General features: G+C 64.3%; 49 protein-coding genes, 3 tRNA genes and 2 riboswitches (1 of these 54 running past the window's edge). Of the genes, 24 read left to right on the top strand and 28 right to left on the bottom strand.

What is annotated here, in order from left to right:
- Positions 1-691 carry the 5' portion of a deoxyguanosinetriphosphate triphosphohydrolase gene (locus ABID37_RS02810; RefSeq protein WP_354192525.1) on the bottom strand. The gene continues 542 nt to the left of window position 1, outside the view, so the window shows 691 of its 1,233 coding nt (coding positions 1-691); the start codon lies at positions 689-691; the stop codon falls past the left edge of the window.
- Between the two features lie 115 nt (positions 692-806).
- Between ABID37_RS02810 and erpA the strand changes: the two genes are divergently transcribed.
- On the top strand, positions 807-1,154 hold the full coding sequence (erpA, locus tag ABID37_RS02815) for an iron-sulfur cluster insertion protein ErpA (protein ID WP_354192527.1): 348 nt from the start codon (positions 807-809) through the stop codon (positions 1,152-1,154).
- A 2-nt stretch (positions 1,155-1,156) separates the two neighbouring features.
- Entirely contained in the window at positions 1,157-1,540 is a 384-nt protein-coding gene (locus tag ABID37_RS02820) for a VOC family protein (protein WP_354192528.1), read from the top strand.
- Between the two features lie 48 nt (positions 1,541-1,588).
- Here ABID37_RS02820 and ABID37_RS02825 read toward each other — a convergent pair whose 3' ends face one another.
- Positions 1,589-3,076 (bottom strand): nucleobase:cation symporter-2 family protein, encoded by a 1,488-nt coding sequence (locus ABID37_RS02825; protein ID WP_354192529.1) that lies wholly within the window; start codon positions 3,074-3,076, stop codon positions 1,589-1,591.
- A 121-nt stretch (positions 3,077-3,197) separates the two neighbouring features.
- Between ABID37_RS02825 and xth the strand changes: the two genes are divergently transcribed.
- Positions 3,198-3,992 (top strand): exodeoxyribonuclease III, encoded by a 795-nt coding sequence (gene xth / locus ABID37_RS02830; RefSeq protein WP_354192530.1) that lies wholly within the window; start codon positions 3,198-3,200, stop codon positions 3,990-3,992.
- Between the two features lie 68 nt (positions 3,993-4,060).
- Here the strand turns inward: xth and ABID37_RS02835 are convergent, their stop codons facing one another.
- The 3 genes from ABID37_RS02835 to ABID37_RS02845 all read right to left on the bottom strand — a co-directional run bounded on the left by ABID37_RS02835 (position 4,061) and on the right by ABID37_RS02845 (position 9,788).
- Positions 4,061-4,876 (bottom strand): tetratricopeptide repeat protein, encoded by an 816-nt coding sequence (locus ABID37_RS02835; RefSeq protein WP_354192531.1) that lies wholly within the window; start codon positions 4,874-4,876, stop codon positions 4,061-4,063.
- A gap of 465 nt (positions 4,877-5,341) precedes the next feature.
- Entirely contained in the window at positions 5,342-6,481 is a 1,140-nt protein-coding gene (locus tag ABID37_RS02840; RefSeq protein ID WP_354192532.1) for an OmpP1/FadL family transporter, read from the bottom strand.
- Positions 6,482-7,004: 523 nt separating this feature from the next.
- Entirely contained in the window at positions 7,005-9,788 is a 2,784-nt protein-coding gene (locus ABID37_RS02845; RefSeq protein ID WP_354192533.1) for a valine--tRNA ligase, read from the bottom strand.
- A 195-nt stretch (positions 9,789-9,983) separates the two neighbouring features.
- Between ABID37_RS02845 and ABID37_RS02850 the strand changes: the two genes are divergently transcribed.
- On the top strand, positions 9,984-10,628 hold the full coding sequence (locus tag ABID37_RS02850) for a VOC family protein (protein WP_354192534.1): 645 nt from the start codon (positions 9,984-9,986) through the stop codon (positions 10,626-10,628).
- Positions 10,629-10,645: 17 nt separating this feature from the next.
- Here the strand turns inward: ABID37_RS02850 and ABID37_RS02855 are convergent, their stop codons facing one another.
- Positions 10,646-12,148 (bottom strand): NAD(P)H-hydrate dehydratase, encoded by a 1,503-nt coding sequence (locus ABID37_RS02855; protein ID WP_354192535.1) that lies wholly within the window; start codon positions 12,146-12,148, stop codon positions 10,646-10,648.
- 315 nt (positions 12,149-12,463) lie between these two features.
- Here ABID37_RS02855 and ABID37_RS02860 point away from each other — a divergent pair, with 315 nt between their 5' ends.
- The 3 genes from ABID37_RS02860 to ABID37_RS02870 all read left to right on the top strand — a co-directional run bounded on the left by ABID37_RS02860 (position 12,464) and on the right by ABID37_RS02870 (position 14,656).
- Positions 12,464-12,802, top strand: a complete 339-nt coding sequence (locus ABID37_RS02860) for a P-II family nitrogen regulator (RefSeq protein WP_354192536.1) — start codon at positions 12,464-12,466, stop codon at positions 12,800-12,802.
- 46 nt (positions 12,803-12,848) lie between these two features.
- Positions 12,849-14,258, top strand: a complete 1,410-nt coding sequence (gene glnA / locus ABID37_RS02865; RefSeq protein ID WP_354192537.1) for a type I glutamate--ammonia ligase — start codon at positions 12,849-12,851, stop codon at positions 14,256-14,258.
- Between the two features lie 308 nt (positions 14,259-14,566).
- A tRNA-Ser gene (locus ABID37_RS02870) sits at positions 14,567-14,656 on the top strand.
- Here ABID37_RS02870 and ABID37_RS02875 read toward each other — a convergent pair.
- Entirely contained in the window at positions 14,624-15,154 is a 531-nt protein-coding gene (locus ABID37_RS02875) for a hypothetical protein (protein ID WP_354192538.1), read from the bottom strand. The two genes, ABID37_RS02870 and ABID37_RS02875, sit on opposite strands and share 33 nt — an antisense overlap.
- 135 nt (positions 15,155-15,289) lie before the next feature.
- On the opposite strand from ABID37_RS02875, the gene ABID37_RS02880 reads away from it, so the two are divergent.
- Positions 15,290-15,547 carry a hypothetical protein gene (locus ABID37_RS02880; protein WP_354192539.1) on the top strand — a complete coding sequence of 86 codons (258 nt, stop codon included), beginning with the start codon at positions 15,290-15,292 and terminating at the stop codon, positions 15,545-15,547.
- Between the two features lie 180 nt (positions 15,548-15,727).
- Positions 15,728-16,432 carry an endonuclease III domain-containing protein gene (locus ABID37_RS02885; RefSeq protein ID WP_354192541.1) on the top strand — a complete coding sequence of 235 codons (705 nt, stop codon included), beginning with the start codon at positions 15,728-15,730 and terminating at the stop codon, positions 16,430-16,432.
- Between the two features lie 58 nt (positions 16,433-16,490).
- Here ABID37_RS02885 and ABID37_RS02890 read toward each other — a convergent pair whose 3' ends face one another.
- The 6 genes from ABID37_RS02890 to ABID37_RS02915 form a co-directional block, all read right to left on the bottom strand.
- Positions 16,491-16,865, bottom strand: coding sequence for a DUF1801 domain-containing protein (locus tag ABID37_RS02890; protein ID WP_354193037.1), 375 nt, complete (start codon positions 16,863-16,865; stop codon positions 16,491-16,493).
- A gap of 123 nt (positions 16,866-16,988) precedes the next feature.
- A complete protein-coding gene (locus tag ABID37_RS02895; RefSeq protein ID WP_354193038.1) occupies positions 16,989-17,744 on the bottom strand; it encodes an ABC transporter ATP-binding protein in 756 nt (251 codons plus the stop codon).
- A gap of 5 nt (positions 17,745-17,749) precedes the next feature.
- Positions 17,750-18,523 (bottom strand): ABC transporter ATP-binding protein, encoded by a 774-nt coding sequence (locus tag ABID37_RS02900; protein ID WP_354192542.1) that lies wholly within the window; start codon positions 18,521-18,523, stop codon positions 17,750-17,752.
- 12 nt (positions 18,524-18,535) lie between these two features.
- A complete protein-coding gene (locus ABID37_RS02905) occupies positions 18,536-19,678 on the bottom strand; it encodes a branched-chain amino acid ABC transporter permease (protein WP_354192543.1) in 1,143 nt (380 codons plus the stop codon).
- Between the two features lie 6 nt (positions 19,679-19,684).
- The gene (locus ABID37_RS02910; RefSeq protein ID WP_354192544.1) at positions 19,685-20,713 is read right to left on the bottom strand and encodes a branched-chain amino acid ABC transporter permease; all 1,029 of its coding nucleotides are present in this window, start codon (positions 20,711-20,713) and stop codon (positions 19,685-19,687) included.
- Between the two features lie 112 nt (positions 20,714-20,825).
- Complete coding sequence (locus tag ABID37_RS02915; RefSeq protein WP_354192545.1) at positions 20,826-22,169, bottom strand: substrate-binding protein; 1,344 nt, start codon at positions 22,167-22,169, stop codon at positions 20,826-20,828.
- Between the two features lie 144 nt (positions 22,170-22,313).
- On the opposite strand from ABID37_RS02915, the gene ABID37_RS02920 reads away from it, so the two are divergent.
- Positions 22,314-23,840: a helix-turn-helix domain-containing protein gene (locus ABID37_RS02920; protein ID WP_354192546.1), complete on the top strand. Its 1,527-nt coding sequence runs from the start codon at positions 22,314-22,316 to the stop codon at positions 23,838-23,840.
- 131 nt (positions 23,841-23,971) lie between these two features.
- Here ABID37_RS02920 and ABID37_RS02925 read toward each other — a convergent pair whose 3' ends face one another.
- The 5 genes from ABID37_RS02925 to ssb form a co-directional block, all read right to left on the bottom strand.
- A complete protein-coding gene (locus tag ABID37_RS02925; protein WP_354192547.1) occupies positions 23,972-26,716 on the bottom strand; it encodes an ATP-binding protein in 2,745 nt (914 codons plus the stop codon).
- Complete coding sequence (locus tag ABID37_RS02930; protein ID WP_354192548.1) at positions 26,713-27,015, bottom strand: hypothetical protein; 303 nt, start codon at positions 27,013-27,015, stop codon at positions 26,713-26,715. Before ABID37_RS02930 ends, ABID37_RS02925 begins: the two co-directional genes overlap by 4 nt.
- Positions 27,008-27,397 (bottom strand): response regulator transcription factor, encoded by a 390-nt coding sequence (locus tag ABID37_RS02935; RefSeq protein ID WP_354192549.1) that lies wholly within the window; start codon positions 27,395-27,397, stop codon positions 27,008-27,010. The genes ABID37_RS02930 and ABID37_RS02935 overlap by 8 nt, the downstream gene beginning before the upstream one ends.
- Positions 27,398-27,586: 189 nt before the next feature.
- Positions 27,587-27,877, bottom strand: a complete 291-nt coding sequence (locus tag ABID37_RS02940; protein WP_354192550.1) for a hypothetical protein — start codon at positions 27,875-27,877, stop codon at positions 27,587-27,589.
- Positions 27,843-28,364 (bottom strand): single-stranded DNA-binding protein, encoded by a 522-nt coding sequence (gene ssb, locus ABID37_RS02945; protein ID WP_354192551.1) that lies wholly within the window; start codon positions 28,362-28,364, stop codon positions 27,843-27,845. The genes ABID37_RS02940 and ssb overlap by 35 nt, the downstream gene beginning before the upstream one ends.
- 233 nt (positions 28,365-28,597) lie before the next feature.
- Here ssb and ABID37_RS02950 point away from each other — a divergent pair, with 233 nt between their 5' ends.
- Both ABID37_RS02950 and uvrA read left to right on the top strand, forming a co-directional pair.
- Positions 28,598-28,873, top strand: coding sequence for a hypothetical protein (locus ABID37_RS02950; protein ID WP_354192552.1), 276 nt, complete (start codon positions 28,598-28,600; stop codon positions 28,871-28,873).
- A gap of 706 nt (positions 28,874-29,579) precedes the next feature.
- Positions 29,580-32,504, top strand: coding sequence for an excinuclease ABC subunit UvrA (gene uvrA / locus ABID37_RS02955; protein WP_354192553.1), 2,925 nt, complete (start codon positions 29,580-29,582; stop codon positions 32,502-32,504).
- Positions 32,505-32,543: 39 nt separating this feature from the next.
- On the opposite strand, the gene ABID37_RS02960 is transcribed toward uvrA, so the two are convergent.
- Entirely contained in the window at positions 32,544-33,791 is a 1,248-nt protein-coding gene (locus ABID37_RS02960; protein ID WP_354192555.1) for a GGDEF domain-containing protein, read from the bottom strand.
- Positions 33,792-34,000: 209 nt separating this feature from the next.
- On the opposite strand from ABID37_RS02960, the gene ABID37_RS02965 reads away from it, so the two are divergent.
- Positions 34,001-34,807, top strand: coding sequence for a DUF72 domain-containing protein (locus tag ABID37_RS02965; RefSeq protein ID WP_354192556.1), 807 nt, complete (start codon positions 34,001-34,003; stop codon positions 34,805-34,807).
- A 143-nt stretch (positions 34,808-34,950) separates the two neighbouring features.
- Here the strand turns inward: ABID37_RS02965 and ABID37_RS02970 are convergent, their stop codons facing one another.
- The 5 genes from ABID37_RS02970 to ABID37_RS02990 form a co-directional block, all read right to left on the bottom strand.
- A complete protein-coding gene (locus ABID37_RS02970) occupies positions 34,951-35,799 on the bottom strand; it encodes a PopZ family protein (protein ID WP_354192557.1) in 849 nt (282 codons plus the stop codon).
- Between the two features lie 437 nt (positions 35,800-36,236).
- Positions 36,237-37,634 (bottom strand): TolC family outer membrane protein, encoded by a 1,398-nt coding sequence (locus ABID37_RS02975; protein ID WP_354192558.1) that lies wholly within the window; start codon positions 37,632-37,634, stop codon positions 36,237-36,239.
- 164 nt (positions 37,635-37,798) lie between these two features.
- A complete protein-coding gene (locus ABID37_RS02980) occupies positions 37,799-38,467 on the bottom strand; it encodes a protein-L-isoaspartate O-methyltransferase family protein (protein ID WP_354192559.1) in 669 nt (222 codons plus the stop codon).
- A 90-nt stretch (positions 38,468-38,557) separates the two neighbouring features.
- Positions 38,558-38,631: transfer RNA gene (locus ABID37_RS02985), tRNA-Cys, on the bottom strand.
- A gap of 134 nt (positions 38,632-38,765) precedes the next feature.
- Complete coding sequence (locus tag ABID37_RS02990; RefSeq protein WP_354192560.1) at positions 38,766-39,035, bottom strand: hypothetical protein; 270 nt, start codon at positions 39,033-39,035, stop codon at positions 38,766-38,768.
- Positions 39,036-39,289: 254 nt separating this feature from the next.
- Between ABID37_RS02990 and ABID37_RS02995 the strand changes: the two genes are divergently transcribed.
- The 7 genes from ABID37_RS02995 (at position 39,290) to ABID37_RS03025 (ending at position 48,972) form a co-directional block, all read left to right on the top strand.
- Positions 39,290-39,364: transfer RNA gene (locus ABID37_RS02995), tRNA-Asn, on the top strand.
- A gap of 233 nt (positions 39,365-39,597) precedes the next feature.
- Entirely contained in the window at positions 39,598-39,987 is a 390-nt protein-coding gene (locus tag ABID37_RS03000; protein WP_354192562.1) for a helix-turn-helix domain-containing protein, read from the top strand.
- A 118-nt stretch (positions 39,988-40,105) separates the two neighbouring features.
- A riboswitch (glycine riboswitch) is annotated at positions 40,106-40,193 on the top strand.
- 149 nt (positions 40,194-40,342) lie between these two features.
- Entirely contained in the window at positions 40,343-41,443 is a 1,101-nt protein-coding gene (gene gcvT, locus ABID37_RS03005; protein ID WP_354192563.1) for a glycine cleavage system aminomethyltransferase GcvT, read from the top strand.
- A 6-nt stretch (positions 41,444-41,449) separates the two neighbouring features.
- The gene (gcvH, locus tag ABID37_RS03010) at positions 41,450-41,818 is read left to right on the top strand and encodes a glycine cleavage system protein GcvH (protein WP_354192564.1); all 369 of its coding nucleotides are present in this window, start codon (positions 41,450-41,452) and stop codon (positions 41,816-41,818) included.
- Positions 41,819-41,830: 12 nt separating this feature from the next.
- The gene (gene gcvP / locus ABID37_RS03015) at positions 41,831-44,641 is read left to right on the top strand and encodes an aminomethyl-transferring glycine dehydrogenase (RefSeq protein WP_354192565.1); all 2,811 of its coding nucleotides are present in this window, start codon (positions 41,831-41,833) and stop codon (positions 44,639-44,641) included.
- 208 nt (positions 44,642-44,849) lie between these two features.
- Positions 44,850-46,925 (top strand): DNA topoisomerase IV subunit B, encoded by a 2,076-nt coding sequence (parE, locus tag ABID37_RS03020; protein WP_354192566.1) that lies wholly within the window; start codon positions 44,850-44,852, stop codon positions 46,923-46,925.
- Positions 46,926-46,950: 25 nt separating this feature from the next.
- Entirely contained in the window at positions 46,951-48,972 is a 2,022-nt protein-coding gene (locus tag ABID37_RS03025; protein ID WP_354192567.1) for an FUSC family protein, read from the top strand.
- A 9-nt stretch (positions 48,973-48,981) separates the two neighbouring features.
- Here the strand turns inward: ABID37_RS03025 and ABID37_RS03030 are convergent, their stop codons facing one another.
- Positions 48,982-50,103, bottom strand: coding sequence for a DUF2336 domain-containing protein (locus ABID37_RS03030; protein WP_354192569.1), 1,122 nt, complete (start codon positions 50,101-50,103; stop codon positions 48,982-48,984).
- A 78-nt stretch (positions 50,104-50,181) separates the two neighbouring features.
- Between ABID37_RS03030 and ABID37_RS03035 the strand changes: the two genes are divergently transcribed.
- Both ABID37_RS03035 and ABID37_RS03040 read left to right on the top strand, forming a co-directional pair.
- Complete coding sequence (locus tag ABID37_RS03035; protein WP_354192570.1) at positions 50,182-50,709, top strand: MaoC family dehydratase; 528 nt, start codon at positions 50,182-50,184, stop codon at positions 50,707-50,709.
- On the top strand, positions 50,709-51,590 hold the full coding sequence (locus ABID37_RS03040; protein ID WP_354192571.1) for an HpcH/HpaI aldolase/citrate lyase family protein: 882 nt from the start codon (positions 50,709-50,711) through the stop codon (positions 51,588-51,590). The genes ABID37_RS03035 and ABID37_RS03040 overlap by 1 nt, the downstream gene beginning before the upstream one ends.
- Positions 51,591-51,593: 3 nt before the next feature.
- Here ABID37_RS03040 and ABID37_RS03045 read toward each other — a convergent pair whose 3' ends face one another.
- The gene (locus ABID37_RS03045) at positions 51,594-52,178 is read right to left on the bottom strand and encodes a nitroreductase family protein (protein ID WP_354192573.1); all 585 of its coding nucleotides are present in this window, start codon (positions 52,176-52,178) and stop codon (positions 51,594-51,596) included.
- Positions 52,179-52,371: 193 nt separating this feature from the next.
- Here ABID37_RS03045 and ABID37_RS03050 point away from each other — a divergent pair, with 193 nt between their 5' ends.
- Together ABID37_RS03050 and ABID37_RS03055 are read left to right on the top strand one after the other, a co-directional pair.
- On the top strand, positions 52,372-53,310 hold the full coding sequence (locus ABID37_RS03050) for an RgsD C-terminal domain-containing protein (protein ID WP_354192574.1): 939 nt from the start codon (positions 52,372-52,374) through the stop codon (positions 53,308-53,310).
- A gap of 50 nt (positions 53,311-53,360) precedes the next feature.
- Positions 53,361-53,515: riboswitch (FMN riboswitch) on the top strand.
- Between the two features lie 78 nt (positions 53,516-53,593).
- Positions 53,594-54,052 (top strand): 6,7-dimethyl-8-ribityllumazine synthase, encoded by a 459-nt coding sequence (locus ABID37_RS03055; protein WP_354192576.1) that lies wholly within the window; start codon positions 53,594-53,596, stop codon positions 54,050-54,052.
- 72 nt (positions 54,053-54,124) lie between these two features.
- Here the strand turns inward: ABID37_RS03055 and thrS are convergent, their stop codons facing one another.
- Together thrS and yidD are read right to left on the bottom strand one after the other, a co-directional pair.
- Positions 54,125-56,113 carry a threonine--tRNA ligase gene (gene thrS / locus ABID37_RS03060; protein ID WP_354192577.1) on the bottom strand — a complete coding sequence of 663 codons (1,989 nt, stop codon included), beginning with the start codon at positions 56,111-56,113 and terminating at the stop codon, positions 54,125-54,127.
- A 112-nt stretch (positions 56,114-56,225) separates the two neighbouring features.
- The gene (gene yidD / locus ABID37_RS03065) at positions 56,226-56,594 is read right to left on the bottom strand and encodes a membrane protein insertion efficiency factor YidD (protein WP_354192578.1); all 369 of its coding nucleotides are present in this window, start codon (positions 56,592-56,594) and stop codon (positions 56,226-56,228) included.
- Positions 56,595-56,840: the final 246 nt, after the last annotated feature.

The following is a 56,840-nucleotide window of genomic DNA, read 5'->3' on the forward strand; positions in this document are numbered from 1 at the left end:
CGTCTATGTCATGGGTGTTGTAGGCGATGTCGTCGGCAATCGCCGCGCACTGGGCCTCGATGCCGGCATGGCGGTCCAGTTCCAGGTCGTGCAATTCGTTGTAGGACCGGATGGTGGCCGGCAACGGTCCGGCCAGCGCCTCGCCCTTCGCATCGACCAGCGGCCCATTGTGCTTGACCAGGCCTTCCAGCGTCTCCCAGCTCAGGTTGAGGCCGTCGAACTCGGCATAGCGGCGCTCCAGCCGGGTGACGATGCGCAACGACTGGGCGTTGTGGTCGAAACCGCCCCAGGCCGCCATCTTCTCGTTCAGCGCATCCTCGCCGGTATGGCCGAACGGCGTGTGGCCGAAATCGTGCACCAGCGCCACCGCCTCGGCGAGGTCCTCGTCACCCCGCAGCGCGCGCGCCAGCGCGCGGGCGATCTGCGCCACCTCGATCGAATGGGTGAGACGGGTGCGGTAGTGGTCGCCCTCATGGGCGATGAACACCTGCGTCTTGTGCTTGAGGCGGCGGAAGGCGGTCGAATGGATGATGCGGTCGCGGTCGCGCTGGAACGGCGTGCGCGTCGGGCTTTCCGGCTCCGGGAACAGACGCCCGCGCGTGCGGGCCGGGTCCGTGGCGTAGGGCGCGCGCGGCCGGTAGCCGAAACCGATATTGCCGAGCCGGGCGGTTCCGGCCTGTCCTTCGTCCATGCTTTCCCCAGTGGTCGTGCCAGCGGTCGGGTGTGGGCGCATACCCACGACCGATTGTTGACTTGCTGGCGTGACGTACATACCTATCATGCGAAATCAAAAGCAAGGTGACGCCATGAGCGCGAACGCCGCAACCGCCATCAATGTCGAAGTGACCGAAGCCGCCGCAAAGCGCATCGCCCGCATCGTCTCCGACGAGCCGGGGAAAACCGCCCTGCGCGTTTCCGTCGAAGGCGGTGGCTGTTCGGGCTTCTCCTACAAGTTCGATCTGGTCGAGGGGCCCGACGAGGGCGACGTCGCCATCGAGAGGGACGGCGCCACGGTGCTGATCGACGACATCTCGCTGGTCTATATGGGCGGCTCCATCATCGACTTCGTCGACGACCTGATGGGCCAATCCTTCCAGATCAGGAACCCGAATGCCGTGGCTTCCTGCGGCTGCGGCACCAGCTTCTCGATCTGACCATGCCACGCGCCGGCGCGGTCCGTCAGGTCGCGCTGTCGGCGGGGCGCGATCTCGACGCTACCCTCGCCTATTGGCACGACGTGCTGGGCTTTCAGCCCCACGCCCGCTTCGACCCGCCCGGAATAGCCTTCATCCTGGCCGGCGGGGTACGGCTGCTGTTCATGGACGGGGTGCCGCCGGGCACCGTCTATCTCGACATCGACGGATTGCTGGACTTCCACGAAAAGGCCGATGCGGCGGGCGTTCCCTTCACCGCAGCGCCTGCCCTCTCCTTCCACGACAAGGACGGCCTGTTCGGCCCTGCCGGCGACAAGGAATGGATGGCCTTCCTCAAGGACCCGGCCGGCAACACGATCGGCCTCATCGAACGCCGGCAGGATTGAAAAGGCCGCCCTGCGGCGGCCTCTCCATCATTGCTTGATCGACGACAGCTAAGCCTCGGACGACATCGCCGCCTCGCGCAGGCCGTGCGCATCCCCGGTGGCGCCATTGAAGACCAGATTGAGCAGCACGGCGGCAATCGACGCCAGCAGGATGCCGGAATCGACCAGCGGGCCGATAGCCTTGGGCAGCCAGATGTGGAAATCGGGCGCCACCACCGGGATCATGCCGAAGCCGAGCGCAATCGCCACGATGAACAGGTTGTTGCGGTTGCCCTTGAAGTCGACGGCAGACAGGATGCGGATGCCGGTGGCCGCAACCATACCGAACATGACGATGCCGGCGCCGCCAAGCACGACGGTCGGCACGGCTTCCACCAGCGCGCCCATTTTCGGGATCAGCCCCAGCACCACCATGATGACGCCGCCGGCGACGCAGACGAAACGGCTGCGAATGCCGGTGACGCCCACCAGCCCGACATTCTGCGAGAAGCTGGTATAGGGGAAGGTGTTGAAGACGCCGCCCAGCACGGTGCCGAGGCCGTCCATGCGCAGCCCCGCGGACAGCGATTCGGGCGTGATCTTCTTGCCTGTCATTTCGCCCAGGGCCAGGAACATGCCCGTGGATTCGATCAGCACCACGATCATCACCAGCACCATGGTGAGGATGAGAACCGGGTCGAAGATCGGCATGCCGAAATGGAAGGGCATGATGGGCGCGAACCAGGCGGCGTTGGCCACCTTCTCGAAATGCATCATGCCGAGCAGGCCGGCGATGATGCCGCCGGCGATGATGCCGATCAGCACCGCCACATTGGACAGGAAGCCCTTGCCGAACCGCGCCACGCTGACGACGATGGCAAGCACCACCAGCGACAGGACGATGTTGGACACCGGGGCGTAGGCCGCGTTCGGCACGGTAGGGGCAAGCGCCAGCCCCGCGGGAACGGCCGGGACGGCCCCGCCCTCCGCGCCGGCCGCATCGGCGACAGCCTTCAGCCATGCGGCATGCTCGGGATTGACGAGCTTCGGAGCGGTCGGCCCCACCGGCATGCCGAAGATCCAGTTGATGCCGATCTTCATGATCGACACGCCAATGACGAGGATGATGGTGCCCGTGACCACCGGCGGGAACAGCCGCAGCATGCGGCTGACGAACGGTGCGATGAGGATTGTTATGATGCCCGCGCCGATGATGGCGCCGAAGATCATGCGCGCGCCCTCCTGGCCCGGATTGGCGACCGCCATGGAAACCATCGGGCCGACGGCGGCGAAGGTCACGCCCATCATGACCGGCAGCTTGATGCCGAACCACGGCGTGGCGCCGAACGATTGCAGGATCGAGACGATACCGCAGACGAAGAGGTCGGCCGAGATCAGGAATGCGACGTCCGCAGGCTCCAGTTGCAGCGCCCTGCCCACGATCAGGGGCACCGCGATGGCGCCGGCATACATGACGAGCACATGCTGGAGACCGAGCGTGAACAGGCGCGGCGCCGGCAGCATCTCGTCGACGGGATGCGTCGATGCTGTTGACATGTTGTCCTCCCTTTGCGCAACAGTCCGGAAGCGGGTTCCATAGACTGCCGCGATGGTGCAGGATCGCAACGATCCGGCAAAGAGACCATCAAGAACTGTTTGAAATAATCGCGAGAATTTCATGAAGATCGCCACCTGGAACATCAACGGCGTGCGCGCCCGCATCGGCAATCTCACCCATTGGCTGCGGGAAAGCGCGCCGGCCATCGTGTGCCTTCAGGAGATCAAGACCGTCGACGACCAGTTCCCCAAGGCCGAGATCGAGGCGCTCGGCTATAACGTCGAAACCCATGGCCAGAAAGGCTTCAACGGCGTGGCGCTGCTTTCCAGGCTGCCGTTCGACGAGGTCAATCGCGGCCTGCCGGGCGACGATGCGGACGAGCAGGCCCGCTTCATCGAAGGCGTGTTCTCGACGCCGAAGGGGGCGCTGCGCGTCGTCTCGCTTTACCTGCCCAACGGCAACCCGATCGATGATCCGGCGAAGTTTCCCTACAAGCTTTCATGGATGGACCGTCTGGAAGCCTGGGCGCGCGAGCGACTGGCGCTTGAGGAGGCGCTGGTGCTGGCCGGCGACTACAACGTGATTCCAGAGCCCATCGACGCAAAGAACCCGCGGGCCTGGGTGAACGACGCCCTGTTCCAGCCGCAGACCCGGCAGGCTTTCCGGCGGCTGAAGAACCTCAGCTTCACCGAGGCGGTCCGCGCCGTCACCGACAAGGCGGACGTCTATACGTTCTGGGATTATCAGGGCGGCGCCTGGCAGAAGAACAACGGCATCCGCATCGACCATTTGCTGCTGTCGCCCGAAGCCGCCGACAGGCTGGGCTCGGCCTCGATCGAGAAGCACGTGCGGTCGTGGGAAAAGCCGTCCGATCACGTGCCGGTTGCGGTCGAACTGGAGCTTGAGGCGGCGTAACCCGCGTCAACGCGGCTTGCCGGCTGGATTTCAACCCGGCAGGACTGACGGCAGCATAGAGCAGAAAGCTACTGGTTGATGCCCTTGGCCAGCATGTCGTCGGCCAGCGCTATGGCGGTGCGGCGGTCAGCCTCGGCCGCCAGCGCGAAGGCTTCTTCCTGCATGCCGCGTATCCAGCCCTGGTCGGACGGCTGCGCACGTTCCAGCGCGGCGGTCATCATGGCAAGGCCACGCACCACCTTGCCGCTGTGGAACAAAAGGTTGCCGAGCGTCGCCTGCGCGCCGGCATGGCCCTTTTCCGCTGCGAGTTGCAGCCAACGGCCGGCCTGCTTGGCACTGGCCTTCATGCCGCCCTCGCCGGTCAGGAACATCTTGCCCATTTCATACTGGGCGTTCGGATTGCGGTAGTTGGCGGCGGCCCGCATGAAATATTCCTGCGCGGCCACCGGATCGGGCTGCACGGGCGTGCCGGGTATGCCCGTCTTCAGATAATCGCCCAGCGCCACCAGCGCATCGGACACGTAGCTCTCTTCCGGAGAGCCCGGTTCGACATCCTGCGCCGCGATCTCGCTGAAGAACTTGTAGGCCTCGTAGTCGTTGCGGGCGACGCCGTCGCCCTCGGCATACATGCGCGCCAGTTTCCAGGTGGCGCCGATCTGGCCGTTCTCGGCCGCATAGCGATAGGCTTCGACGGCCTGCTCCTTGTGTCCGCTCTGATAAGCGGAAAAGCCGAAGCGGAACACAGCGAAGGGGTTGGATTTCGGCTTCACGCCGGTCTTGTCGTCAAAGACATTGTCGTCGAAGGCAAGGGCGCGGTCCGTCGCCGACAAGGCCGCACAGGCCATCACCGCCCAGACGAGACAGGAGCGCAGCAGCCGCGCCATATTTCCCGAGGAGCCGGCCGCGCCTTGCGCCGAGAACGGGCGCGCACGAACAGTCCTCTCCCTTGTGGGGAGCACCATAGAACCTGAGCGGGAAATAGCCGGGACTTCCATACTCTTCCTTGCGCCTGCCACACCGCCGGCACACACTCTTCGATCGCACATGACGACAAGGCGCAGCCGATATTCCAGCGGACCCCGTTCTTATGTCTTGCCGCTTTTGCCGGGGCCCTAATGAAGTGCTCCGGGTTTATGGCGGGAAGTAGGCGGTTCTCGCTGCGGCAGGCCTAGCACAGGGGAAGTTGAACGACTGTTGCAGATTCACCACAAACTCGACACGTCCCTAATCCTTGGTGAAGGGCGGGGGTATGCCGGGGTTATGAAACAGATTCCGGAAAAGCGCCTAAGCGATTGAAGATAAAAGAAAAGCCCGGCGATTGCCGGGCTTCCTTTGAAGTTGCGGTGCAATTACCACTTCATGCTGTAGCCAGCGAGGCCGGAGAACGACCAGCCATTGCCAACTTCATAATTGAAATTAGAGCTACCGTCCCCGTATTGGCTCTCCTTGACAGAACTGACGTGAGAGATACCGCCGCCGAGCCGGAGTTCACCGCCAAACTTGTCCTTCATGATGAGGCCGGTGCCGACAGTTACAACATCCCCATACAAATCCCATCCAGTCGAGACACCGCGGTCCCACATCACGAAGGCCGTACCGGAAATATTATCGGTAAATGAATGGCCGATACCGGCGACAACGGTCCAGCCATCACGCCAGTAATACTGGTTGAGACTATTAAACCCGATATTGGTGTTGAGCGTCAGGGTCTTATTGACAGACCAGTCAGTCCATTTCACCGAGCCATAAGCTAGCCAACCCGGGGCGATGCCCGTCTGGAATTTGGCTTCTACGCTCTGCGGCAGCTTCCCTTCGCCTTCGGCACTACCCGGCCCTGCGAGTCCTCCCAAGGTAGAACCGCTGGCCTCGATCTTGGTTCCTGAGCGATAGAGAAGTTGCCCCCTCAGCGCAATATCCGGGATTTCGTATGCAAGCCCGGCACGCCATCCCCAAGCAGTTCCTGAAAGATCGACTGAACCCGTGTTGCCCCCATATGCTGGGTGCCGTACTGACAGATCATAGTCAAAATCCTCGACGAAAGCTCCACCCAATAACGACAACCGGCCCCTATTCAGATCGAAGCCGACCGCGCAGGTCGCAGCATATTCCATAACTGTGAAGCTTTCCTCGAGCTTTCCAAATGGAACTCCCGGCGCCGGACTGCGCGGCGTGTCATAAGACGAAGCCGCTCCAAATGCGTTCGCGATGGTGCCTGCACAGGACAGATTGTCCGAGATGCGGAACTTGGCAGCCAGCGACGGCATCACATAGGTGTCGGCATAGTCATGGTCGACATTCGACGGGCCGCTGACAATCTTGCGCTCCGGGCTCACTACGGTGATGCTGGTGCGCACGTTGAAGTTGCCCTGCTCGAACAGGATGTCCGTGTCCGCTGTGCCGCGCGAGAAGCCGCCGGCCTGCGCCGCTGCCACACCAAGAAGAGAAAGCGCGGTTGCTGCCGCAAGCGCCGCCAAACCCTTTTTATTCATGAATTCCTCTCCCCGAAAATTCGTGGTTGCTAGCTAGAACCAATTCGAAGTGGCGATGCAACATCGGTGTTCATGGCGTACAAGTACGGTTTTTCGGCAGGGTCACGAACAGACTTGGCGTCATCTTCGAGAATGGCCGAAACTGGCCAATTTTGGCCTCGACAATCTTAAATTCCGGATAAATCCACCCGTCCGAAAGGAAAAATGCCCTATTTTCGACCCGGATTCGCCCGATTGTTACATTCCGGCAACAATGGGTCCAAATCTTCCGTTTACGTCAATTCTTACGTTACGGGAGACAGCCGCGAAGCAGGGTGACGGTGCGTGAGGCAGCGTATCCCTGCATGCCCGAATCGCCCGGCGGAAAACAAGGCGGCCTGAGGATCGAATCCGTCCTCAGGCCGCATTTCATTTCCGGTGAAAGTCGCTGGAGCAGCGGGCGTTCTGACGAACGCTGCTCCAGCTTGGTTTCCTTGGCCGCATTTATGCAACGCCAGACGATTCCGTCTGGCTGCAAAATGCTCTAGCCGGCGGAACGCACCCGTTCGAGCGCCACGCCAAGCCGCTGCTGGGTTTCCTCGAACTCGGCCAGTTTCTCGCGCTCGGCCGTCACAACCTCTTCCGGCGCGTTGGCGACGAACTTTTCGTTCGACAGCTTCTTGGCCAGGCGCGCGATCTCCTGCGTCACCTTGGCGACCTCCTTCTGGAGGCGGGCGGCCTCGGCCTTGAGGTCGACCAGTTCGCCCAGCGGCAGGCAGACCGTAGCCTCGCCCAGCACCATCTGGGCGGAGCCCTTCGGGGCCGCATCGGCCAGCGAGATGTCGCCGACGCGGGCCAGCCGGCGGATGGCCGTCTCATGGCGGGCCAGCCGCTCACGCGTGGTCTCATTGGTGTCCACCACGACCAGCGGCGCGATCGCCGCCGGCGGCACGTTCATTTCCGAACGCACCGAGCGGATGCCGGACACGAGATCGACCAGCCAGTTGATATCGGCCGCGGCCTCCGCATCCTCGAATTCAGGGGCCGGCCAGGTCGCGTGGCACAGCAGCGTCGACCGCTCACGGCCCTCGCCAGCCGTCTGCGCCCACAGTTCCTCAGTCATGAATGGCATCATCGGGTGCAGGAGCTTGTAGATCTCATCCAGCACGAAGGCGAAGCAGGCGCGGCTTTCGGCCTTGGCAGCCTCGTCGTCGCCCATGAATACCGGCTTCAAAAGCTCGACATACCAGTCGCAGACGAGGTTCCACACGAAGCGATAGGCCGCCCCCGCCGCCTCGTTGAAGCGATAGGTGGCGATGCCCTCGGTGACGGCGCGCGCCGCACGCGTCAGCTCGGTCAGGATCCAGCGGTTGACGGCCAGCTTGGCGTCGCCCAGCCAGAAGTCGTCGTCGCGCGCCACGCCGTTCATCTGGGCGAAGCGCGTGGCGTTCCACAGCTTGGTGCCGAAATTGCGGTAGCCGGCGATGCGGGCCGGGTCGAGCTTCACGTCGCGGCCCTGCGCGGCCATGATGGCCAGCGTGAAGCGCAGCGCATCGGCGCCGTATTCGTCGATCAGTTCCAGCGGGTCGATGACGTTGCCCTTGGATTTCGACATCTTGGCACCGTGCTTGTCGCGCACCAGCGCATGCACATAGACGGTGTGGAAGGGCTCCTCGTCCATGAAGTGAAGGCCCATCATCATCATGCGGGCCACCCAGAAGAAGATGATGTCGAAGCCGGTCACCAGCACGTCGGTCTGGTAGTAGGTCTTCAGTTCGGGCGTCTGGTCCGGCCAGCCGAGCGTCGAGAACGGCCACAGGGCCGAGGAGAACCACGTATCGAGAACGTCCTCGTCACGGGTGAGAATCTCGCCCGGCTCGAAATTCTCCAGCCGTTCCTCGACCCAGGCCTTCCAGGGGCCTTCCTGGGCCAGATAATACTGGACGGCGGCGTCCAACGCCTCCTGCTCCGTCTTCTCCACGAAGACATGTCCATCCGGGCCATACCAGGCCGGAATCTGATGGCCCCACCAGAGCTGGCGCGAGATCGTCCAGGGCTGGATGTTCTCCATCCAGTCGAAATAGGTCTTTTCCCAGTTCTTCGGCACGAAATTGGTGCGCCCCTCGCGCACCGAGGCGATGGCCGGCTTCGCCAGTTCGGCGGCATTCACATACCACTGGTCGGTGAGGAAGGGCTCGATCGGCACGCCGCCGCGATCGCCGTGCGGCACCGTGTGCCGGTGCGGCTCGATCCTGGCGAGGAACCCGCCCTCCTCCATGATCTTCACGATCAGCTTGCGCGCCTCGAAACGGTCGAGGCCGTGGAGCTGGTCCCACACGCCCTCGCGCGCCGGCGTCACCTCGACGCCTTCGAGGAAATCCTCATTGTCCTTGATGTTGATGGCCGCCTCGACGGTCAGCACATTGATGGCAGGCAGCTTGTGGCGCTTGCCGACCTCGAAGTCGTTGAAGTCGTGCGCAGGCGTGATCTTGACCGCGCCCGTGCCCTTCTCCGGGTCCGAATATTCGTCGGCGACGACCGGAATGGAGCGCCCGACCATCGGCAGCACGACCTTGCGCCCGACCAGCTTCCTGAAGCGCTCGTCATCCGGGTGAACGGCGACGCCGGTATCGCCCAGCATGGTCTCGGGGCGCGTGGTGGCGACGGTAACGTAGGTATCCGGATTCTCGGGATCGTAGGTGACGCCCTCGACCGGATAGCGGAAGTGCCACAGATGGCCGTCCATCTCCTTCTGCTCGACCTCGAGGTCGGAAATGGCGGTCAGCAGCGCCGGATCCCAGTTCACAAGGCGCTTGTCCTTGTAGATCAGCCCTTCCTTGTAGAGCGTGACGAAGACCTCCAGCACCGCCTTCGAGAGGCCCTCGTCCATGGTGAAGCGCTCGCGCGACCAGTCGCAGGAGGCGCCGAGGCGCTTCAACTGGTTGAAGATGGCGCCGCCGGATTCGGCCTTCCATTCCCAAACCTTGTCGATGAATTCCTCGCGGCTGAGGTCGCGGCGGTGGATCTGCTTTTCCATAAGCCGGCGCTCGACCACCATCTGCGTGGCGATGCCGGCATGATCCATGCCCGGCTGCCACAGCACGTTCTTGCCCCGCATGCGCTCGAAACGCACCAGAATGTCCTGCAGCGTGTTGTTGAGCGCATGGCCCATATGCAGGGAGCCGGTGACATTGGGCGGCGGAATGACGATGGCGAAGGCTTCCGCGCCATCCTCCGCACCGGCGCCGGCCCGGAAAGCATCCGCCTCGTCCCAGGTTTTGGCTATTCTCGGCTCGACGGTCTTCGCGTCGTAGGTTTTTTCAAGCATGGAGTGAGGTCCGGACTGTCGGGATTCGTCATCACGGTAAATCGGATGGGCCGCGCCAAGTCAACCGCGACGCCGCTCCATCGCGCTTGACCACCTGCGCCGTGATCGTCTAGCGTCCAGCCGCTGCTGTAGGGCGCATCGGCTTCGGGCCGGAGGGGCATTGCCCGCCTACGACATCTTCAACCGATATGCGCCATGCCAAACCTCGAACACGCCCGAAAGCAGGCCAAGCTTCATCTGAAGTGGCACCGTGAAGGCCATTATCCAGTGGCGGCGGCAATCCGCGCGCTGTTGCCACGCTTCCACGGCCTGAGCGACCGGCAGATCCTCGACAGCGAATTCAAGCTTGCCGACGCGCAGGAACTGGTTGCCCGCAAGGCGGGGTCCGAAAACTGGGAAGCGCTCAAAAAAGGAACCCTGACCATGAGCACCCCGATCCCCCAAGAGAAGGAGCCGCTTCTCGCCCTGGCCGAACCGCAGCTATTTGTCGCCGACATTAGCCGTGCCTGCGATTTCTACACCGGCAAGCTCGGTTTCAGCATCCGCTTCACCTATGGGGAGCCGCCGTTCTATGCGCAGGTTTTCCGTGATGGCGCGCGCCTCAACCTGCGTTGTGTCGACAAGCCGGTGATGGACGGCGACCGGGTCAGGCAGGAACATCTGGTCGGGGCGACCATCGTGCTCGACCACGGCATCAAGCAACTGTTCCTGACCTATCAAGCCGCCGGCGTATCCTTCTTCCAGCCGCTCAAGACAGAAGCCTGGGGCGCACGCACCTTCATCGTCACCGATCCGGACGGAAACCTCATCTGCTTCGCGGCAGATGAAAACAGCGGCTGACGCGCGTTTCAGGCGACTCAAGGCTCGGCGATCAACGCCCGCAGAACCGGCACCAGCGCCAATGGCAGGTCCTCTGCGATCAGGCCCGGCCCGAAATGGCTGCCTGCCTCGGCATGCATCCACACCGCCGCGCAGGCCGCCTCGAAGGCCGGCATGCCCTGCGCCAGCAGTCCGGCGACAAGCCCCGCCAGCACATCGCCCGAGCCGGCGGTCGCCAGCCACGGCGCGCCGTTGGCGTTGATGGCTGCACGGCCGTCCGGCGCGGCGATCACCGTGTCCGGCCCCTTGGCAATGACGATGCCATGGCAGCGGGCCGCCGCCTTCCGCGCCCTCTCCGGCTTGGACAGGACCTCATCGGTCGCCAGATCGGGGAACAGGCGGGCGAACTCGCCGTCATGCGGGGTCAGCACCAGCGCCGGCCCATCCTTTGGAGCCGCCGCCGCAAACAACAGGTCCGGCTGCTGGCGAAAGGCCGTGAGGCCGTCGGCATCCAGCACCAGCCCTTCCACGCCGCCCTGCGCGCCCAGCACGGCCAGCGCGAAATCGCGTGCCTTTTCGCCCACCCCGAAGCCGGGGCCGAGCACCAGCGCCGACGGGCGGCGCTCGGCAAGGAAAGCCTCAAGCTCGGCCGTGTCGTCGATCTTGCGCAGCATGATCGAGGTGAGATGCGCGGCATTGACCATGAGCGCATTGGCCGGCGACAGCACGGTGACCGCCCCTGCCCCGCTGCGCGCCGCCGCAAGCGCCGACAGACGCGCGGCACCGGTAGAGGCTGGTCCGCCGGAAAAGACGCCGACATGGCCGCGCCGATATTTGTGGGTGTCGACATCCGGCACGGGCAACGCCGTCAGCCAGAGCGCCGGGCCGTTCTCGAACGTCCTGACCTGCAACCCGCCTATGACAGCATCGCCGATGCCGATATCGGCCACCACCACCTCACCGCAGTGGCCCCGCCCCGGCATCAGCAGGTGACCGGGCTTTTTGCGCGCGAAGGTGACGGTCAGTTCAGCATAAAAGGCAGGGCCTGTCGCCCGCCCGCTGTCGCCCGAGATGCCGGAAGGCAGATCGACGGCAACCACCGGCAGACCGAGCCCCGCGACGCGTTCGACCGCGCGCGCGGCCTCTCCGTCCAGCGGTTTGGACAGGCCTGCCCCGTAAAGCGCATCGACCACGATCGAACCGGGAGCAGCCGAAAAATCGGCCAGCGGCAGCGGCTCCAGCGGACATTCGGCGGCGGCAATGGCCGCGTCGCTTCCCGCCCGGGGTGGACCGGACGCCCAGAGCGACACCGCCGCGCCGCTTTCGGCCAGCAACCGCGCGACGACATAGCCGTCGCCGCCATTGTTGCCGGGCCCGCACAGCACGTGCACCGGCCCGGCCGCCGGGTAGCGCGCAAGCACCTCCCGCGCGATGGCCGCGCCGGCATTATGCATCAGCCCGATGCCGTCGAAGGGGCCGGCCTCGATCGCCCTTTTGTCGGCCTCCCCCATTTCGGCGGGCGAAAGGAGTTCTATGCGCATCGGGTGATTTTCTCCCAGATTTCGACGTTCAGCGCGAGCGCATACAGCATAAAGCATAAAGCATAAACGCAACCCGGGACGATGGGTGCGCAGGTGCAGAGCTGCGCGCAAAATAACCAGGCTGCCTAAATTTTATGCAAGGACTGGCTGGACATTGCCGCCGGCCTGCCTTCCACTGGCTGCCGCCTGACCTTGCCACCCCTGTCGCACTGGCGGAAATCACGATGAGTCCCGCTCCCTGTCGGAATTGGCACGGATCATGCTTGATGTTGCGCGAGCGGGGTTTCGCGCCCCTTTGCATTGGAGGTCCAGTTCATGAAGAAGATCGAAGCGATCATAAAGCCGTTCAAGCTCGACGAGGTGAAGGAGGCCCTTCAGGAAGCCGGCCTGCAAGGCATCACCGTCATCGAGGCCAAGGGCTTCGGTCGCCAGAAAGGCCACACCGAGCTTTACCGGGGCGCCGAATATGTCGTCGACTTCCTGCCCAAGGTGAAGATCGAGCTCGTGCTGGGCGACGACGCGGTGGAAACCGCGGTCGAGGCGATCCGCAAGGCCGCCCAGACCGGGCGCATCGGCGACGGCAAGATCTTCGTCTCCAATATCGAGGAAGTCGTCCGCATCCGCACCGGCGAGACCGGCACCGACGCCATCTGATTTCTCCCTCCAATCCTTCTCTCCCAAACGCAAGGAAAGCCTGAAAATGACCACAGCCGCCGACATCATGAGGCAGATCAAGGACAACGACGTGAAGTTCGTCGATCTGCGCTTCACCGATCCGAAGGGCAAGCTGCAGCACGTGACCATGGACATCGCCGAGGTCGAGGAAGACATGTTCGCCGACGGTGTCATGTTCGACGGCTCGTCCATCGCCGGCTGGAAGGCGATCAACGAGTCCGACATGGTGCTGATGCCCGATCCGGAGACGGTGCACATGGACCCGTTCTTCGCCCAGTCGACCATGGTCATCCTGTGCGACATCCTCGATCCGGTGTCCGGCGAATCCTACAATCGCGACCCGCGCGGCATCGCCAAGAAGGCCGAGGCCTACATGAAGGCCGAAGGCATCGGCGACACCATCTATGTCGGTCCGGAAGCCGAGTTCTTCGTTTTCGACGACGTCAAGTACAAGGCCGATCCCTACAACACCGGTTTCAAGCTCGACTCGACCGAACTGCCGTCCAACGACGACACCGACTACGAGACCGGCAATCTCGGCCACCGTCCGCGCGTCAAGGGCGGCTACTTCCCCGTGCCGCCGATCGATTCGTGCCAGGACATGCGCTCCGAGATGCTCACCGTGCTCACCGAAATGGGTGTGCGCGTCGAAAAGCACCACCATGAGGTGGCCGCGGCCCAGCACGAGCTCGGCATCAAGTTCGACACGCTGGTACGCAACGCCGACAAGATGCTGATCTACAAGTATGTCGTGCATCAGGTCGCCAATGCCTACGGCAAGACGGCCACCTTCATGCCGAAGCCGATCTTCGGCGACAACGGCTCGGGCATGCACGTCCACATGTCGATCTGGAAGGACGGCAAGCCGACCTTCGCCGGCAATGAATATGCCGGCCTGTCGGAGAGCTGCCTCTACTTCATCGGCGGCGTCATCAAGCACGCCAAGGCCATCAACGCCTTCACCAATCCGCTGACCAATTCCTACAAGCGGCTGGTGCCGGGCTACGAGGCACCGGTGCTGCTGGCCTATTCGGCCCGCAACCGCTCGGCTTCCTGCCGCATCCCGTTCGGCTCCTCGCCGAAGTCGAAGCGCCTGGAGGTCCGCTTCCCCGATCCGGGCGCGAACCCCTACCTCGCCTTCGCCGCGCTGCTGATGGCCGGTCTCGACGGCATCAAGAACAAGATCCATCCCGGCCAGCCGATGGACAAGGACCTGTACGACCTGCCGCCGAAGGAACTGAAGAAGATCCCGACCGTCTCGGGCTCGCTGCGCGAGGCGCTGCAGAACCTCGACAAGGACCGCGCCTTCCTGAAGGCCGGCGGCGTGTTCGACGACGACCAGATCGATTCCTTCATCGAACTGAAGATGGCCGAGGTGATGCGTTTCGAGATGACGCCGCATCCGATCGAGTACGATATGTACTACTCGGTGTGAGCGATCGGAACCGACTCCAGGCAAGGCCCCGCACGATGTGCGGGGCTTTTTTCCAGCCTTCGCGCCCGTTCCTGCCGCCACCGGCCATTCTTTTTTCGATTGCAGCCATCATCCGCAGATTGTTTGTCGGATATGTCTTGGCATTCGCGGCAGGATCGACTAGATGAGCCCCGCGCCTGCTGCTTTGCGGCGGCACGGCGTACAGGCAACCTTTGGTCAGGGATGCCGAAACGGCCTGGCCGTTGTTCGATGGGAAGTGTGCACTCCCGACCAGCACGGCGAAACCGGCCGATGCCTGCACACAAGACGGAGAGGTGGCCGAGTGGTTGAAGGCGCACGCCTGGAACGCGTGTATAGGGGCAACTCTATCGAGGGTTCGAATCCCTCTCTCTCCGCCATATACATTTGATTTCATTTACTTTTTCCGCCTTCGCCAAAGCTGCCGCACTGGCAAACCCAATGACCCCCTCAATTCCAACACAATCGGCATCTACAAAGGCGAACATCAGCCGGCTGCGGCTTGGAACGTCCTGCGAGATGCGTGGTGAGGTTCGGGCAAGCGGTTGCTGTATTTGATCCGATCGAACCGCGTTGACCATGAATGTACCGGCAGCGCGTTGACATCTCGGAAGTCGAAGGAAAGCGGGCTCAAGCCCGCTTTTTTGTTGGCTGCCCTGCGAAAGCGGAACTCCTTGGCCGATTTCGAGTTTTGCGGTGAAAGGAGAGCCAGTATGATTCGACTGCTTACACTCGCCGGCCTCGCGTGGCTGGCCTGCCGTGTCTTCCAGGAAAACACCCACCGTGAGCCAGCGGCTCTCATCCCCTCCCCGGGCCGCATGCGGCGCCAGGTCGCTGCGGCCAAGCTGCGGTCCGCCGCCGAGGGTCGGTAAAGTCAACCTTCCGGTCCATCATCAGATACATCAAGAACACAACCAGTGATTGCGTAAATCACTGGAACAATTCATTGAATCTCGCGTTGCCTAAAACCACCCCGCTGCAGGGCCTGCCGACGAGATGAAATGGAGCCGGAAATGGTTGACAGCACCGAAGAGATGAGCGGCGCCGAAATGGAGCAGATAAAGATCATATTCAATACGCTTTATCTGTGCATAGGCTATGCACTCAGGCATGTGGAGAACCGCGAGGGCGCCGAGGCTGCTTCCGATCTGAAAAACAACATGCTGGAGTCGCTCAAGAGCGGCGACATCAACATGGCTCTGCTGGAAGAAACAAAGACTTTCGATCTGGTCGTTTCCAAAATCGAAGAACTGACCTGGGCCGACACCTAGGTGACGATCCCGCGTCCGGGCCCTGCTTCTTTCAATGCGGCGCGCTCATCGCTCCGGGCCGGCCGGTCCAGCTCACGCCTGAAAAATCCCTCGCCCACGCTGGCCTTGGCCGTCGAATCTGTCGTCGGTTGGATGCCTTGCCAATGTTCTTGTTTTGTTCTATAATTTGTCGCTATGCAAATGGCATTCGACTTCGGTGCTGTCGGGGATATGACGTGGATACGGGACCGGCTGAGGGCCTGCTTCGGCTCTCCCGCCCCGATCCCGGCCAGAGCCCCTATCGACCAACTCGTCAGATCATCGATCAGCGGGCGGACGTATGACCATGTATCGTGGGGTGCCTATCGGCGGCTCGTCGAGACCTATCCCGCATGGTCCGGGCTCGCGGGGGCAACACGCGGCGACATCGAGACAACCATTGGCGATGTGACGTTTCCCGACGTCAAGGCCCGGCAGCTTCATGCCACGATCAACATCATAGCCGCGAGGCAGCCGGATTTCGACCTGACGTTCCTCGGCAAGCTGGACGTCGAAACTGCGCTTGCGTGGCTCGAACGTTTGCCGGGTGTCGGGCGCAAGGTCTCGGCATCCACGCTCAATTTCAGCACATTGCAAATGCCGGCGTTCGTCGTCGACTCCCACGTTTTAAGGGTAATGGGCCGGTTCGGGTTCGTTCGATCCACGCCGGAGACGGAAACCACCTACGAGGTGGCGATGGCGATCATGAGCGACTGGAGCGCCGGCGACCTGGTGGAACTCCACATATTGATGAAACATCTGGGCCAGACCCTCTGTCATAAGCATCGCCCGTGCTGTCGGGATTGCCCGATCAACGAGCGATGCCATACGTCTCCTTTGCGTTCGCAACGTCACGACCTCCATTGAGGCGCGGCCATCCTGCTGGTCCATGGCAGCCGGCGCGAAACCGCGAAGGAGCCGCCGACTATTTCTTCGCCCGTCGGGCCTGATTGAACTTCACCGCCGCGCGAACGAGGTCCTGAAGCGCGGTTTCGTCGATCTCATCGCCTTCGAAAAGATCGATGGCCCGCCATACCTTGCCGCCCAGGCCGGCATTGAAGAGGCCCTTTGGGTCAGGCAGGCTGGCCCCATGCGCGAAGGTCAGCTTCACCTTGTCCTTGTGGGCGTTGCCGACCAGAAGATTGCCGTCGCGGGACCATACCGGGCTGCCCTTCCACTTCCACTCCTCGACAATGCCGGGATCGGCACCCAGAATGGCCTTGCGCACCCTGGCCAGCGTCGTGCCGCGCCAATCCTGCAGGCCGGCGATCAATTGGTCGATCTGCTCGGATGCATTCATCACGTCCTGTCCATCATTCGGGCTTCGCTTTGAAGTTCGGCGCAACCTCGCGCCGGCCCGGATCATAGAGCCGATAGTCCGGCAGGTCAGGCGTGAATTTTCGGCTTCGATATTCCTCTCCCGTCAGATTGCCAGATATTCGTTGCGAAGCTCCTCGCTTTCGAGAAGCTCCCTGGCCGCGCCGGCAAAGACCAGCTCGCCGGTATCGAGGATGACGGCGCGGTCGGCCAGCCGCAGCGCCGCGACCGCGTTCTGCTCGACGATGATGGTGGTGATGCCGCGCTCCTTGATGCCGTAGACGATGCGCTCGATCTCCTGAACGATGACCGGCGCCAGTCCCTCATAGGGCTCGTCCAGCAGGAGAAGCTTCACCTCCCGCGCCAGCGCGCGGGCCACGGCCAGCATCTGCTGCTCGCCGCCGGACAGGGTGACGGCCTCCTGCCTGCGCCGCTCCGCCAGCCGCGGGAAATGCTCGTAAAGCTCCTCCACCGACATGCCGTGCCCCGGCGCCACCTGTGCCAGTATGAGGTTTTCCTCCACGGTCATGCCGGGGATGATGCGCCGGTCCTCCGGCACGAGCTGGATACCGGCGCGCGAGGCCTGCCAGGACTTCATGGCGTGGAGCGGCTGGCCCTCCAGCCAGATTTCGCCCGAACGCAATTGCGGATCGTCCATGCGGGCGATGGTGCGCAAGGTGGAGGTCTTGCCGGCGCCGTTGCGGCCGAGGAGTGCCAGGATCTCGCCCTTCTTCACGTCGAGCGTGACGCCCTGTACGATATAGCTTTCGCCATAATAGGCATGGATGTCCCGCACGGCGAAGAAAGCCTTGGACGGATCGGCCTCGGTGGCGGCCGAAATCGCTTCCCGTTTCATGGTCATGACGTTCATTGCACGCTCCCGCCGAGATAGGCTTCCTGCACGCGCGGGTCTTCCTTGATCTCCTGCGGAAGGCCCGACGCGATGATGCGCCCCTGCGCCAGAACCGAAATGCGGTCGGCCAGCGAAAAGACGACATGCATGTCGTGCTCGATGATGACCTTGGTCATGCCGCTGGACTTGATCTTGCGCAGCAGTTCGATCGTGCTGTTGGTGTCGTGCCGGCTCATGCCGGCCGTCGGCTCGTCGAGCAACAGGAGGCGCGGGCGCTGGATGAGGCACATTGCCAGTTCCAGCCGCCGCTTGTCGCCGCGCGACAGGGCGCCGGCATGGTCCTCGCGGCGGCCGTGCAGGCCGATGTCGTTGAGGATGTCCTCGGCCTCCTCCCGGATCCCGCGCTCGGACTCGACGCTGCGCAGCATGTTGATGCGGAAGGCCCCGTCACGCCGGGCAAAGGCCGGCGCCATGACGTTGTGCAGCACCGGCAGGTCGGGGAAGATTTCCGGCGTCTGGAACACCCGCGAGATGCCGAGCTGGTTGATCTCGTAGGGTGCCTTGCCGGTCAGCACGGTGCCGTCGAACACGACCGCGCCGCTCGACGGCGGAATGCGGCCGATGATGACGTTGAGCAGCGTCGACTTGCCGGCCCCGTTGGGTCCGATGATGGCATGCGTCTTGCCCTCCTCGACCTGAAGGTCGATGTCGGACAGGGCGCGCAGGCCGCCGAAGTTCTTGTGAACGTCGGCCGCGTGCAGGATGATGTTGGAGGGTGTGTGGTTCATCGCGCCTTCCTCCTATTCCGCCGGCTGGGTCGAGCCGACGCCGTCGCGTGCGTCTTTTCGTCGTTTCAGGCGCGCCACGAAGCGATTGAAGCCTTCGACCAGGCCGCCCGGCAGGAAGACCACGATCAGCACGAACATCAGGCCGAGCGTCAGGTGCCAGCCCTCGCCTACGAATTTCGACAGCACCGTCACCACGAAGCCCTGCACGCCGTCGGGCAGGAAGGAGAAGAAGTTGTTGAGCATGTTGGTGTTGATGGCCGAGAAGATGTTCTCGAAATATTTGATCAGCCAGGCACCGATGACCGGTCCGAACAGGGTTCCGACGCCGCCCAATATGGTCATCAGCACGACATTGCCGGACTCCGTCCACTTCATGCGCTCGGCCCCCGCCAGCGGGTCGGTGATCGACAGAAGGGCGCCGGCCAGCCCGGCGAACATGCCCGAGATGACGAAGGCCGCCAGCGTATAGGGCCGGGTGTTGAAACCGGTATAGTTCATGCGCGTCTGGTTCGACTTGATGCCGCGCAGCGCCATGCCGAAGGGCGAGGCGAAGATCTTCTGCGACACGTAGAAGGCGAGGATCAGCACCACGGCGCACAGATAGAAGCCCATGTAGCCGCTGACCGAACTGCCGAGCAGCGTGGGCTGCGGCAGGCCGGCGATATTGGCCTGCGCCCCGAAAATGGCGTCGATGTAGCGCGGATCGTTGCGCGCCAGCAGCAGGCCGGTCTCGCCATTGGTGATGGGCGTCAGCACCGAATAGGCCAGGCTGTAGCTCATCTGGGCGAAAGCGAGGGTGAGGATGGAGAAATAGATGCCGGTGCGGCGCAGGCTGAAATAGCCGATCAGCAGCGCGAACAGGCCGCTGACGATGACTGCGAAGACCATGGCCGGCATGATGTCCATGGTCAGCAGCTTGAACGACCACACCGTGGTGTAGGAGCCGACGCCGAGGAAGGCGGCATGGCCGAAGGACAGGTAGCCGGTGAGGCCGAACAGGATGTTGAAGCCGATGGCGAAGATCGCATAGATCGCGAACTTCTGCATGAGGCCGGGATAGGCGGCGCCGAAGGGCGCCAGCCAGATCGGCATGGCCAGCACCACGGCAGCGAAGACTGCCAGTGCTGCGAGGTCCTTGCGAGAAAGCGAGAACATGGCGGATCAGCTCTCCATGATTCCGCGCCGTCCCATCAGGCCGCGCGGGCGCACGAGCAGGATGACGACTGCGACGAGGTAGATGATGACCTGGTCGATGCCGGGAATGAGGGATTTCACCTCGGTCATCGATGCGAAGGATTGCAGGATGCCGAGCAGGAAGCCGGCGGCCACCGCCCCGGGCAGCGAGCCCATGCCGCCGACCACGACGACGACGAAGCTCAGCACCAGGAAATCCATGCCAAGATGGTAGTTGGGCGCCAGAAGCGGCGTGTACATGACGCCGGCCACGCCCGCCACCACGGCCGCCAGGCCGAAGACGATGGTGAAGCGGCGGTCGATGTCGATGCCCATCAGCCCGACGGTCTCGCGGTCGGACATGCCGGCGCGCACCACCATGCCGAAGGTGGTGAATTGCAGGAAGGCGAAGACGCCGCCGATGACCAGCGCCGAGAACAGCAGATAGATCATACGCCACCACGGATAGGTCAGCACATGCGGCGCCATGCCGAACCAGGCGCCGATGTCGGCCGCGCCGCGCAGGTCGCTCGGGATCGGCTGCGGGACGGGATTGGCGCCGAAGAAGCTCTTGACGATCTCCTGCAGGACGATGGCCAGGCCGAAGGTGACGAGGATCTGCTCGGCGTGGGTGCGCTTGTAGAAATGCTTGATGATGCCGCGTTCCATGGCGATGCCGATGAACAGCATCACCGGGATGGCGAGCAGGATCGAGATCGGCACCGAATAGTCGACCAGAACGGCACCGAAATCGCCGAACCAGTTCTGCACCAGCGGCGTGCGCACCTCCACCGGCGCGCCCCACGGCGACAGCTTTTCCGGATCGATGGTCACCGTTTCCAGGGTGATGAGATAGCGGAAGGTGACGGCGCAGAAGCAGCCGAGCATGAACAGCGCGCCATGGGCGAAATTCACGACGCCAAGCGTGCCGAAAACCAGTGTGAGGCCAAGGGCGATCAGCGCATAGGCGCCGCCCTTGTCCAGCCCGTTGAGCAACTGGGCCAAGAACACGTTCATCTAAGTAATCCTTCGGTGCGAGACGGTGCGCATTGCGAACGCCCGGGAGGAGGACGGCGCGGTCCCACGCCCCGCCGGCATGATGCAGGCGGGGCATGGGCCGGTATCGCCGTCAGCACTCGTTGGGTTCGTAAGGGCCCAGTTCCCCGCCGAAGACCGAGGCCTCGTAGGTGACGTCCTCGCGCGTCGTCTTGCCGATCACGTTGAGCACGTCGAACCGGCTCGACGGGTTCTCGTTGCCGCGCACGACCAGAACTTCCTTGAAGCACTGGTGGTCGGTGTCACGATAAAGCGTCGGCCCGTTGCCCATGCCGTCGAACTCGAAGCCTTCGAGCGCCTTGATGACTTCCGGCGGGTAGAAGGTGCCGGCCCGCTCCACCGCGTCGGCATAGAGAATGGCCTGCACATAGCCGGTGTGGGCCGACTGCGACGGCGGCGCGCCATAGGCCTCGCCATAGGATTTGGTGAAGGCCTTGGTGCCCTCGTCATCCAACGACCATTGCCAGTTGGATGTGCCGATGATGCCCTTCACCGCCTCGCCCGCGCCAACCGCCATCAGTTCGGAGAACATCGGCACGACGATCTCGAAATTCTTGCCGTTGGCCTGCCGGTCGCGCAGGCCGAACTGCACCGCCTGCGGCAGCGAGTTGACCATGTCATGGCCGTAGTGGTTGAGGATGAGCACGTCGGCGCCCGAATTCAGCACCGGGGTGAGGTATTGCGAATAGTCGCCGAGGCCGAGCGGGGTGCGGACCGTGGCCACCGTCTCCCAGCCGAGCGCCTCGGTGGCGTTCTTGATCGATTCCTCCTGCGTCCAGCCCCAGGTGTAGTCGGCGGTCAAATGATAGGCGCGCCGGTCGGTGCCGTATTCCTTGGCCAGGAACGGCGCGATGGCGACGCCGGACTGGTAGGCATTGAAGAAATGCCGGAAGCCGTAGCGGCGCTTGTCCTTGCCGGTGGTGTCGTTGGAGTGCGTCAGGCCGGACATGTAGATGACGCCCATTTCCTGGCACAGGCTCTGCTGGGCGATCGCCTCGCCGGAGGTGACCGAGCCGGTGACCATGATGGCCCTGTCGCGCTCGATCATGCGGCGGGCGCCGTCGCGGGCGGCGTCGGTGTTGGTCTGGGTATCGCCGGTCACATATTCGACCTTGCGGCCGAGCACGCCATTGCCCTTCAGCGCAAGCGGCTTGAGCGTCTTGAGCATGCCGCCGTCGCCCTCGCCGTTGATATGCTTGACGGCCAGCTCGTAGGCCTTGAGCTGCTCCAGCCCCTCCTCGGCGTAGGAGCCGGTCTGCGGCACGTTGAAGCCGAACACGATCTTGCCGCTGGTCGGGTCGTTGCAGAAATTCTGGGCCCATGCGCCCTTGGTGAAAATATGCGGCGTGCCGAGCGCCACGATGCCGGCGCCAGCGCCCTTCAGCAGGCTGCGCCTGTTGGTCCGAAAATTAGCCATTTCATCTCCTCCACGCGTCCGAATGTTCGGCTTCGCGCGAAGAGACTGTCACAGTTTGTTATATTCTCAATAAGTATTTGACATTAAATATGTTTTTTGTCAAAAATTGGAAATCAGTAAATTCACTTTAGTAAAGAATTTACAATGGCGAATAGCAGGATCCCAATCGGGGTGCGCATAAGGCGCAGGCGCCTGGAGGCCGGCCTGTCACAGGTGGCGCTGGCGCGCACGCTGGGGATTTCGGCCAGCTATCTCAATCTGATCGAGAACAACAAGCGCAGCATCGGTGGCAAGCTGCTGCTGCGCATCGGCGAGCGGCTGGGCATCGACCTAGAGCATCTGTCGGGCGAAAGCGAGGCGCGCAACATCGCGGCCATCGGCGAATTGATCGCCGATCCGCTGATGAGCGGCATCGAGATCGAACCACAGTCGATCCGCGATCTTGTCGCCCGCTTTCCGGAAGCGGCGGCCGCGCTGGCCCGCCTGCACCGGGCCTATGCCGATGCGAACATGGAGATCGAGGTGCTCCAGCACCGGCTGAAATCCGACCCGCTGCTATCCCAGCTCCTGCATGAGATCCTCAACCGCATCGCCGGCATCAAGTCCGGCGCCGAGATCCTGGCCGACATTCCCGATCTCACCGATGACGAGCGCAGGCGCTTCATCGCCACCATCAACACGGAAGCGCACGATCTGGTGCCGGCGACGCAGAGCCTCGTCGCCTATTTCGACCAGACCTCGGCGCGCCAGCGGCCGGTCTCGCCGATCCGGGAGGTCGACGAAGCGCTCATCGTCCACAACAACCATTTCCCGCAACTGGAGACGGTTGCCGAGGCGCTGCGCCGCGAGCTTGCCGAAACGGACGCGATCGAGGAAGACGGGCTTGCCGCGGCCCTGGAAAGCCGCTTCGGCATCGCCTGCCGCATCGGCGGCGAGGCGCTCCCGGCCACCGCGGATGAGCCCGGGCTTGTCTTTTCGGACAGCATGCCCCGCCCCGCGCGCATCTTCCGCATGCTTCGCACCTACGCCTCGAAAGCGGCCGCCGACAGCCTGGCGGATACCATGGCAAGGCTTGAGCTGTCGACTGAGGAGGCCAGGGGGCTCGCCCTGCGCGCCCTCTCCTCCTATGTCGCCGGGGCCGTGATGATGCCCTATGACGATTTCCTCGGCATGGCCGAGGAGCGCCGCTACGACGTCGAACTGCTGAGCTCGCTGGCCGGGGTCAGCTTCGAGCAGGCCGCGCACCGGCTGGTGACGCTGCGCCGCAAGGGGCGCGAGGGCCTGCCCTTCGGCTTCCTGCGCGCCGACCGCTCCGGCCGGCTGACCAAGCGCTTTCCCCTGCCCGGCCTGACCATTCCCGGCTTCGGCCATGGCTGCCTGCTGTGGCCGATCTACGACGCGTTCTCGACGGGCGGCGTGGTGCGGCAGGTGTCGCTCTTTCCCGGCGGCGGGCGCTTCCTGCTGGTGGCAAGGACCGTCTCCAAGCACGCCGCGCGCTTCGGGCAAAAGCCGCTGGTGTTTTCGATCATGCTGGCCTGCGACATCGTTCATGCCGACCGCACCGTCTATGGCGACGGGCTCGATCTCGGCGGCAGGCCGGTCGAAGTCGGCCCCTCCTGCGTGCCCTGCCCGCGCCTTCAATGCAGCCACAGGCAGGAAATTCCGGTCTAGGCATTTCCATTTTTGCCGGGACTTGTCCCCCCCCCCCCCTCTCCCCGCAAGCGGGGAGAGGGGGGGGACGCCAGCGTTGCTAACCGTCCCAGCAAGGGGGATGAGAGGCGATCTCGTCTGGACCAGAATTGCTAAACCTGCTCGGCGACCGGGGCGCGCTGGGTTCCCTGCCACAGCGGCAGCACGATGCGGAAGCAGGCGCCCGGCAGCGTGCCGTGGGTCAGTTCCAGCCGCCCGTTCAGCTTGCCGACGATCTTGTTGCTGATGTTGAGGCCAAGGCCCAGCCCTTGTGAATCGGGCGCTCCGTCCGGCTCCGCGCGCACGAACTTCTCGAAGATTTTCTTGTGGTAATCCGGCGGAATGCCGGAGCCGTTGTCGGAAATGTCGACGACATAGCCATCATCGGTCAGCCGCGACGATATGTGGACCACCGGCTCCTTCGCGTCGTTGTGCGAAATGGCGTTGGCGATGATGTTGATGAACACCTGGCTGAGCCTGCCGGTGTCGGCCAGCACGATGCAGCTTCCGGCCCGCGCCCCGCTTTCGATCGACACGAAGCGCTTGCGGGCCAACGCCTCGCAAACCGCGATGGCCTGATCGAGAACACCCTCGGCATCGACCGGCACGTTCTCCCAGTCGCGCTCCCCCTGCTCCAGCGCACTAAGATCGAGGATCTCGTCGAGCAGCTTGGTCAGCCGCACGCTCTCATTGTGGATGGTGGTGATGAAGCGCGCCCGCTGCTCGGGCGTCAGTTCCTCCGGCACCATCAGGATTTCGGCGAAGGACCGGATCGAGGTCATGGGCGTTCGCACTTCATGGCTGACCTGCGACAGGAATTCGTCCTTCTGCTGATGCAGCTCCTTCAGCAGCGCGTTGGCCTCCTTCAACTGCTGCGCCGTCGAGTGCAGCTCCTGCGACTTCACCTCCAGCGCATGCGAATATTCGATCGCCTGCTGGGTCTCGTCGGCGATCTGCATCATCTCTTCCAGCGAGATCGCATCGCCGGCGATGGCCTTGGTGAGCAGGATATGGGCCGAGGCCGAGCCGATCGAACCGGCGAGTTCCCGCTCCAGCCGGGCGATGAAATCGGCCGAGACGCCCTGCTGCGGAGCGGTCTGCCGGTGAGGCACGCCGGCCGACGCGAACAGCGCCCGCGCCCGGCTCCACCCCAGAACCCGCTCGGCCACGAAGAACAGCTCGCTTGTGGTGGCCGAGCCCCGCAGGATGCGCGGCTGGAAGGAGGCGGAGCGCCGGAATACATCCACGAAAAGCGAGGCCTGGATGCGCTCCAGCGCGTTCTGGCTGGTCAGCGCCGAAACGCACAGCAACATCGAGATATTGGCCAGCATGCTCCAGAACACGGAGTGGACAAGCGGATCCATGCCTTCCATGCCGAACAGGGCCTCCGGCCGCAACGCCCGGATGCCCCACGGGCCGTTGGCCATCACATCGGCAATGACGGGGCTGAACGTGTCGAAGGACGGCAGGAACAGCGTCCAGGCCCAGACGACGAAGCCGGCCGATATGGCCGCCAGGGCGCCCCTCATCGTGGCCGTGCGCCAGTAGAGCGCCGCCAGCATTGCGGGCAGGAACTGGGCGACGCCGGCGAACGAGATCAGGCCGATGGGCGCCAGCGCATCCGAGCCCTGCGTCAGCCAGAAATAGAGGAAGCCGAGCAACAGCATGCCGGCAATCGAGATGCGGCGGCTGCGCAGCAGCAGCCGGGCGATGTCGCGCTCGCCGGCTTCCTCCCCCGGCGATGCGGCTCGCAGCGCCAGCGGCACGACGATATGGTTCGACACCATGATCGAGAGCGCGATCGAGGCGACGATGATCATCGAGGTGGCGCTGGAAAAGCCGCCGATGAAGGCGAACAGCGCCAGCGCGTCATGCCCGGTCCTCATCGGCAGGGTGAGCACGAACATGTCCGGGTTCGAGCCCGGCGGCATGGTCGAGAGCCCGTAGAGCGCGATCGGCAGGATGAACACGCTCATGGCCAGCATGTAGCAGGGGAAGGCCCAGCTTGCGGTGCGCAGATGGTCCTCGTTGGAGTTCTCCACCACCGTGATCTGGAACTGGCGCGGCAGGCAGATCACCGCGCAGGCGGAAAGGAACAGCACCGCCACCCAGCGGCTGCCGAAGGGCTCTGCCTCGTGGATGCGCACACCGGCCTCGACCGCGCGCGCATAGATGTCGGAAATGCCGTCGCTGACGCCGAAGACGACGAACACGCCGACCGCCACCAGCGCCAGAAGCTTCACCACAGCCTCGAAGGCGATGGCGGCCACAACGCCCGGATGCTGCTCGCGCGCATCGACGTTGCGGGTGCCGAACAGGATGGTGAACACGGCCATGCCGATGGCGACGCCGAGCGCCAGCGTCACCTCGTCCAGCGTCGCCAGATGGTCGGTCCCGGCACCCTTGGCGACCGACACGGTCTGGATGGAGGTGGTGATGGCCTTGAGCTGCAGCGCGATATAGGGGGCGATGGAGACCACCGCGATCAGCGTGACCAGCACCGCCAGCCGGCTCGACTTGCCGAAGCGCGAGGACAGGAAGTCGGCGATGGAGGTGATGTGCTGGCTGTGGGCGATGCGGATGAGCTTGCGCAGCAGGAACCACCAGCCGACGAAGACCAGCGTCGGCCCCATGTAGATCGCCGCGAATTCCAGGCCGCTGCGGGCGGCGGTGCCGACGGCCCCGTAGAAGGTCCAGCTCGTGCAATAGACGGAGATCGACAGCGTGTAGATGGCCGGCGACCTGAGGAAGCCGGCATTGCCGCTCTTGGCACGCGCATCGGACAGATAGGCGAGCAGGAACAGCAGCCCGACATAGCCGACCGCGGTTAGGATGACGAAATCCGGCGAAAGCATCATGTGTCACCGGGCGGATCGGCTGGCAACGGCGAGACATTCTCCGCCAATGCCTTCGGTGCCGCCTCGCGGAACTGGCGGCGGCGCGAAAGCAGGATCGCGCCGACGATGACCAGAAGCCAGACACCGAACAGGTAGAGCACTTCGACCGGCACGCCGAAGGGCATCCGCCTGCCTTCGAACAGGTTGAGCAGCGGCGGCATCAACAGGACGACGCCGAAGAACGGCACCAGAAGCGCGACGTCCTCGCGCTCCGACCGCTCCTCCTTCGAAGGCGTGGGCGAGCCGGACGAGCTAGGCATGGGCGGCGGAACAGGGCTGGCTGTCGAGGATACGGCGAACCGCATCCACCACCTCGCCATTCGCATAAGGTTTGGTGATGAAACCGTCCGCCTTCAGGTCCATCGCCGCCTGCCGGTCATATTGCTGGCCGCGCGCCGTGAGGATGACGACGGAGGTGGACGCGAACGCCTCGTTGGAGCGCAGCGCCTTCAGAACGTCGAGGCCACCACGCTTGGGCAGCATGATGTCGAGCAGGACCATGCGCGGCCGGAACCGCAGGGCCGCCTCCAGTGCCGCCTCGCCGTCGCGCGCTACACCGACGGACCAGCCGCACCGGGTGAGAATGAACTCGAGCGACTCCGATATGGCCTGTTCATCTTCGACAATGAGAATATCCCTCATCACAGCAGCCCCTCCCAAAGGCTGTGATCGGTACGGCCGCGCCTTCATCAGGACGGCCGCTGCCGGACTTGCAAATGTCCGGTCTTGTTCTTGTGCCCCCTATCCCAGTCCAAACGGCAGGGTAAATCAAGCCATCTAAAGTCGCAGACGCGCCGGAGCATCCTTAAAGCGGGGCGCGGCCTTCCAGATTCACTGCCGGCAATCTTCAGCCCTGAAATGAAGAAAACAGGTGCAGCCAAGCCCCGGCGCCATGGCGCAAGCAATGCACTGCACGAAGTGAATCACGAAAACACGACAAGCTGCTGAAAACAGACGGCCATCATAGTTCGGATGCAAAAACAGCGCCGCACGTCCATGCGGCGCTGCCTCCAGTCCGGTATCGCTCAACCTGCCGAAAAGCGCGGTTTCGCCCGGCCCGCCTTCCGTAGACGAACGCGCCGGGCGCTCAGAACGGAATTTCGTCGTCGAGGTCGCGGCCACCGCCGCCACCGCCACCGCGCGAACCGCCGAAATCGCCCGGGCCGGACTGGCCGAAGTCGGACCCGCGTCCACCACCGCCACCGCCGGAATAACTGCCGCGCTCATAGCCGACCTGTCCGCCGCCTTCACCCTGGCCACGAGCGTCGAGCATCTGCAACTCGCCACGGAATTTCTGCAGCACCACCTCGGTGGTGTAGCGGTCCTGTCCGGTCTGGTCCTGCCATTTGCGGGTCTGGAGCTGGCCCTCGATATAGACCTTCATGCCCTTCTTCAGATATTGCTCTGCCACCTTGGCGAGATTGTCGTTGAAGATCACGACATTGTGCCACTCGGTCTTTTCCTTGCGCTCGCCCGACATCTTGTCACGCCAGGTTTCGGAGGTGGCGATGCGCAGGTTGACGACCGGATCGCCGGAGTTCAGCCGCCGGATTTCAGGGTCTGCTCCCAGATTGCCGACCAGAATGACCTTATTGACGCTGCCCGCCATGACGCTGTCTCCACGCTCGTCCTAAATTGGAAGTCTGATGCACCTTACAGTCTGCCGCGCAGTTTGGCCCGCGTGCCGCACCTGTTTCCCCAAAAGGTTTTTTTGTTCCTCTTATGTTCTAAATTCTCACGCCAAAGTCAAGGGAAACATGGCATCGCCGCCGACCCTTTTCCCGGCGTGAACTGGCGTCGGCAGGCGCGGGCGCCTATAGTGGCGCCATGAAACCGTTGCACATGGCCATTTGCGCTGCGCTGTCCCTCGCCCTTTCCTGCGGGGCGGCGATGGCCGGGGCCAAAGCCGGGGCCTCGACCCCTTCGGCGCCGGCCCAAAGCGGCCTGCCCGGCGTGGACGGCGGCTACAGCATCGTGACGCCCTTGCCGCCGGAACCCGATGACCAGCCCCGGTCCGGCCAGTTCGGGCATTTCAAGGTCGGAGATTTCGACGTGAAAGTCTCCGGCAAGCTCACCTTCGATATCGGCGTCGGCTCGCTGCGGCCACCCAAGCGCTGAACTGGGCATGATGCCCTTCGATCCGGCGCGCCCTTTCTCAAGTGCTCCCTCAAGCAATGAGCCCCGCCGCTGCGTTTGCTGCGGACGGGGCTTTTGATGGGCTCAACCCAAGATGCCGGGAGTGGTTTACCGGCTTTGAATTTCGGATGCTTCGCGGCGTTCAGCCGACGATCCGACAAAAGTCTCTGATTGTAGGGGGAACGATCGGGACGCTTTCGTTTCGCGGAAATTTCCGGCCGAAAAGCTGCCGATCGCGGCTCCGGTCAGGCGCGGAGCCCTTCGGGACTGTCCGGTGGGGTCATACCTCTCTCCTTCTGTCCGTTTCACCATAGGGTCCGAAAGCACTTCATCCGCACGCGCATCATCCATTCTGCGGCGTCTCGCAGATGCCATGCGCCTCGCGAAGATCAGCCTCTTGAGGCGATCGGCTTCCGTACTTGGAAAATCTGGCGTCTCCACCGCGTTCCGTCAACAGTCCAAAGCAGACTTGAGCAAAATGTGATCTTTGTAACAGGCGGCACCCGGATTTTGTCAGGAGCCTGTTCGTTTTTTGTTCTTTCTGCTTGCCTGTCCTGGCGAAAGGCGCTTAAACGCTGCGTGGAAAGTCGCGGCCTCTCTCGAAACCGCGCCGGGACGACCTATATTGGCGGAAGGCCGGGGAAGCCCGCCATTCCGAAACATTTCAGATCGAGGCGGCGGAACGGCCATGGCCGACCACAAGTTCATTTCCATTCGCGGCGCGCGCGAACACAATCTCAAGAATGTCGACCTCGACCTGCCCCGCGACTCCCTGGTGGTGATGACGGGCCTGTCGGGCTCGGGCAAATCCTCGCTCGCCTTCGACACCATCTATGCCGAGGGCCAGCGCCGCTATGTCGAGAGCCTGTCGGCCTATGCCCGGCAGTTCCTGGAGATGATGCAGAAGCCGGACGTCGACCAGATCGACGGCCTGTCGCCCGCCATTTCCATCGAGCAGAAGACCACCTCGAAGAATCCACGCTCGACGGTCGGCACCGTCACCGAGATCTACGACTATATGCGCCTTTTGTTCGCGCGCGTCGGCGTGCCCTATTCGCCGGCCACCGGCCTGCCCATCGAGAGCCAGACCGTGTCCCAGATGGTGGACCGGGTGCTGGCGCTTGAGGAAGGCACGCGGCTTTACCTGCTGGCGCCCATCGTGCGCGGCCGCAAGGGCGAATACCGCAAGGAACTGCTGGAGCTTCAGAAGAAGGGTTTCCAGCGCGTCAAGGTCGACGGCACTTTCTACGAGATCGCCGACGTGCCGGCGCTGGACAAGAAGTACAAGCATGACATCGACGTGGTGGTCGACCGCATCGTGGTGCGGCCGGATCTCGCCACCCGCCTGGCCGACTCCATGGAAACGGCGCTCAGGCTGGCCGACGGGCTGGCCGTGGCCGAGTTCGCCGACAAGCCGCTGCCGCCGGAGGAGACGGCCGGTGGCGGTGCTGCCAACAAGTCGCTCAACGACACGCATGAGCGCATCCTGTTCTCGGAAAAGTTCGCCTGCCCGGTGTCCGGCTTCACCATTCCGGAGATCGAGCCGCGCCTGTTCTCATTCAACAATCCGTTCGGCGCCTGCCCGACCTGCGACGGGCTGGGCAACCAGCGCGCCATCGATCCGAACCTGGTGGTCCCGGACGACAATGTCTCGCTGCGCAACGGCGCCGTGGCGCCATGGGCGAAGTCCACCTCGCCCTATTACGCGCAGACGCTGGAAGCGCTCGGCAAGGTCTACGGCTTCAAGCTTGGCGACAAGTTCAAGGACCTGCCCGACGAGGCGCGCGATGCCATATTGCATGGCACCGGCAAGCGCGAGGTGACGTTCAACTACGACGACGGGCTGCGCTCCTACCAGACGACCAAGACCTTCGAGGGCGTGATCCCCAATCTCGAGCGGCGCTGGAAGGAGACGGAATCGGCCTGGATGCGCGAGGAGATCGAGCGCTTCATGTCGGCCACCCCCTGCCCCGCCTGCAACGGCTACCGCCTCAAGCCGGAAGCGCTGGCGGTGAAGATCGCCGGCAAGCATATCGGCGAAGTGACAGAGCTTTCGATCCGCAAGGCGGACACATGGTTCAACAAGCTGCCCGGCCAGCTCAACGACAAGCAAAACGAAATCGCGGTGCGCATCCTCAAGGAAATCCGCGAGCGGCTGCGCTTCCTCAACGATGTCGGCCTCGATTACCTGACGCTGTCGCGCAATTCCGGCACGCTGTCCGGCGGCGAGAGCCAGCGCATCCGCCTGGCCAGCCAGATCGGCTCCGGCCTCACCGGCGTGCTCTACGTGCTGGATGAGCCGTCCATCGGCCTGCACCAGCGCGACAACACCCGCCTGCTCGACACGCTCAAGCATCTGCGCGACCTCGGCAACACGGTGATCGTGGTCGAGCACGACGAGGACGCCATCCTGCATGCCGACTACGTGGTCGATATCGGCCCGGCCGCCGGCGTGCATGGCGGCCGCGTGATCGCACAGGGCACGCCGCGCGAGGTCATGGCCAATCCGAACTCGATCACCGGCAAATATCTGTCCGGCGAGCTGGAGATTGCGACGCCGAGCGAGCGCCGGCCCGGCAAGAAGGGCAAGCGCATCAAGGTGGTGGGCGCACGCGGCAACAACCTCAAGAACGTGACGGCGGAAATCCCGCTCGGCACCTTCAGCTGCGTCACCGGCGTCTCGGGCGGCGGCAAGTCCACATTCCTGATCGAGACGCTGTTCAAGGCCGCCTCGCGCCGGATCATGGGCAGCAGAGAGCACCCGGCGGAGCACGACCGCATCGAGGGGCTGGAATTCCTCGACAAGGTCATCGACATCGACCAGAGCCCCATCGGCCGCACGCCCCGCTCCAATCCGGCGACCTATACGGGCGCCTTCACGCCGATCCGCGACTGGTTCGCCGGCCTGCCGGAAGCCAAGGCGCGCGGCTACCAGCCGGGCCGCTTCTCCTTCAACGTCAAGGGCGGGCGCTGCGAGGCGTGCCAGGGCGACGGCGTCATCAAGATCGAGATGCACTTCCTACCGGACGTCTACGTCACCTGCGACGTCTGCCACGGCAAGCGCTATAATCGCGAAACGCTCGACGTGACCTTCAAGGGCAAGTCGATCGCCGACGTGCTCGACATGACGGTTGAGGAAGGCGTCGAATTTTTCTCGGCGGTGCCGGCGGTGCGCGACAAGTTGCAGACGCTCAAGGATGTCGGCCTTGGCTACATCCATATCGGACAGCAGGCGACGACATTGTCGGGAGGCGAGGCCCAGCGCATCAAGCTGGCCAAGGAACTGTCGCGCAGGGCGACCGGCAAGACGCTCTACATTCTCGACGAGCCGACCACCGGCCTGCACTTCCACGACGTGGCCAAGCTGCTCGAAGTGCTGCAGGAACTGGTCGAGCAGGGCAACACGGTCGTCGTGATCGAGCACAATCTGGAGGTCATCAAGACCGCCGACTGGGTGCTCGACCTCGGTCCCGAAGGCGGCGACGGCGGCGGCGAACTGGTCGCCACCGGTACGCCGGAGGACATCGTGGCCGAGCCGCGCAGCTATACCGGCCAGTTCCTGAAGGAGTTGCTGGAGCGCCGTCCCGGCGGGAAGCAGGTGGCTGCCGAATAGGCTTTATCGGCTCTCATTATCGGTTCCCGGGGCAGACGATCACTGTCTGCCGAGCCACGCGCGGGGGCCGTGCGGCCGTTCCGCATCATCGGGCTGTAGCGGCGCGATGATCGGCGTACCTTCGAAAGCCACCGCACGGTTGCGGCCTCCCTGCTTGGCGCGATAGAGCCGGGCATCGGCGCGCTTGGTCAGCGTGGACAGCGTATCCCGCTCCATTGCCTCGGCGATGCCGAAGCTGGCCGTAACCTGCATTTTGCCGTCCATCTCGCCGAAACTCACCTCGCCGATGGCGGCGCGCAGCAGTTCCACCCAGCGCATGGCGTCCGCACTTGTCTGACCATGGAGCAGGATGGCGAATTCCTCGCCACCGATACGGCCGACCGGATTGCCCGGGCCGGCCGCTTCCGCGAGCAAGGCGCCAAACAGGTTCAGGACCGTATCCCCGGCACCATGGCCGAAAGTGTCGTTGATGCGCTTGAAATGGTCGATGTCGCACAGGACCAGCGACAGCGGGCGCTGCCACTCCCCGGCGAAAATGGCTTTCGCCCGTTCCTCAAACCCGCGCCGGTTGAAAACGCCCGTCAGGCGGTCGCTGTCGCGCTCACGGCGCAGGTCGTCGATGACATCCATGACCGCCGCCGCCAGGATTGCCACTGCCAAGATCGCCACCGCCAGAGCGGAGCCGAGGACCGCCATGGAAAGCTGCAACGTCTGCCAGAAAAGGGTCTGTCCGAAGGCCCTCGCCCCAAGCGGAGGCGCTTCGAAACCGATGGTCAACATCGTGCGGACGAAGAACTGCGCCGAAAAGGCGAGCAAGACGACAAACAGCGCCCTGTCCACGAAACGCGCTCGCCAAAGGTGGCGCAGGCGCACCGTGGCCCACAGCAGGATCAGGCCATAGCCGAAATTCATCACGTAGACGCGCGCCAGCAGGTTGCGGTCCACATAGTAGAAATACCAGACCAGCCCGACGATCCCAGCACCTGCCGCAAGGCCCCAGCCAAGGCCGAGCCGCCGGCCGGAGCGCTTGAGAAGACCTTCGGCGGTCAGCAGCACCGCCGACGTGTAGAAGATGCAGGATACCAGCGCATTGGCGCCGGGGGTGCGCGGCCAATAGACAATCTGGACACAGGCCCCGACCACCAACAGGGCACAGGCACCCGCAAGCAGAAGCAGATAGGGTCGCTTGCGGTCGATGGCCCAAGCGGCGGCAAACACACAGCCGAAGACGGCCAGCGTGCCCGGCCCGATCAGCGTCAGCGTCATCCTGACCGTCGTGTCGTCCATTCACCGCACCTGCCGCCGGGCGGTGGAACCGCCTGTGGATGAAAGAAGTCATATATCTGGTCGACACTTCCTGTTCGACAAGAGATTACCCCCCTTCCGTGGCATGGTGACAACTGTCAGCAGAGAAAACGACATGGTTTGCGCCATAGATGCCGGAATGGAATACTCCGCTCGCCACATTTTCCGATGACACTCCCGAGGAGCGACAGATGGCCAAGTCAGGAAAGATCCGTGCCGGCATGGGCGGCTGGACCTTCGAACCGTGGGACAAATCCTTCTATCCCGACAAGCTGGCCAAGGCCAAGCAGCTCAACTATGCGACGCGGCAGGTGCCGACGATCGAGGTCAACGGCACCTATTACTCCTCCTTCAAAGAGCCCACCTTCGTCAAATGGGCGACGGAAGCGCCTGACGGCTTCGTCTATTCGCTGAAAGGCAACCGCTTCGTCACCAACCGCCGTGTCCTGGGCGAGGCCGGGGAATCGATGACGCGCTTCCTCGGCTCCGGCGTCGCGGCATTGGGCGAAAAGCTCGGCCCGATCCTGTGGCAGTTCGCGCCCACCAAGAAATTCGATCCGCAAGATTTCGAGGCCTTCCTGAAACTGCTGCCGGAAAGCCAGGATGGGGTGAAACTCCGTCATGCGCTGGAAGTGCGGCATGACAGTTTCGCCACGCCGGAATTCGTGGCCCTGGCGCGGAAATATGGCGCGGCCATCGTCTATGCCGACCATGCCAAATATCCGGCCATTGCCGATATCACCGGCGATTTCGTCTATGCCCGCCTGCAAACCGGCAGCGACGACAACCCAGACTGCTACACGCCCAAGGCACTGGACGAATGGGCCGCCCGCGCCCGGACATGGGCCGAGGGAAAGGTTCCGGCCGACCTGCCCCTGGCCGATCCATCGACCCCGGCGCCGGTCCAGCCGCGCGACGTGTTCGTCTATTTCATCACCGAGGGCAAGGTGCGCGCGCCGTTCGGCGCCATGGCCTTGATGCGGCGGGTGAACGATTGAGGCTGCAAGCCCGACTTGCCATAGGCGCGACTTGAAAAAGTGATTCAAGTCGTTCGCGCCTTGAGTCGGAAAGATCGCCTATCTAGCTGAAATCATAACCGAAATGGATTTGGCGGGCGCGAGCATGCTGCCCGCCTCGAATTTCACGTGCCGCGGGCGACGCGCTCGATCTCTTCGCGCACCAGACGCTCGACCAGGGTCGGAAGATTGTTGTCGAGCCATTCCTGCAGCATCGGCCGCAGCATTTCCTCGGCCATCTCATCCAGCGATTTCTTGCTGCGGGCCGCAAAGGCTTCCGAAAGTTCCTCGAAAGCTGCCGCCACCTGGCGGCTGGTCTTCTCCGAAACCAGGGCGGGCCGCGCCGCGGCGGCATCAGTCGCATCGCCGGCAGTTGCCGGGTCATGCATGGCTGCGGGGATGTCGGGCGAAGCGGTTTCCCCCGCCGTGCGTTCCGTGGAAGCGGCGGCGGATCGCGAAGGCATGGCGGCCGCCGGGGCCATCGCCTGATCGGCCTGCGCCTTCGTTTCGCCAGGCTCCGCCTCGGCGATTTCGACCGGCACGTGCCAATCGTCCGGCGTCCGCAGCGGCCTGGCCGTCTGCTCGGCGGCTGGACGAGCCGAATCGGGCCGGGTGAAATCGATCCGGGTAAATGCCGCCGCGCTTGCCGAAGCCGGAGAAACGCTTTCCTTCGACTTTTCCTCCGGCGAGCTGGCCGCAAGCGAAAGGGCGGGCTCGGGCGCGGTACTGGCTATGCCCAACGGCTCCGCCACGGAAGGTTTCACCGAAGCGGCTTCCGTTCCGGATCGAAGTTCGCTGCGGAATACATCGACCACGCTCGGTTCCGGGCCTTCCGTCGTCTCGGCTTCGGTTCCGGTTTCGCCAAAAGCCTCGGTGGGCTTGCGGCCGGAATCGCTATCCTCGATGATCCGGCGGATCGACGCCAGGATCTCTTCCATGGAGGGTTCGCGCTGCACACTGCTTGCCGTCGCCATCGTCACGTCCGCCGCCCCTGTGATTTCGCTGTCCTGGTCAGCCCTCGGTGCCGCCATACACCGCCGGCAGCATCCGAATCATACGCTTACAGCGTAGCGGACCCTGCGCCATGCGAGAATCCCCAAACGTGAAGCGCACTTCATTTCAACAGATTAGAAGTATTCCGCAGCACAGGCGCGAACCGCCTTGCGTTCGGAAAAGCCGACTTGCCGATGAACGCTCTCAACGGCAAGGTTGCAGCATGGCTCCCGGCTTGCGCTCGCTATCGCTCCCTTGGCCGGTATGACGGGGAGATTTTTTTCCACGTCATCCCGACCTCGCAATAGGCTCAGCAAATAGAGAGTGTCGGAAATCCATGCCGGAATCTCGGAACGGGCGGCACAACAAAAAAGGCGCCGAAGCGCCTTTCCGGTCTTGTCTCAAAAGGCCAGCCGGCTCAGCGGCCATCCGGCGTGCGCAGGCCATACCATTTGTCCTTGACCGCGTTGTAGTGCTCTTCCGGCTTGTACTTCGCCACCTGCAGGCCGAGGCGATCGACCGAAAGACGACCCATCGCCTGAAGAATGGCGTAGCTCGCCAGAACGACATCGCGCTCGGCGCTGGCCAGATTGATCTTGGCGGTGATGACGTCGCGCTGCGAATCGAGAACTTCCAGCGTGGTGCGCTGGCCGACATTGCGCTCCTCGATCACGCCGTTCAACGCAAGCTGGGCAGCGCTGACCAGCGCACGGTTCGCAACCACGGCCTCCTGCGCCGCGGCATAGGCCGTCCACGCGGCGGTGACGGCCTGACGAACCTGGTCGCGGCTGACGTCGACCTCGATGCGAGCCTGGCCGAGCCGTTCCTTGGACTGCCGCACCAGTGCCGAGGTGCGGCCACCCTGGTAGATCGGGATCGACAGGGTCGCGCCAATATTGGCGGAATTCGAATAGCCGTCGCTGCTTCCGACTCCCGGCAGGCTGGAACCGCCGCCCGAGGTGTCGCTGTAGCTGCGCGAAATGCCGGCCGAAGCGGTGACCGAAGGCAGCAATGCACCTTCCGCCGACTTCACGCCGAAGGCTGCCGCATCGACCAGATGGCTGGTTGCAAGAATGGCCGGATGTTCGGCGGCAGCAATGGTCACCGCCGAATCGAGGCTGCGCGGCAGAAGCTTGGAAAGCGGCGCGGCAGCCTTCAACTGGCCGGGCTCCTCGCCGATGATCTGCCGGTACAGCGCGGCGCTGGCCAATGCCTGGGCACGGGCGGCGCTGACCTGGGCTTCCGCGCCGGAGCGCGCCGCATCGGCCTGCGCCACGTCGGTGCGGGTGCCTTCACCCACCTCGAGGCGCGAGCGTGCCGCACGGGTCTGTTCGTTGAGGAATTGCAGATTCTGCTGGGTCAGGGCCGCGACCTGCCGGTCGTGGATGACGTTCATATAGGCCTGCGCGGCGGTGAACAGCATGTTCTCTTCGGTGTTGCGCAGGCTTTCCTGCGAGGCGCGCACCCGCGCCTCGGCCGCAGCGACGTTATTCTTGGTCTGAAAGCCGTCGAACAGCGTCTGGTTGACCTGGACGCCGAAGCTGCCCGAGGTCAGCCGCGTCGACATATCGCCGCGCCGCCGTTCCGTGTAGTCGATATTGGCCGAGCCCATCACCGTCGGCCGATAGCCCGACTTGGCGATGGCCACGTCCTCGTCGGTGACGCGGACGCCGGCGCGCGCGGAATTGACCGAGGAGTTGTTGCGGTAGGCCTTTGCCAGTGCTCCGGTGATGGTTTCGGCCGAAGCCGCGACTGGCGAAAGTGCCGTGGCGGCAACCAAAAGGGCGGCAAAAACGGTCTTGCTAAAGGACTGCACGTCGACCCTCAACTTTACAATCAATAACGGCGCGCTTCAGGCCGGGAGACAGCCCACACGCGCCTTCTTCATTATCCCGCCAGCACGATCCAGGCGGATCGCAAACGGATTCTCTCAACGCAGCAAGCGAACATGAGTACGCCCCCGCTGCAAGAGAAATTCGATCAGAACTCGAAAACTTTGCTGCGTTCGAATCCCGGTAGTGGCCTAATTGCCGCATTGAAGGCACGCCGGCCGGTCACAACCCCGTTGGTTTTCAGGAAAACCTTGGCGATTCCCGCATTGCCACGGCCCTCGACGGCCACCAGACGGCCACCTTCGGCAAGCTGTTCATGTAAGGATTCGGGCAGTTCGTCCACGCTGCCCTGGAGCACGATGACATCATAGGGAGCGGCGGCCTTCCAGCCCTCCCGAAGCTCGCCTTCCACGACCGCAACATTGCCGCAACCGAGTGCGGCAAGCGTGTCGCGCGCCCAGCCGGCCAGGACGGGATCGTTCTCCAGTGCGGTGACCGAACCGGCCACCTTCGACAGGATGGCCGACGAATAGCCGGTGCCGCAACCGACATCGAGCACGCTATCGGTGGGCTGGATTTCGGCAAGCTGCAAAAGCCGGGCGAGCGGCGACGGCTCCATCAGGAAGCGCGGTCCGCCCTCGCCGCCGGCGATGCGGATGTCCTCGTCGATATAGGCGAGGTCGCGCAGGGTTTCATCGACGAACAGTTCGCGCGGAACGGAGAGGAAAGCGGCAAGCAGCGAAGCGTTCGTCACGTCGGTGGTGCGAAGCTGCCCATCGACCATTTTGACACGAAGCTCGGTGAATTCAGCGCTCATCTGCAAGCTGTCCCGCTTTGGCGCGCATCGCGCGCTCCCAAACCATTGGAACGCGGACAATCCTGCCGCTTGCAGGACGCCGTGGGACTTTGGAGGCCTCGCCCGGAATCGAACCGGGGTGCAAGGATTTGCAGTCCTCTGCGTAACCACTCCGCCACGAGGCCTCACGCTGTCCAAGCGTTCCAGCGGCCTCAATAGGTTAGCCCCTTTTCGCCGTCAAGCCGAACAGAGCCATTCTGGAAAATATCCTTTCGGCGCCCAAACCGGCCTGGAGCAAACATGCGCAAACGCCCGTTTCCTAGCGCCGCCGCCGCCGCTCCCACCACACGGCGAAGCGCCGCCGCCACCGCCGCACCAGCGCAAACTCATAGGAAAGCACCAGAAGCCCCAGGGGAATCATCCAGAAGCCGAGCACGGGCAGGAAGCCGAACAGACCGAACACGATCAGCACCACGCCTATGGCGACACGCGCGCGCCTCGACCGCGGCAGGGTGAACTCCTTGCCCAGCAGCGTGATCTTGCGCCGCGGAGGCCAGTCGCATTCGCTTAAGGGGTCGTCCTGAATCATACCACTCCATGGGCCTTGGCTGAACGCGACGGCGAATCCACCGCTTCATCGACGCGGTAACGCGCCCGCAAAGAAACTCGCCGCCGGACTATCCGTTCCAGGCCTTCCAGCCTGCGTGCGCAAGCCAATATGGCCATGCCGCTGCGACATTTCGAGCAGGCCTGTGCAAATGGAGTAAAAAAATGCAAATTGCTGCTTTGCAAAGCTGAAAGGGGTTTGCTATAGGCTGCCCCGTTCACGCAAGAGCCTGCTGTTCCCCGGTAGCTCAGCGGTAGAGCAACCGGCTGTTAACCGGTTGGTCGCTGGTTCGAATCCGGCCCGGGGAGCCATTTCATTTTTCATTTCCGCTTCTCTGCAAGCAGCCGCGCGAAAGCGCGGCGGGCGCCGCAAGGTGTCGCCGCCTGCTACAGCACACGGAAATAACAATCCTTTATTTTCAACGGGCTAGCCGAAATACCCGGCCGGCGGGTTGCGGGCGGGGGCTGCTTCCTTATCCTTTCGGTGCGGCATCCGCAGGGTGCCGCACCGACGAAAATAAAGAGATAGCAAGGAGGTGGATCGGGTGGCCGACACCGAAAATATCTTCGAGGAATTGCCGGACATGGATACGTTCGGCGGCCGGTTTTCCAGGGCTCTTGATGCATGTGACCTCGATGCGCGCGGGTTCGCGCGCCGCATCGGCGTCAGGACCGCGACCGTGCGGGCCTGGGAAACCGATCGCACCATGCCGAACTTTCATCGCCTGACCAAGATCGCCGGGCTGCTCGGCGTCAGCATCGCCTGGCTGCTGCATGGCGTGGGCCAGGGCCCCAATGTATCGGGTGCCGAGGCCGAATCTCCCGAGCATGTCGGCGAGCAGCTTGCCAAGCTGAAACTGCTGCATGCCGAGACCGGGCAACTTATTTCCCGGTTGCAGGGCGACCTCGACCGCATGGCGGCGGCCGGCCGCTGACGCGGGCCGGAGACACGACGGCATCCTGAAAACTAATAGTTGTCGGCGGCGGTGTTCACGCAGGTGACAAGTCGCCGCGACTAGGCTATGCATTCGTTCGTCGGGGGCCTAACGGCCTCAACTGTTTGCGGGAGAGAACAGCGCAAGGCTGTCGCCGAAGGGGAAATCGCCCGAAATCTCTCAGGCAAAAGAACCGTAGACAGGACGACACTCTGGAAAGTCGGGGCCTAACCACCCTGCGCCGAAGGTGTAAGTGCAGCCGACAGAGTTCCGGGTGCACGAGTCTCTCAGGCTTCAGACAGAGGGGCACGGAGGACCGCCGCAGCGGTCGGTTTCGTGTTGTTCTGGAGAAGTCATGGCAGGCGATGATACAAGGCACCTACCCCTAGAAGATCTGCATCAACAGGCCGGAGCGCGTTTTGGCGCCTTTGCCGGCTGGTCCATGCCGCTGACCTATCCGGCCGGCGTCATGAAGGAACACCAGCACACCCGCGAACATGCGGGTCTGTTCGACATTTCGCATATGAAGCTGTTCGAGCTTTCCGGCGCCGGTGCCGGCGCGCTGCTCGACCGCGCCTGCCCGCTCGATTCGGCGGCGCTGCCCCTGCTTCAGTCGAAATATTCCTTCCTGCTCAACGATGAAGCCGGCATCCTCGACGACGTGATCGTCACGCGGCTGGGCGACGACCGCTTCATGCTGGTGGCCAATGCCGGCAATGCGGCGGCCGACGAGGCGCATCTGCGCAAGCTTGCCGAAGGGCTCGACGTGGCCATCAATCCGCTGGAGCGCGTCTTCCTCGCCCTTCAGGGGCCGGAAGCCGAGGCGGCCCTCAACAAGGCCGGCGTCGAGACCGGGTCGCTGTCCTTCATGCACGGCATGGAGCCGCGCGCCGACCGGTTCGTGACCCGCTCCGGCTATACGGGCGAGGACGGGTTCGAGATCGCCGCGCCGGAAAAGGATGCCCGCGCGCTGCTGGAAAAGCTGCTTGCCGACGAGCGGGTGATGTGGGTGGGCCTTGCCGCCCGCGACAGCCTGCGCCTCGAAGCCGGGCTGTGCCTGCACGGCAACGACATCACGCCCGACACCAATCCGGTCGATGCCGGACTGATGTGGGCGGTGCCGAAGAGCGTGCGCGCCGAAGGCAATTTCGTCGGTGCGGAAGCCCTGCGTGCCCTGATTGCCCGCGGCGCCGCTGAAAAACGCGTCGGCCTCAAGCCGGAAGGTCGCCAGCCTGTGCGCGTCGGCGCAGCCCTTTTCGACGCCGACGGCAATGCCGCCGGCCGTATCACCTCGGGCGGCTTCGGCCCCTCGGCCGGTCATCCGGTCGCGATGGGCTATGTCCCCGCCGCCCTGGCAGCCGTTGGAAGCAGGCTGTACGCCGACGTGCGCGGCACGAAAGTGCCGGTCGACGTGCATGCCCTGCCCTTCACTCCGCATCGCTACCGCAAAGGATAATTTCTCATGGCAACGATCTACTACACCGAAGACCACGAATGGCTGAGCGTCGAGGGCGACATCGCCACCGTTGGCATCACCGACTATGCGCAGGAACAGCTCGGCGACCTCGTCTTCGTCGAACTGCCGGAAGCCGGCAAGAGCCTGAGCAGGGGCGACACGGCCGTGGTGGTGGAATCGGTCAAGGCCGCTTCCGACGTCTATGCGCCGGTGGACGGCGAAGTGACCGAGGCGAACGAAGCGCTCACCTCCGAGCCGGCGCTGGTCAACTCCGCCGCCACCGGTGACGGCTGGCTGTGGAAGATGAAGCTTTCCGACAAGTCCCAACTCGACGGCCTCATGGATGAGGCGGCCTACAATGCCCATATAGGCTGACAGGATAACAAGATGACCACGGCACCCTACGCTTTCACGGATCGTCACATCGGCCCCGGCGACGATGACATCCGCGCCATGCTCGCCCGGATCGGCGTCCCCTCGGTCGAGGCGCTGATCGACCAGGCGGTTCCGAAATCGATCCGTCTCGACCGGCCGCTCGACCTGCCGGCTGCGGCCAGCGAAGCCGAAGCTCTGGCCGAGCTTTCGGCCACCATGTCGCGCAACACCGTCATGAAGAGCTTCATCGGTGCGGGTTATCATGGCGTGCAGGTGCCGCCGGTCATCCAGCGCAACCTGTTCGAGAACCCGGCCTGGTACACGGCTTACACGCCCTATCAGGCCGAGATCAGCCAGGGCCGTCTGGAAATGCTGTTCCATTTCCAGACGCTGGTGGCCGAGCTGACCGGCCTGCCGGTCGCCTCCGCTTCGCTGCTCGACGAGGCCACGGCGGTCGCCGAGGCCGTCGGCATCGCCGTTCGCCACCATCGCGACAAGCGCACCAAGGTGGCGCTGGCCGGCGTTCCCCTGCCGCAGACGCTCGACGTGCTTCACACGCGCGCCGAACCGCTCGGCATCGAGATCGACGGCGCGACCATCGACAACAACACCGCCGCCCTCATCGTCTCCTGGCCGGACGCCAACGGCGTCTATGGCAACCACAAGGCCGCGATCGAGAAGGCGCGTGCCGCCGGCGCCGTGGTCGTCTTCGTCTCCGACCCGCTGTCGCTGACCGTCACCAGCGCACCGGCAAGCCTCGGCGCCGACATCGCCGTCGGTTCCATGCAGCGCTTCGGCGTGCCGATGGGCTTCGGCGGCCCGCACGCGGCCTACTGCGCCGTATCCGACAAGCTTACCCGCCTGATGCCCGGCCGCCTCGTCGGCCAGTCGGTCGATGCACATGGCCGTCCCGGCTATCGCCTCGCGCTTCAAACGCGCGAGCAGCACATCCGCCGCGACAAGGCGACCTCCAACATCTGCACAGCGCAGGCGCTGCTGGCCAACATGGCGGCCGCCTTCGCGATCTGGCATGGCCCGGCCGGGCTCCAGGCCATCGCTTCGCGCATCCACGCGCTGGCGAACGGGCTGGCCGAAGGCCTTGCCGCCGCAGGGGTGAAGGTTCTGGGCTCCAGCCGCTTCGATACCGTGACCGTCGAGGCAAAGGGCAAGGCCGAGGCCATTGCAGCCGAGGCTGAAAAGGGTGATCGCCTGCTGCGCGTCATCGATGCCGACCATGTCAGCATCGCCTTCGACGAGACCTCGACGGAAGCCGACCTGGAAGCCATCGCCGCCCTGTTCGGGGCCAAGGCCAAGGCATCCAGCGCCAGCAGCCTCCCCGGCAAGCCGCGCGGCAGGGAATTCCTGACCCAGCCGGTGTTCCACGAAAACCGCTCCGAAACCGACATGATGCGTTTCCTGCGCAGGCTGGCCGACAAGGACCTGGCGCTCGACCGCGCCATGATCCCGCTCGGCTCCTGCACCATGAAGCTCAACGCTGCGGCCGAAATGATGCCGGTGAGCTGGCCGAACATCGCCAACCTGCACCCGTTCGCCCCCAAGGCGCATTCGGTCGGCATCCGCGCCATGATCGACGAGCTCGAGGCGTGGCTGGCCGAGATCACCGGCTTCGATGCCGTGACCTTGCAGCCCAACGCCGGCAGCCAGGGCGAATATGCCGGCCTTTTGGCCATTCGCGGCTATCACAAGTCGCGCGGCGAAGGGCATCGCAACATCTGCCTTATCCCCTCCTCCGCGCATGGCACCAACCCGGCTTCCGCCGCCATGGCCGGCATGAGCGTGGTGGTGGTGCGCTGCACGGATGACGGCAACATCGACATCGACGACCTCAAGGCCAAGGCCGAGCAGCACGGCGCCAATCTCGCCGCGCTGATGTTCACCTATCCGTCCACGCATGGCGTGTTCGAGGAAGGCGCCAAGGACATCTGCGCCATCGTGCACGGGCACGGCGGCCAGGTCTATTTCGACGGCGCCAACCTCAACGCGCTGGTCGGGCTGGCCCGCCCGGGCGACATCGGCGCGGACGTGTGCCACATGAACCTGCACAAGACGTTCTGCATCCCGCATGGCGGGGGCGGTCCGGGCGTCGGCCCGATCGGCGTCAAGGCGCATCTGCAGCCCTACCTGCCGGGCCACGTCGTGGAAGGTTCGGAGCATGCCGTGTCGGCCGCGCCCTTCGGCAGCGCCTCGATCCTGCCCATCACCTGGATGTACATCCGCATGATGGGGCCGGATGGCCTGAAGAAGGCGACCGAGATCGCCATCCTCTCCGCCAATTACCTCGTGGCGCGGCTGGGCAACCACTATTCGGTGCTCTACCGGGGTCGCGGCGGGCGCGTGGCGCATGAGTGCATCCTCGACACCCGCGTGCTCAAGGACCGCTCGGGCATCACCGTGGACGACATCGCCAAGCGGCTGATCGACTACGGCTTCCACGCGCCGACCATGTCGTTCCCGGTGGCCGGCACGCTGATGGTCGAGCCCACAGAGTCCGAACCGAAGGCCGAGGTGGATCGCCTGTGCGAGGCGCTGATCGCCATCGCCGACGAGGCGGCGAAGGTTGAAAAGGGCGAATGGCCGGCAGACGACAATCCGCTGGTCAACGCGCCGCATACGGCGGCGGAGACGCTGGCAGGCGACTGGGCGCACCCCTATTCGCGCATGGAAGCCGCCTATCCGGCCGGCAATGCCGATACCATCGTGAAGTACTGGCCGCCGGTGTCGCGCATCGACAACGTGGCCGGCGACCGCAACCTGGTCTGCTCCTGCCCGCCGGTTTCGGCATACAGCGACGCGGCAGAGTAAACCGCCCGCAGGACATTGCAAAAATCTCGGGAGGCCGGCGTTAAAATGCCGGCCTTCTGCCTTTCCGGACGGGTCCAACCCTTGCCCCGGCGGAAAATCGCCTGTATTGCCTGCATACGCTCCCGAACAGAACCGGAACCTCGGTCGCGCCCTGCTGCAAAGCGTGGCAAACTCTCAAGTGATTCGCAGCCTCCGCTCACGGACTCGCATGGACGACAGCAACGATCTTTTCGCCCGCATCGAAGACAAGCCTCAGCCGGTGCGCACGCCATCGCGACCGGCCGACCCGCTCGTGCAGGCGGCCCGCAAGGCCGCCGCTCCCGCGCCGGCCGCTTCTCCGCCAAAGGACAGCGGCGACGGCTACAGCGCCGCCGACATCGAGGTTCTGGAGGGCCTGGAGCCGGTGCGGCGCCGGCCCGGCATGTATATCGGCGGCACCGATGAAAAGGCGCTGCATCATCTGTTCGCCGAGGTGATCGACAACTCGATGGACGAGGCCGTGGCCGGTCACGCCAGTTTCATCGAGGTCGAACTCTCGGCTGACGGGTTCCTGACCGTGACCGATAACGGCCGCGGCATTCCCGTCGACATGCATCCGAAATTCAAGCGGCCGGCGGTCGAGGTCATCATGACCACGCTGCATTCGGGCGGCAAGTTCGACTCCAAGGTCTACGAGACCTCCGGGGGCCTGCACGGCGTCGGGGTGTCCGTCGTCAACGCGCTGTCGGAGGAGCTGGAGGTCGAGATCGCCCGTGGGCGCAAGCTCTACCGCCAGCGTTTCTCGCGCGGCAAGCCGCTGGGCGAACTGGAGCATCTGGGCGACGTGCACAACCGGCGCGGCACCAGGATCCGCTTCAAGCCGGACGACCAGATTTTCGGCAAGGGCGCCAAATTCGAGCCCGCGCGCCTCTACAAGATGACGCGCTCGAAAGCATATCTGTTCGGCGGCGTCGAAATCCGCTGGAATTGCGATCCGTCGCTCATCGGCGAGAAGGACAACACGCCGGCCAAGGCCGAGTTCCATTATCCCGGCGGCCTCAAGGACTATCTGGCCGCCTCGCTCAACGGCGATTTCCAGGTCACGCGCGAAATTTTCGCCGGCAAGACCGAGCGTCAGGGCGGCCATGGCTCCGTGGAATGGGCGGTGACCTGGTTCGGCGGCGACGGCTTCCTCAATTCCTACTGCAACACCATCCCGACCGGCGAAGGCGGCACCCACGAAACCGGCTTCCGCAACGTGCTCCTGCGCGGCCTGCGCGCCTATGCCGATCTCACCGGCAACAAGCGCGCCTCGGTCATCACTTCCGAAGACGTGATGATCTCGGCCGCCGGCATGCTGTCGGTGTTCATCCGCGAGCCGGAATTCGTCGGCCAGACCAAGGATCGTCTGGCCACCGTCGAGGCGGTGCGCATCGTCGAAAGCGCCGTGCGCGATCCGTTCGACCACTGGCTGGCGGCCAATCCGCAGGAAGCCACCAAGCTGCTCGACTGGGTGATCCAGCGCGCCGACGAGCGCGTGCGCCGCCGTCAGGAGCGCGAGGTGTCGCGCAAGACGGCCGTGCGCAAGCTGCGGCTTCCGGGCAAGCTGGCGGACTGCACGCAGAACGCGGCGGCCGGCGCGGAACTGTTCATCGTCGAGGGCGATTCGGCGGGCGGTTCGGCCAAGCAGGCGCGCGACCGCGCCAGCCAGGCGGTGCTGCCGTTGCGCGGCAAGATCCTCAACGTCGCCAGCGCCGGCCATGACAAGCTGACCGCGAACCAGACCATTTCGGACCTGATCCAGGCGCTGGGCTGCGGCACCCGCTCGAAATACCGTGAGCAGGACCTGCGCTACGACCGCGTCATCATCATGACCGACGCCGACGTCGACGGCGCGCACATCGCCTCGCTGCTCATCACCTTCTTCTATCAGGAGATGCCGCAGCTCATCAAAGGCGGTCATCTCTACATGGCGGTGCCGCCGCTCTATTCGATCCGGCAGGGCGGCAAGGTGGCCTATGCGCGCGACGACGCCCATAAGGACGAGTTGCTGCGCACCCAGTTCACCGGGCGCGGCAAGGTCGAGATCGGCCGTTTCAAGGGTCTGGGCGAGATGATGGCGCACCAGCTCAAGGAAACCACCATGGACCCGAAGAAGCGCACGCTGCTGCGCGTGGAGGTGCTCGACGAGGAAGCCTCCACCCGCGACGCGGTCGACGCGCTGATGGGCACCAAGCCCGAATCCCGCTTCCGCTTCATCAGCGAACGCGCCGAATTCGCCGAAACCGACGCGCTGGACATCTGATACCGCGATGCGCGCCGGGACCAGAATGCGGGACCGGCTCGCAGGATTGATACGCACCACGCGTAGCGACTGGATTTTTGCGCTGCGCACCACGCTGGCGGGGCTGGTCGCGCTGCTCGTCGCCTATGCACTGGGGCTCGGCCAGCCGCATTGGGCGATGATGACGGTGTTCATCGTCGCCCAGCCGGTTGCCGGCATGGTGCTGGCAAAGGGCTTTTTCCGCTTGGCCGGCACGCTGGCGGGCGCGCTGGCCGCGCTGTTCTTCGTCCCGGTTTTCGGCGGCAATGCGTGGCTGTTCGTGGCGATACTCGCCCTGTGGATCGGGCTTTGCACCTGGCTTTCCTCGCTGCTGCGCAATCCGGAAGCCTATGGCGCAGCCCTTGCCGGCTACACCGCCCTGATCATCGGCCTGCCGGCCTTCACCGAGCCGCAGCTTCTTCATGAACTGGCGCTGACGCGCTGCGGCGAGATCATCGTCGGCATCGTCTGTGCGGGACTCAGCAGCCGGCTGATGCTGCCGCAACTCGCCAGCGAGGCCCTGAGCCTGCGGCTGGCCCGCTCCATCAACGATCTCGCGGCCTATGCCGCCGGAGCCTTTTCCGGCGCCGAGATCACAAAGCTGCGGGCGCTGCATCGCAAGCTGATCGCGGACACGCAGGCGCTTGGCGAGATGCGGGCCTATGCCCGGCTCGAAACACCGGGCCGGGCGAGCCGCGCGCAATCCCTGCGCCGCACGATCGGCCATCTTCTGTCGGCCATCTCAGCGGCCCGCATGCTGCATGCCCACGCCATGCCCGACAACAAGACGCTGCGGCCGGTAAGGGATGCGCTGAAATCGGTGGTGGACGACCTTGCCACCGACGGACTGGACGACACTGGTCCCTTCATCGCACGCCTGGACGATGTCGCCGCCCGGACATCCACCCTGCCACGCGACATGGGAACCGACGATCCCGTCGCGACCGCCTCGCGCTTTGCCCTGGCGGCCGAGTTCACTCACGCCTTGAAAGGCGCCTTGCGCGGCCTCGACATGCTGCGGCAGGAGCCGCGAGACAGGCTGCGCACGCGCCGGCAACCCGCGTTGCTGATCCACCGCGACCGCCATGCGGCATGGCGCAATGCCGTGCGCGCCATGGTGGCGACCGCGCTCGTCGCAGCCTTCTGGCTCGAAACACAATGGTCGGCCACGGAAGGCACCGTCATCATCGTGGCGGTCGTTTCCAGCCTGTTCGCGGCGCGCCCCTTCCCGGTCAAGGTTGCATGGGGCTTCTTCAAGGGCACCCTGCTCGCGCTGCCCTTCGCCTTCGTGGTGGGCCAACTCCTCCTGCCGACCTTTCCCGGATTCTTCTGGTTCACGCTGTTCGCGGTGCCGATCCTGGTGCCGGCGACGCTGGCGATGGCCAATCCGCGCCTGACCGGCGTGGCAACGGCGTTCGCCATCAACTTCCTTGCATTTCTCAGCCCGCATCAGGTGATGACCTACGATCCGGTGGAGTTTCTTGCCGGTTCCGGTTCCATCCTGATCGGGATTCTGCTTGCCATGGGTGTCTTCCTGGTAGTGCTTCCGGTCGACCCGCAGCAAACGGCGGAACGCATCGTGCGGGCCATGCGCGAGGATCTGGCGCGGCTGTGCCTGCATGAGCGCATTGCGCGGCGTTCCGCCTTCGAAAGCCTCGCCTATGACCGCATCAGCCAGTTGATGCCGCTGCTGCAAGCCAAGGGCAAGGACGGCGAAATCCTCATCGGCGGCAGCGTGGCGGCGGTGACGGCCGGGCTGGAAGTGCTGCGGCTGCGCAAGTTGCAGCTCGGCGGCGTGCTGACGCAACCCGCCAGGGACGCAGCCTCCCGGTTCCTGCGCGACATCGCGCGCGGCCTGCTCGTGCCGCCGTCCGGCCATTCATGGGACGCGATCATCGCCAGGACCCGACAGGAAGCGCAGGACATCGCCGAGGCCGGTACGACCGAGGCCTTGCAGGCAGCGGCGGCCATGCGCGTCATCGCGGCGGCGATCGAGGATCACCCGGCCTTCTTCAACCGCAGGGCGTGAAGCGTTCCGTCAGGCGGCGGCGATAGCCAGCGCGTGGCCGCGCGCGTTTTCGCGCAGCGCATCGAGATGGATGGATTTCACCAGCGTGGCCAGTTCACCTTGCGCGCCCTGCCCGCCGAGCTCCTTCAGCATCAGCCAGCTCACCTCCTGCACCCCGGCGACGCGCTTGCCATTGGCAACCTCTCGCCAGACCTTGAGCGCCCGCAGGATGACGGCGTGGGTGGCCTCGGCCAGGCCGGAGCCGGTGAGCAGCGCGCGCAACGCCACATCGTTGCCGGCGGCGAGAAGGGAAGCCACCCGCTGCTCGCTGCGGCGGGTCAGCACCACCAGCGCGCTGCCGAAGAAATCGATCTTGCCATGCGCCACGGTACGAATGAGGAAGGACGCCGTGAGGTCGCCACGCAGGCGCAGATGTTCCGCCAGCGCGGCATGTTCGTCGCCTTGCGTGCCTTCGATCAAGGTCAGCGAAGCCTTGATGCAGGCATCGCGCATCAGGCGCTCGGCCCGCGCAGCGCCCATCAGCGCCTGCACCAGGGGCGACCCCTTCAACGTCTCGCCGAGCTTGACCAGCAGCATGTGTCGGCAATCCGCCGGCAGGCGCATGTCCGCGATCAGTGCCTCGCGCACCGCGCTGACATGGCCGAAGCGCTCGGCCATACGCCGAAAGCTCAGCGAGGCGATGTCGGCGCCGCAATTCTTCAGCAGCACCACGCAGGCATCGGCCTCGCCGATCTCGGCGATGGCGGCGGCCACCGGCATCGAGACCGACGGGCGGTCGGCCACCAGCTTCTGCGTGGCCACGGTGCCCGCCGCGACGCGGTCGATCAGGTCGGCATCGGTCAGCAGCGGCGAGCGCGCGACGACGAGCGCGGCCACTTCCGGCTGGTCCGCGGCAAGAGCGGCGATGACCTGCGGCGGGGCATGGCGGCTCATCGACAAGGCTTCGGCCATGGCCTGCCGGACCTTGGAGGACGGATCGTCCAGCAAAAGGGTGAGTGCCGCCTCGGCGGCGCACCGGTCCTCGAAAGGCAGGGTGTGCTGCACATAGGCGTTGGCAAGGGCGGCGGCGGCGGCGGCGCGTTCCGAAACCTTCGCCGTGCAGATCCACTTGAGGAAATGCGAAACAACCATCACTTGCGCCCAACCCCCGAAAGCCAGCCCCGGCTCTGAAATCCACGATAGGCCCAATGGCTTAATAAAGCGTTCACCATGTTTTCCCGGGCGTCTGCCGCTTGCAGCGCGCGCGGCAGGGTCCTATCAAAAGTGCAAAAGGAGGAGAGCGCCATGGCCGGATTGTATCTTGAGGAATTCGAGGTCGGGCATGTCTTTCGCCACGCGCTGCGCAAGACGGTGACCGAAAGCGACAACATGCTGTTTTCGGTCATGACGCTGAACCCGCAGCCCCTGCACATCGATTTCGAGTTCGCATCGAAGACCGAATGGGGACGGCCGCTGGTCAATTCGCTGTTCACCCTCGGCCTGATGATCGGCATCGCCGTCAACGACCTGACCGTCGGCACCACCGTCGCCAATCTCGGCATGAAGGACACGGTGTTCCCGCACCCGCTGTTCCACGGCGATACGGTGCGGGTGGAGACCACTGTGATCTCGGTGCGCAAATCGAAATCGAAGCCCGACCGCGGCATCGTCGAACTGGAGCACCGGGCCTACAACCAGCATGACGTTCTGGTGGCCAAATGCCTGCGTCAGGCGATGATGCTGAAGAAGCCGGTCTGATGCGGTCGCTGCTGTTCGTTCCCGGCGATTCGGAAAAGAAGCTGGAGAAGGGCTTTGCCTCCGAAGCCGACGTGGTGATCGTCGATCTGGAGGATTCCGTCGCGCCTTCCAACAAGGAGAGCGCCCGGCGCATTGCCGCAGAGTTCCTTGCCGCACGGTCGAAGATGCAGAAGCCGGCCGTCTATGTCCGGGTCAACGACCTCACGACCGGCCTGACGGATGCCGACCTTGCCGCGCTGGTGCCGGCCCGGCCGGCCGGCATCATGCTGCCCAAGTCGACCAGCGGCGCGGATGTCGAGCGGCTTTCGGTCAAGCTGCGCGTGCAGGAGGCCGAGCAGGAACTGCCGGACGGCGGCATCTCCGTCATCGCCATCGCCACCGAAACGGCCGCTTCCCTCTTCACCGGCGCGACCTATGCGGGCGCGAGCCAGCGCCTTGCCGGCCTGACCTGGGGCGCGGAAGACCTGTCGGCCGCCATCGGCGCACGAGCGGCGCGGGATGCGGACGGGCGCTATACCGACGTGTTCCGGCTTGCCCGCGCCGTCACCCTGCTTGCCGCCTCGGCGGCGGAAGTGGCCGCCATCGACAGTGTCTATCCGGATTTCCGCGATCTGGCAGGGCTGGAGGCGGAGTGCATCGAGGCCGAGCGCGACGGTTTCACCGCCAAGATGGCGATCCACCCGGCACAGGTGTCGGTCATCAACGCCGCCTTCACCCCCACACCCGAGGCCGTCGAACATTCGGCGGCGGTGGTGGCCGCCTTCGAAGCGGCGGGCAATCCCGGCGTCGTCGGCATCGGCGGCAAGATGTACGACCGCCCGCATCTGCGCCTGGCCGAGCGGCTGCTGGCCAGGGCGCGGGCGGCGGGCGTTACCGGCTGAACCTTAACCCTGCCACGGGCCTGAATAATCGGCATAGAGCGCGGCCGGATCGGGGCGCGGACGCTCCGGCGCCGTGCCTTCATAGCTGCCGATATGCACGAAGCCGATGACGCGCTCATCCGGCGCAAGCCCCAGGATCGCCCTGCCCTCCGGCACTTCGGAATACCAGTTGGTGATCATGTTGGTGCGGTAGCTCAGCGCGTTGGCCGCAAGGATGAGGTTCATCGCGGCCATGCCGCCCGACAGGAACTTCTCCCAATCGGGAATCTTGGGATGCTCCTTCGGCGTGGAGACGACGCCAATCACCACCGGCGCCCGCGAGAAGCGGGTAAGCTCCTGATTGCGCCGGCCTTCCGGCAGCGGGCCTTCGCGCTCCTCGGCAAGGGCCGCCAGCTTGCGGCCGATCTCCTCACGCGCCTCGCCGCGATAGACGATGAACCGCCAGGGCGCCAGCCGGCCATGGTCGGGGACACGGCTGGCCGCGGCGATAATCTTCGCGATCTCGGCATCGTCCGGCCCGGGTGCCTGCAAATCCTGGATCGGCACGGAAGCTCTGGCCAGCAGGAAATCCATGATCGTCGCGTTCATCTTGCAATATCCCTGGAAAGGTCGGCGGCTGGGGTCGTGTCCCTCGGGAAGCGGCCCGGGCAGTGCCTGAAATGGGAAGCATCCGCGGTCGGGATGCAGTCGGGCCTTGAAATTGCCACCGCCTTGCGGTTCAAGGCAAGACATGTTTGCAGCGGCCCGCCGTCTTTTCCCGATTCCCATGACCCCGGCCCCGATGGCCCCTATCTTCATGGGCATGCTGTGCGCGGCCATGGCGCTGCCGGCCGCGGCGCAGGAAGACGACGGGCTGGGAGACCTCAAGCTGCCCGGTATCTCCAGCTATGCCACGCCGCAAAGCGACCGTTCGCTCGCCACCAGTTCCGGCGGCACCGTGACGCTGAGCGCCCAGCTCAACGAAGGCGGCGAGGAGATCACCCGGGGCATGGTCTGGCGTGTGTTCAAGCCCGAACCGGATGCCGACGGCAAGCTGCCGCTGGTGGCCTCGGCGCAGGGCGGCACCTCGATCTTCGATCTGGAGCCCGGAAGCTATCTGGTCCACGCCTCCTATGGCCGCGCCGGCGCCACCAAGCGCATATCGGTCGGCCGGCAGGCCCAGCACGAAAGCTTCGTGCTCAATGCCGGCGGCCTGAAGCTCGACGCCACGGCAGCCGGCGGCGGACGCATCCCCCCGGCCAAGCTGCGCTTTTCGATCTACGAGGGCGACGGCGAGGACAGTGGCGATCGGGCACTCGTCCTGCCCAATGTTCAGCCCAACACCGTGGTGCGGCTCAAATCCGGCACCTATCATGTCGTGTCGACCTACGGGTCGGTGAACGCCATCATCCGTTCCGACATCCGCGTCGAGGCCGGCAAGCTCACCGAGGCGACGGTGGAACACCATGCAGCCGAAGTCACGCTCAAGCTGGTGCGCGAGGCCGGCGGCGAAGCCATCGCCGACACCTCGTGGTCGGTGCTCAACGAGGCGGGCGAGCAGGTGAAGGAAAGCGTCGGCGCCTTTGCCCCCATGGTGCTGGCGGATGGCGACTACACGGCCATCGCCAAGAATCGCGACCGCATCTACCAGAAGGACTTCAAGGTCGAGCCCGGCCAGAACCGCGAAATCGAGGTGGTCGCCTCGGAAGCCTCGGCGGTCGATCCCGAAGCCGCCGACTGAGTGTTCACCGCATCTCGGCTTGCAAGAGCCGCCCCTGCATGACACATAGGTCCTGTTCTCAGGGCGGGGCGAAATTCCCCACCGGCGGTATGCGGCTCGAATAGAGCCGCGAGCCCGCGAGCGCTTTCCCCGCAGCGGGGAAAGGTCAGCAGATCAGGTGCGATGCCTGAGCCGACGGTTACAGTCCGGATGAAAGAGGACATGCAGGCGCCGTCGTTTACGCGGGCGGCAAGCCTTCATGTGATCGCCTTGGGTGACGTGTCTGTTGCTGAAAGGAGATCACATGACACAAGCCCACTCTGCTTTTTCCCGTCCCGTGCGCTACGCCTTCATCAAGGCCAACTGGCACAAGGACATCGTGGACCGCGCGCTGGAAGGGTTCACGCAGCTCATTCCCGCTTCCCAGGTCGATGTCTTCGATGTGCCCGGCGCATTCGAGATGCCGATGCTGGCCCGCGACCTTGCCCAGTCCGGCCGCTATGCCGCCGTCGCGGCTGCGGCGCTGGTGGTCGATGGCGGCATCTACCGGCATGATTTCGTGGCGCAGGCGGTGGTCGACGGATTGATGCGCGCTGGAATGGACACGGGCGTCCCGGTGCTTTCGGTGTCGCTCACCCCGCATCATTATCAGGAAACCGAGCATCACAACCGCATCTTCTCCGAGCATTTCGTGCAGAAGGGCCGCGAGGCGGCCGAGGCGGCGCTGATGATCGGCAAGACCCGCGCCCAGCTCGCGGCCTGACATTTCCATCCGAAAACGAGAACGGCGGCGGATTTCTCCGCCGCCGTTTTCGTTCGAACGCCTGTTGGCCCGTCAGGCAGCGCGGGCGCGTTTGAGGTCGGGCGGCGTCGCCTCGTCGGACAGCGAGGTCACGGCCTCGTCGAGTGTCATCGAATGCTGGTCGCGCGAACCGAGGCGGCGCATGTTGACCGTACCCTCCTCAGCCTCGCGCTTGCCGCAGACGAGGATAACCGGCACCTTGGCAAGGCTGTGCTCGCGCACCTTGTAGTTGATCTTCTCGTTGCGAAGATCGGTTTCCGCCGCCAGACCCGCCTGCTTCAGCCGTGCCACGACCTGGCGCGCATAATCGTCGGCGTCGGAGGTGATTGTCGCCACCACCACCTGCAAGGGCGCGAACCACAGCGGCATCTGGCCGGCATGGCTCTCGATGAGGATGCCGAGGAAGCGCTCCAGCGAGCCGCAGATGGCGCGGTGCACCATTACCGGCTGCTTCTTCTCCGAATCCGCGCCGATATAGAAGGCCCCGAAGCGCTCCGGCAGGTTGAAGTCCACCTGCGTGGTGCCGCACTGCCATTCGCGGCCGATGGCGTCGCGCAGCGTATATTCGAACTTCGGCCCGTAGAACGTGCCCTCGCCCTCGTTGATGCCGGTCTTGATGCGGTTGTCCTCGCGCGCCATTCGCGCCAGTGCGCGGCGCAGGATGTCCTCGGCGTGGTCCCATGCCGCATCGGTGCCGACGCGCTTTTCGGGCCGCGTGGCCAGCTTCACCACCACCTCGTCGAAACCGAAATCCTTGTAGACCGACATCATCAGGTCGTTGATCTTGAGGATTTCCGCCTCGAGCTGGTCCTCGGTGCAGAAGATATGCGCATCGTCCTGGGTGAACGCGCGGACCCGCATGAGACCATGCAAGGCCCCCGACGCCTCATAGCGATGCACATTGCCGAATTCGGCAAGCCGGATCGGCAGATCGCGGTAGGACTTCAAGCCATGCTTGAAGATCTGTACATGGCCGGGGCAGTTCATCGGCTTGAGCGCAAACACGCGCTGGTCGGCATCCGGATCGTCCGGATGGGTGAAGGCGTGGGCCGACTTCACCGCGAACATGTTCTCCTGATACCAGCCCCAGTGGCCCGATGTCTCCCACAGGCTCTTGTCCAGCACCTGCGGCGCATTCACCTCCTGGTAGTCGTCGCCGAGGCGGCGGCGCATATAGGCAATGAGGTTCTGGAACATCTTCCAGCCCTTGGCGTGCCAGAAGACGACGCCCGGCCCCTCCTCCTGGAAGTGGAAGAGGTCCATCTCACGCCCCAAGCGGCGATGGTCGCGCTTCTCGGCCTCCTCCAGCATGTGCAGATACTGGTCGAGCTGTTCCTGCGTCGCCCAGGCGGTGCCGTAGATGCGCGTCAGCATCGGGTTGTTGGCATCGCCGCGCCAATAGGCGCCGGCCACCTTCATCAGCTTGAAGGCGCTGCCGATCTGGCCGGTGGAAGCCATATGCGGGCCACGGCACAGGTCGAACCAGTCGCCCTGATAATAGATCTTGAGGTCCTGATCCTCCGGGATCGCCTCGACCAGTTCGACCTTGTAGGCCTCGCCCTTGTCGCGGAACACCTGCTTGGCCTTGTCGCGCGACCACACTTCCTTGGTGAAGGGTTTGTTGCGCTGGACGATCTCGCGCATCTTCTTCTCGATGGCGGGGAAATCCTCCGGCGTGAAGGGTTCGTTGCGGGCGAAGTCGTAATAGAAACCGTTCTCGATCACCGGACCGATGGTCACCTGCGTGCCGGGCCACAGTTCCTGCACCGCCTCGGCCAGCACATGCGCGGCATCATGGCGGATCAGCTCTAGAGCGCGCGGATCGTCGCGGGTGACGATCTCGACCTTGCCGGAACCGCCCAGCGGGTCGGACAGATCGCGCAAGGCGCCGTCGAACGTGTAGGCGACCGCCTTCTTGGCCAGCGACTTGGAGATGGATTCGGCAAGTGCGGCGCCGGTCGTCGCGGCATCATAGTCGCGAGACGAACCATCGGGAAATGTGAGGGAAACGGAATTCGACACAGGTGTTCTCCTATCCAGTCCCGCAAACGAGCGCGGGTGGGTTGATGCCGGATGCGTCCGGCGGCAGCGGTGTCATAATCGGCGCAGCCACGGCCGTAAAGCCATGGCCGCATCAGGAGGCAGCACCGCGACGCTTTGCGCCGATCTCCCGATACCGCCAGGGCAGGAACCAGCGGAAACGCGGGGCGAGCTGTTCCGGCACATTGTCGATGCCGTGCGTGCCGCCCGGCCCGCAGCGCAGGAACCGGAACAGGCCCATCCAGCCGCCTGCCCACAGGCCGTGGCGGGCTATCGCCTCGTAGGCATATTCCGAACAGGTCGGCAGGTGCCGGCAGGTGTTGCCGACGAAGCCGGACAGGGTGAGCTGATAGAGCCGCACCACAGACGTGCCGAACACGCGGCCCGGCGTCCTGCGCCACGGGCCGGACCAGTTGCGCCCTCTCCGGGGGTGCTGCGGCGCATGTGAATGCCGGTGCGTCACGCTCCTGTCCCGTTTCGTGGCTCTGCCCTGCTTCCTCGCCCACAGATGCGATCTCGGTGCGCCGATTGCAATGCGGCCGATCCGCCGCGTCAAGCAGGCGTGAACAGTGCGTCGCCGAATGCTTCGGTTTGAACAGACGCTTCGCCCGCTCTATCTTTCGGTTCAACACGCATCCCGCCACAATCCCGGATCATGGCGCCGGCGATCCCCGACCGCCGGGCGACAGGGGTGCCCAACCATCGCCCC

It is taken from the genome of Aquamicrobium terrae, assembly GCF_040545735.1.
GTDB lineage: Bacteria > Pseudomonadota > Alphaproteobacteria > Rhizobiales > Rhizobiaceae > Mesorhizobium > Mesorhizobium terrae_A.

Bases quoted from the DNA above. Each gene is read 5' to 3' on its own strand.
- ABID37_RS02860 (WP_354192536.1), top strand. From the start codon at position 12,464: ATGAAGAAGATCGAAGCGATCATAAAGCCGTTCAAGCTCGACGAGGTG.
- ABID37_RS02885 (WP_354192541.1), top strand. From the start codon at position 15,728: ATGGCATTCGACTTCGGTGCTGTCGGGGATATGACGTGGATACGGGAC.
- xth (WP_354192530.1), top strand. From the start codon at position 3,198: ATGAAGATCGCCACCTGGAACATCAACGGCGTGCGCGCCCGCATCGGC.
- ABID37_RS02970 (WP_354192557.1), bottom strand. From the start codon at position 35,799: ATGGCGACGGCAAGCAGTGTGCAGCGCGAACCCTCCATGGAAGAGATC.
- glnA (WP_354192537.1), top strand. From the start codon at position 12,849: ATGACCACAGCCGCCGACATCATGAGGCAGATCAAGGACAACGACGTG.
- ABID37_RS02920 (WP_354192546.1), top strand. From the start codon at position 22,314: ATGGCGAATAGCAGGATCCCAATCGGGGTGCGCATAAGGCGCAGGCGC.
- ABID37_RS02820 (WP_354192528.1), top strand. From the start codon at position 1,157: ATGCCACGCGCCGGCGCGGTCCGTCAGGTCGCGCTGTCGGCGGGGCGC.
- ABID37_RS03035 (WP_354192570.1), top strand. From the start codon at position 50,182: ATGTTTTCCCGGGCGTCTGCCGCTTGCAGCGCGCGCGGCAGGGTCCTA.
- gcvP (WP_354192565.1), top strand. From the start codon at position 41,831: ATGACCACGGCACCCTACGCTTTCACGGATCGTCACATCGGCCCCGGC.
- ABID37_RS02835 (WP_354192531.1), bottom strand. From the start codon at position 4,876: ATGGCGCGGCTGCTGCGCTCCTGTCTCGTCTGGGCGGTGATGGCCTGT.
- ABID37_RS02855 (WP_354192535.1), bottom strand. From the start codon at position 12,148: ATGCGCATAGAACTCCTTTCGCCCGCCGAAATGGGGGAGGCCGACAAA.
- ABID37_RS02850 (WP_354192534.1), top strand. From the start codon at position 9,984: ATGCCAAACCTCGAACACGCCCGAAAGCAGGCCAAGCTTCATCTGAAG.
- ABID37_RS02840 (WP_354192532.1), bottom strand. From the start codon at position 6,481: ATGAATAAAAAGGGTTTGGCGGCGCTTGCGGCAGCAACCGCGCTTTCT.
- ABID37_RS02915 (WP_354192545.1), bottom strand. From the start codon at position 22,169: ATGGCTAATTTTCGGACCAACAGGCGCAGCCTGCTGAAGGGCGCTGGC.
- ABID37_RS02965 (WP_354192556.1), top strand. From the start codon at position 34,001: ATGGCCAAGTCAGGAAAGATCCGTGCCGGCATGGGCGGCTGGACCTTC.
- erpA (WP_354192527.1), top strand. From the start codon at position 807: ATGAGCGCGAACGCCGCAACCGCCATCAATGTCGAAGTGACCGAAGCC.
- ABID37_RS03050 (WP_354192574.1), top strand. From the start codon at position 52,372: ATGGCCCCTATCTTCATGGGCATGCTGTGCGCGGCCATGGCGCTGCCG.
- ABID37_RS02960 (WP_354192555.1), bottom strand. From the start codon at position 33,791: ATGGACGACACGACGGTCAGGATGACGCTGACGCTGATCGGGCCGGGC.
- ABID37_RS02935 (WP_354192549.1), bottom strand. From the start codon at position 27,397: ATGAGGGATATTCTCATTGTCGAAGATGAACAGGCCATATCGGAGTCG.
- ABID37_RS02895 (WP_354193038.1), bottom strand. From the start codon at position 17,744: ATGACCATGAAACGGGAAGCGATTTCGGCCGCCACCGAGGCCGATCCG.
- ABID37_RS02905 (WP_354192543.1), bottom strand. From the start codon at position 19,678: ATGTTCTCGCTTTCTCGCAAGGACCTCGCAGCACTGGCAGTCTTCGCT.
- gcvT (WP_354192563.1), top strand. From the start codon at position 40,343: ATGGCAGGCGATGATACAAGGCACCTACCCCTAGAAGATCTGCATCAA.
- gcvH (WP_354192564.1), top strand. From the start codon at position 41,450: ATGGCAACGATCTACTACACCGAAGACCACGAATGGCTGAGCGTCGAG.
- ABID37_RS02900 (WP_354192542.1), bottom strand. From the start codon at position 18,523: ATGAACCACACACCCTCCAACATCATCCTGCACGCGGCCGACGTTCAC.
- ABID37_RS03040 (WP_354192571.1), top strand. From the start codon at position 50,709: ATGCGGTCGCTGCTGTTCGTTCCCGGCGATTCGGAAAAGAAGCTGGAG.
- ABID37_RS02980 (WP_354192559.1), bottom strand. From the start codon at position 38,467: ATGAGCGCTGAATTCACCGAGCTTCGTGTCAAAATGGTCGATGGGCAG.
- ABID37_RS03055 (WP_354192576.1), top strand. From the start codon at position 53,594: ATGACACAAGCCCACTCTGCTTTTTCCCGTCCCGTGCGCTACGCCTTC.
- ABID37_RS02890 (WP_354193037.1), bottom strand. From the start codon at position 16,865: ATGAATGCATCCGAGCAGATCGACCAATTGATCGCCGGCCTGCAGGAT.
- ABID37_RS02990 (WP_354192560.1), bottom strand. From the start codon at position 39,035: ATGATTCAGGACGACCCCTTAAGCGAATGCGACTGGCCTCCGCGGCGC.
- ABID37_RS02950 (WP_354192552.1), top strand. From the start codon at position 28,598: ATGGCCATTTGCGCTGCGCTGTCCCTCGCCCTTTCCTGCGGGGCGGCG.
- ABID37_RS02880 (WP_354192539.1), top strand. From the start codon at position 15,290: ATGGTTGACAGCACCGAAGAGATGAGCGGCGCCGAAATGGAGCAGATA.
- ABID37_RS02930 (WP_354192548.1), bottom strand. From the start codon at position 27,015: ATGCCTAGCTCGTCCGGCTCGCCCACGCCTTCGAAGGAGGAGCGGTCG.
- uvrA (WP_354192553.1), top strand. From the start codon at position 29,580: ATGGCCGACCACAAGTTCATTTCCATTCGCGGCGCGCGCGAACACAAT.
- ABID37_RS03025 (WP_354192567.1), top strand. From the start codon at position 46,951: ATGCGGGACCGGCTCGCAGGATTGATACGCACCACGCGTAGCGACTGG.
- ABID37_RS02925 (WP_354192547.1), bottom strand. From the start codon at position 26,716: ATGATGCTTTCGCCGGATTTCGTCATCCTAACCGCGGTCGGCTATGTC.
- ABID37_RS03045 (WP_354192573.1), bottom strand. From the start codon at position 52,178: ATGAACGCGACGATCATGGATTTCCTGCTGGCCAGAGCTTCCGTGCCG.
- ABID37_RS03030 (WP_354192569.1), bottom strand. From the start codon at position 50,103: ATGGTTGTTTCGCATTTCCTCAAGTGGATCTGCACGGCGAAGGTTTCG.
- ABID37_RS02825 (WP_354192529.1), bottom strand. From the start codon at position 3,076: ATGTCAACAGCATCGACGCATCCCGTCGACGAGATGCTGCCGGCGCCG.
- ssb (WP_354192551.1), bottom strand. From the start codon at position 28,364: ATGGCGGGCAGCGTCAATAAGGTCATTCTGGTCGGCAATCTGGGAGCA.
- ABID37_RS02910 (WP_354192544.1), bottom strand. From the start codon at position 20,713: ATGAACGTGTTCTTGGCCCAGTTGCTCAACGGGCTGGACAAGGGCGGC.
- ABID37_RS02845 (WP_354192533.1), bottom strand. From the start codon at position 9,788: ATGCTTGAAAAAACCTACGACGCGAAGACCGTCGAGCCGAGAATAGCC.
- parE (WP_354192566.1), top strand. From the start codon at position 44,850: ATGGACGACAGCAACGATCTTTTCGCCCGCATCGAAGACAAGCCTCAG.